Annotated in this window: 51 protein-coding genes and 2 tRNA genes (2 of these 53 running past the window's edge); 27 read left to right on the top strand and 26 right to left on the bottom strand. The window is 37.1% G+C overall.

Translation table 11 applies throughout. The features are described 5' to 3' along the window. The 3 genes in view from L1275_RS03365 to xrtF are tightly spaced (at most 46 nt apart) and all read right to left on the bottom strand, a layout consistent with a single transcriptional unit that may run on beyond the window. Window positions 1-108, bottom strand: the beginning of a protein-coding gene (locus tag L1275_RS03365; protein WP_253469716.1) for a hypothetical protein. Its footprint begins 318 nt before the window's first position; 108 of the gene's 426 nt are visible here — the first part of the coding sequence; its start codon is at window positions 106-108; its stop codon lies beyond the left edge, outside the window. Window positions 109-154: 46 nt separating this feature from the next. Further along, on the bottom strand, window positions 155-616 hold the full coding sequence (locus L1275_RS03360; protein WP_253469713.1) for an exosortase F system-associated protein: 462 nt from the start codon (window positions 614-616) through the stop codon (window positions 155-157). After that, entirely contained in the window at window positions 613-1,137 is a 525-nt protein-coding gene (gene xrtF / locus L1275_RS03355; protein WP_253469710.1) for an exosortase family protein XrtF, read from the bottom strand. The genes L1275_RS03360 and xrtF overlap by 4 nt, the downstream gene beginning before the upstream one ends. 76 nt (window positions 1,138-1,213) lie before the next feature. Here xrtF and L1275_RS03350 point away from each other — a divergent pair, with 76 nt between their 5' ends. The 5 genes from L1275_RS03350 (at window position 1,214) to rpe (ending at window position 7,028) form a co-directional block, all read left to right on the top strand. Further along, window positions 1,214-1,672, top strand: a complete 459-nt coding sequence (locus tag L1275_RS03350) for a GAF domain-containing protein (RefSeq protein ID WP_253469707.1) — start codon at window positions 1,214-1,216, stop codon at window positions 1,670-1,672. Between the two features lie 159 nt (window positions 1,673-1,831). Beyond that, window positions 1,832-2,101, top strand: coding sequence for a 30S ribosomal protein S15 (rpsO, locus tag L1275_RS03345; RefSeq protein ID WP_219288364.1), 270 nt, complete (start codon window positions 1,832-1,834; stop codon window positions 2,099-2,101). A 176-nt stretch (window positions 2,102-2,277) separates the two neighbouring features. Next, complete coding sequence (locus L1275_RS03340) at window positions 2,278-4,449, top strand: polyribonucleotide nucleotidyltransferase (protein ID WP_253469704.1); 2,172 nt, start codon at window positions 2,278-2,280, stop codon at window positions 4,447-4,449. A 919-nt stretch (window positions 4,450-5,368) separates the two neighbouring features. Continuing rightward, complete coding sequence (locus L1275_RS03335; RefSeq protein WP_125016647.1) at window positions 5,369-6,232, top strand: RNA polymerase sigma factor RpoD/SigA; 864 nt, start codon at window positions 5,369-5,371, stop codon at window positions 6,230-6,232. Between the two features lie 136 nt (window positions 6,233-6,368). After that, on the top strand, window positions 6,369-7,028 hold the full coding sequence (rpe, locus tag L1275_RS03330) for a ribulose-phosphate 3-epimerase (protein ID WP_253469701.1): 660 nt from the start codon (window positions 6,369-6,371) through the stop codon (window positions 7,026-7,028). A gap of 176 nt (window positions 7,029-7,204) precedes the next feature. On the opposite strand, the gene groL is transcribed toward rpe, so the two are convergent. The 7 genes from groL to miaB all read right to left on the bottom strand — a co-directional run bounded on the left by groL (window position 7,205) and on the right by miaB (window position 13,862). Further along, window positions 7,205-8,833, bottom strand: a complete 1,629-nt coding sequence (gene groL / locus L1275_RS03325; RefSeq protein WP_253469698.1) for a chaperonin GroEL — start codon at window positions 8,831-8,833, stop codon at window positions 7,205-7,207. Window positions 8,834-8,877: 44 nt separating this feature from the next. Further along, window positions 8,878-9,153, bottom strand: coding sequence for a co-chaperone GroES (groES, locus tag L1275_RS03320; protein ID WP_253469695.1), 276 nt, complete (start codon window positions 9,151-9,153; stop codon window positions 8,878-8,880). Between the two features lie 144 nt (window positions 9,154-9,297). After that, window positions 9,298-9,696, bottom strand: coding sequence for a preprotein translocase subunit SecG (gene secG / locus L1275_RS03315; RefSeq protein WP_253469692.1), 399 nt, complete (start codon window positions 9,694-9,696; stop codon window positions 9,298-9,300). Between the two features lie 6 nt (window positions 9,697-9,702). After that, window positions 9,703-10,557, bottom strand: coding sequence for a tetratricopeptide repeat protein (locus L1275_RS03310; RefSeq protein ID WP_253469689.1), 855 nt, complete (start codon window positions 10,555-10,557; stop codon window positions 9,703-9,705). A gap of 15 nt (window positions 10,558-10,572) precedes the next feature. Continuing rightward, window positions 10,573-11,076 carry an LptE family protein gene (locus tag L1275_RS03305; protein WP_253469686.1) on the bottom strand — a complete coding sequence of 168 codons (504 nt, stop codon included), beginning with the start codon at window positions 11,074-11,076 and terminating at the stop codon, window positions 10,573-10,575. 10 nt (window positions 11,077-11,086) lie between these two features. Then, the gene (locus L1275_RS03300; RefSeq protein WP_253469683.1) at window positions 11,087-12,373 is read right to left on the bottom strand and encodes a sigma-54-dependent Fis family transcriptional regulator; all 1,287 of its coding nucleotides are present in this window, start codon (window positions 12,371-12,373) and stop codon (window positions 11,087-11,089) included. Between the two features lie 40 nt (window positions 12,374-12,413). Further along, the gene (gene miaB / locus L1275_RS03295) at window positions 12,414-13,862 is read right to left on the bottom strand and encodes a tRNA (N6-isopentenyl adenosine(37)-C2)-methylthiotransferase MiaB (protein WP_253469680.1); all 1,449 of its coding nucleotides are present in this window, start codon (window positions 13,860-13,862) and stop codon (window positions 12,414-12,416) included. A 351-nt stretch (window positions 13,863-14,213) separates the two neighbouring features. Between miaB and topA the strand changes: the two genes are divergently transcribed. The 11 genes from topA (at window position 14,214) to L1275_RS03240 (ending at window position 28,095) form a co-directional block, all read left to right on the top strand. Further along, a complete protein-coding gene (gene topA / locus L1275_RS03290; protein WP_253469677.1) occupies window positions 14,214-16,742 on the top strand; it encodes a type I DNA topoisomerase in 2,529 nt (842 codons plus the stop codon). A 5-nt stretch (window positions 16,743-16,747) separates the two neighbouring features. Then, the gene (locus tag L1275_RS03285; RefSeq protein ID WP_253469674.1) at window positions 16,748-17,899 is read left to right on the top strand and encodes a formimidoylglutamase; all 1,152 of its coding nucleotides are present in this window, start codon (window positions 16,748-16,750) and stop codon (window positions 17,897-17,899) included. Between the two features lie 129 nt (window positions 17,900-18,028). Beyond that, window positions 18,029-19,423, top strand: coding sequence for a gliding motility lipoprotein GldK (gene gldK / locus L1275_RS03280; RefSeq protein ID WP_253469671.1), 1,395 nt, complete (start codon window positions 18,029-18,031; stop codon window positions 19,421-19,423). 65 nt (window positions 19,424-19,488) lie between these two features. Further along, the gene (gene gldL, locus L1275_RS03275; protein ID WP_253469668.1) at window positions 19,489-20,166 is read left to right on the top strand and encodes a gliding motility protein GldL; all 678 of its coding nucleotides are present in this window, start codon (window positions 19,489-19,491) and stop codon (window positions 20,164-20,166) included. Window positions 20,167-20,201: 35 nt separating this feature from the next. Continuing rightward, entirely contained in the window at window positions 20,202-21,761 is a 1,560-nt protein-coding gene (gene gldM / locus L1275_RS03270) for a gliding motility protein GldM (RefSeq protein WP_253469665.1), read from the top strand. Between the two features lie 32 nt (window positions 21,762-21,793). Then, window positions 21,794-22,681 (top strand): gliding motility protein GldN, encoded by an 888-nt coding sequence (gene gldN / locus L1275_RS03265; protein WP_253469662.1) that lies wholly within the window; start codon window positions 21,794-21,796, stop codon window positions 22,679-22,681. 72 nt (window positions 22,682-22,753) lie between these two features. Beyond that, window positions 22,754-23,803: an FAD-binding oxidoreductase gene (locus L1275_RS03260; protein ID WP_253469659.1), complete on the top strand. Its 1,050-nt coding sequence runs from the start codon at window positions 22,754-22,756 to the stop codon at window positions 23,801-23,803. Window positions 23,804-23,922: 119 nt separating this feature from the next. Next, window positions 23,923-25,842 (top strand): ABC-F family ATP-binding cassette domain-containing protein, encoded by a 1,920-nt coding sequence (locus tag L1275_RS03255; protein ID WP_253469656.1) that lies wholly within the window; start codon window positions 23,923-23,925, stop codon window positions 25,840-25,842. A gap of 255 nt (window positions 25,843-26,097) precedes the next feature. Further along, complete coding sequence (locus L1275_RS03250) at window positions 26,098-26,970, top strand: TraB/GumN family protein (protein ID WP_253469653.1); 873 nt, start codon at window positions 26,098-26,100, stop codon at window positions 26,968-26,970. 89 nt (window positions 26,971-27,059) lie between these two features. After that, window positions 27,060-27,494 carry a sigma-70 family RNA polymerase sigma factor gene (locus L1275_RS03245; protein ID WP_253470026.1) on the top strand — a complete coding sequence of 145 codons (435 nt, stop codon included), beginning with the start codon at window positions 27,060-27,062 and terminating at the stop codon, window positions 27,492-27,494. Then, window positions 27,481-28,095, top strand: coding sequence for a hypothetical protein (locus tag L1275_RS03240; protein WP_253469651.1), 615 nt, complete (start codon window positions 27,481-27,483; stop codon window positions 28,093-28,095). The genes L1275_RS03245 and L1275_RS03240 overlap by 14 nt, the downstream gene beginning before the upstream one ends. Before the next feature lie 70 nt (window positions 28,096-28,165). On the opposite strand, the gene L1275_RS03235 is transcribed toward L1275_RS03240, so the two are convergent. Together L1275_RS03235 and L1275_RS03230 are read right to left on the bottom strand one after the other, a co-directional pair. Next, window positions 28,166-28,238 (bottom strand) — tRNA-Met (locus tag L1275_RS03235). Between the two features lie 112 nt (window positions 28,239-28,350). Next, a tRNA-Met gene (locus tag L1275_RS03230) sits at window positions 28,351-28,423 on the bottom strand. Between the two features lie 117 nt (window positions 28,424-28,540). On the opposite strand from L1275_RS03230, the gene era reads away from it, so the two are divergent. The 3 genes from era to L1275_RS03215 all read left to right on the top strand — a co-directional run bounded on the left by era (window position 28,541) and on the right by L1275_RS03215 (window position 33,708). Then, window positions 28,541-29,425 (top strand): GTPase Era, encoded by an 885-nt coding sequence (gene era / locus L1275_RS03225; protein ID WP_253469649.1) that lies wholly within the window; start codon window positions 28,541-28,543, stop codon window positions 29,423-29,425. A gap of 118 nt (window positions 29,426-29,543) precedes the next feature. Continuing rightward, window positions 29,544-30,848, top strand: a complete 1,305-nt coding sequence (der, locus tag L1275_RS03220) for a ribosome biogenesis GTPase Der (protein ID WP_253469647.1) — start codon at window positions 29,544-29,546, stop codon at window positions 30,846-30,848. 67 nt (window positions 30,849-30,915) lie between these two features. Beyond that, window positions 30,916-33,708 (top strand): outer membrane beta-barrel protein, encoded by a 2,793-nt coding sequence (locus L1275_RS03215; RefSeq protein ID WP_253469645.1) that lies wholly within the window; start codon window positions 30,916-30,918, stop codon window positions 33,706-33,708. An 89-nt stretch (window positions 33,709-33,797) separates the two neighbouring features. Here L1275_RS03215 and L1275_RS03210 read toward each other — a convergent pair whose 3' ends face one another. The 5 genes from L1275_RS03210 to L1275_RS03190 are packed head-to-tail and all read right to left on the bottom strand — an operon-like array spanning window position 33,798 to window position 36,981. After that, the gene (locus tag L1275_RS03210) at window positions 33,798-34,613 is read right to left on the bottom strand and encodes a YgcG family protein (RefSeq protein ID WP_253469642.1); all 816 of its coding nucleotides are present in this window, start codon (window positions 34,611-34,613) and stop codon (window positions 33,798-33,800) included. Beyond that, a complete protein-coding gene (locus L1275_RS03205) occupies window positions 34,614-35,051 on the bottom strand; it encodes a TPM domain-containing protein (RefSeq protein ID WP_253469639.1) in 438 nt (145 codons plus the stop codon). It lies immediately after the preceding gene. Between the two features lie 13 nt (window positions 35,052-35,064). After that, window positions 35,065-35,655: a LemA family protein gene (locus L1275_RS03200; protein ID WP_253469636.1), complete on the bottom strand. Its 591-nt coding sequence runs from the start codon at window positions 35,653-35,655 to the stop codon at window positions 35,065-35,067. Window positions 35,656-35,674: 19 nt separating this feature from the next. After that, entirely contained in the window at window positions 35,675-36,004 is a 330-nt protein-coding gene (locus L1275_RS03195) for a MerR family transcriptional regulator (RefSeq protein WP_253469633.1), read from the bottom strand. Further along, window positions 36,004-36,981 (bottom strand): M23 family metallopeptidase, encoded by a 978-nt coding sequence (locus L1275_RS03190; RefSeq protein WP_253469630.1) that lies wholly within the window; start codon window positions 36,979-36,981, stop codon window positions 36,004-36,006. The genes L1275_RS03195 and L1275_RS03190 overlap by 1 nt, the downstream gene beginning before the upstream one ends. A gap of 308 nt (window positions 36,982-37,289) precedes the next feature. On the opposite strand from L1275_RS03190, the gene alaS reads away from it, so the two are divergent. From alaS to L1275_RS03175, 3 genes are all read left to right on the top strand, one after another. Further along, window positions 37,290-39,917, top strand: a complete 2,628-nt coding sequence (gene alaS, locus L1275_RS03185) for an alanine--tRNA ligase (RefSeq protein ID WP_253469628.1) — start codon at window positions 37,290-37,292, stop codon at window positions 39,915-39,917. 75 nt (window positions 39,918-39,992) lie between these two features. Further along, complete coding sequence (locus tag L1275_RS03180) at window positions 39,993-40,946, top strand: GSCFA domain-containing protein (RefSeq protein ID WP_253469625.1); 954 nt, start codon at window positions 39,993-39,995, stop codon at window positions 40,944-40,946. Between the two features lie 82 nt (window positions 40,947-41,028). Continuing rightward, window positions 41,029-41,652 carry a DUF4230 domain-containing protein gene (locus L1275_RS03175; protein WP_253469623.1) on the top strand — a complete coding sequence of 208 codons (624 nt, stop codon included), beginning with the start codon at window positions 41,029-41,031 and terminating at the stop codon, window positions 41,650-41,652. 142 nt (window positions 41,653-41,794) lie between these two features. On the opposite strand, the gene L1275_RS03170 is transcribed toward L1275_RS03175, so the two are convergent. Further along, window positions 41,795-43,543: an aromatic amino acid hydroxylase gene (locus L1275_RS03170; RefSeq protein ID WP_253469619.1), complete on the bottom strand. Its 1,749-nt coding sequence runs from the start codon at window positions 43,541-43,543 to the stop codon at window positions 41,795-41,797. 200 nt (window positions 43,544-43,743) lie between these two features. Here L1275_RS03170 and L1275_RS03165 point away from each other — a divergent pair, with 200 nt between their 5' ends. Beyond that, window positions 43,744-44,871 carry a hypothetical protein gene (locus L1275_RS03165; protein WP_253469616.1) on the top strand — a complete coding sequence of 376 codons (1,128 nt, stop codon included), beginning with the start codon at window positions 43,744-43,746 and terminating at the stop codon, window positions 44,869-44,871. A 461-nt stretch (window positions 44,872-45,332) separates the two neighbouring features. Here L1275_RS03165 and L1275_RS03160 read toward each other — a convergent pair whose 3' ends face one another. Then, entirely contained in the window at window positions 45,333-45,863 is a 531-nt protein-coding gene (locus L1275_RS03160) for a DUF4136 domain-containing protein (RefSeq protein ID WP_253469613.1), read from the bottom strand. A gap of 34 nt (window positions 45,864-45,897) precedes the next feature. After that, complete coding sequence (locus L1275_RS03155) at window positions 45,898-47,883, bottom strand: urocanate hydratase (RefSeq protein ID WP_253469611.1); 1,986 nt, start codon at window positions 47,881-47,883, stop codon at window positions 45,898-45,900. 229 nt (window positions 47,884-48,112) lie between these two features. Between L1275_RS03155 and L1275_RS03150 the strand changes: the two genes are divergently transcribed. The 4 genes from L1275_RS03150 to hemL are packed head-to-tail and all read left to right on the top strand — an operon-like array spanning window position 48,113 to window position 51,482. Next, the gene (locus L1275_RS03150) at window positions 48,113-48,445 is read left to right on the top strand and encodes a hypothetical protein (protein WP_253469608.1); all 333 of its coding nucleotides are present in this window, start codon (window positions 48,113-48,115) and stop codon (window positions 48,443-48,445) included. After that, entirely contained in the window at window positions 48,445-49,338 is an 894-nt protein-coding gene (locus tag L1275_RS03145) for a 1-aminocyclopropane-1-carboxylate deaminase/D-cysteine desulfhydrase (protein ID WP_253469605.1), read from the top strand. Before L1275_RS03150 ends, L1275_RS03145 begins: the two co-directional genes overlap by 1 nt. Before the next feature lie 3 nt (window positions 49,339-49,341). Next, a complete protein-coding gene (locus L1275_RS03140; RefSeq protein WP_253469602.1) occupies window positions 49,342-50,193 on the top strand; it encodes a glucosaminidase domain-containing protein in 852 nt (283 codons plus the stop codon). Continuing rightward, window positions 50,193-51,482 (top strand): glutamate-1-semialdehyde 2,1-aminomutase, encoded by a 1,290-nt coding sequence (hemL, locus tag L1275_RS03135; protein ID WP_253469599.1) that lies wholly within the window; start codon window positions 50,193-50,195, stop codon window positions 51,480-51,482. Before L1275_RS03140 ends, hemL begins: the two co-directional genes overlap by 1 nt. 78 nt (window positions 51,483-51,560) lie before the next feature. On the opposite strand, the gene L1275_RS03130 is transcribed toward hemL, so the two are convergent. The 6 genes from L1275_RS03130 to L1275_RS03105 form a co-directional block, all read right to left on the bottom strand. Next, window positions 51,561-52,586 (bottom strand): cytochrome-c peroxidase, encoded by a 1,026-nt coding sequence (locus L1275_RS03130; RefSeq protein WP_253469596.1) that lies wholly within the window; start codon window positions 52,584-52,586, stop codon window positions 51,561-51,563. A gap of 76 nt (window positions 52,587-52,662) precedes the next feature. Then, a complete protein-coding gene (locus tag L1275_RS03125; protein ID WP_253469593.1) occupies window positions 52,663-53,529 on the bottom strand; it encodes an MbnP family protein in 867 nt (288 codons plus the stop codon). A 19-nt stretch (window positions 53,530-53,548) separates the two neighbouring features. Continuing rightward, a complete protein-coding gene (locus L1275_RS03120; RefSeq protein ID WP_253469590.1) occupies window positions 53,549-55,537 on the bottom strand; it encodes a TonB-dependent siderophore receptor in 1,989 nt (662 codons plus the stop codon). Further along, window positions 55,537-56,457: a hypothetical protein gene (locus tag L1275_RS03115; RefSeq protein ID WP_253469587.1), complete on the bottom strand. Its 921-nt coding sequence runs from the start codon at window positions 56,455-56,457 to the stop codon at window positions 55,537-55,539. Before L1275_RS03115 ends, L1275_RS03120 begins: the two co-directional genes overlap by 1 nt. A 321-nt stretch (window positions 56,458-56,778) precedes the next feature. Then, window positions 56,779-57,147 (bottom strand): hypothetical protein, encoded by a 369-nt coding sequence (locus L1275_RS03110; RefSeq protein WP_253469584.1) that lies wholly within the window; start codon window positions 57,145-57,147, stop codon window positions 56,779-56,781. A 255-nt stretch (window positions 57,148-57,402) separates the two neighbouring features. Beyond that, window positions 57,403-57,671: the final stretch of a helix-turn-helix transcriptional regulator gene (locus L1275_RS03105; RefSeq protein WP_253469581.1), read on the bottom strand. 595 nt of this gene lie beyond the right edge of the window; 269 of the gene's 864 nt are visible here — the last part of the coding sequence; its start codon lies beyond the right edge, outside the window; its stop codon occupies window positions 57,403-57,405.

Here is a 57,671-nt window from a genome sequence, read left to right as displayed (position 1 = left end):
AATTTTTTCAATATTGCCACGACAAGAATGGATATTATATGCCAGCCCTATATTGGAGAACAATAGGGAAAACAGGAATAAATACGAGATCCATTTTTTGTTATACATACTACAAAAATATTAAATATTTCGGTTTTACCTTGTTAAAAATGAATTAATTTATTCTTTTGGAGGTTTTGGAATGATTTTGATACATAAATCCGGCTAAAAATAAAAGTAAAAAAACCGGTTGAATGATTAAACGACGAACGTAAAACAGCAACATATTGTCCGGTTGCTGAAAAGCAAATAAGAACAAGCTGAAAAGGGTCAGCAGAATAATTAATAAAATCAAGTACATCCATGCGCTAAATCGAATCAGGGATCGATCATATAGACATAAATAGATGATGCCAAGCGAGATTATGCTATTGATGCTGTATCTGAATATATAAGAAATCAATAGTTTAATGGGATTGAGATCTGGTAGAGGGAGTTTTTGGAAATCGCTTTTGAAATACAATAAGAAAGGATCATAGAACAAATGGGTTTCGTAGAATCGAACTAGTGCTAACAATGCGATGCAAAGTAGGGTTCCTAAGATGCGAATGAACAACAATGGAAAGTTCTTTTTCATTTCTTCGAGAATTTAAAAATCCATGCCAACCAAAGTAGTAATACCAATCCGTATATAAGTAGCGGAAAGACAATGTCGTGTAAGAGTTGTTGTTGTTCTGGGTAGTGGTATAACGCCCAGATAAACCAATCAATTCTAAGGATATTCAAAACATAGAGGGTGAAACTACCAATGATGATGTAAGCGCTGGTTTTAAGCCATGAGGATGAAAAAGCGATAATAAATGAAGTAAAAAGTAAAAGTACACTGATGCTGTTGCATCCTTCGATGATCCGAGCAACAAATTGGTCATTAAATAATACTTTATATGCTGCTTCGGAGTTGCTTTTAATGATTTCAACATTTTGGTTGAATAGTCTGGAAGTGCGCACAACTTGGGTCGAAACCATCTTGGTTATGCCGTCTATTTCGTTGGCCTGTAAATCAAATTTTGAGAGGTAGGCTTTGTAGGCTAAGGTAAGCGCGATATATGAGCCGAAAAATTTCGTGATGAATAATAGAAACGGTTGGTATTGCTTCATAAAAACGCGGGTTGTTTTTTAACAAAAATAGGTATTTTATGGAATCGATTTCTAATATATTTGTAAATAAAAAGACATGGACTACGAAGCGCTGAAAATAAAGGTTTACGATATTGTTAATCACGGAACTTGGTTGTGTGAAGATAAATTATTGAGAATTTGTCATTTGCTGCACGACACTATAGATTATTACGATTGGGTTGGCTATTATTTTGCAAACCAGGAACGCCAAGAATTGGTGTTGGGTCCCTATGCAGGAGAAGCGACCGATCATACGGTTATTCCTTTTGGAAAGGGGATATGTGGACAAGTTGCTGTTTCTAACAAAACCTTTTTAGTAGAAGATGTCACGGCGCAAGACAATTATATTTCTTGTAATATTCATGTGAAAGCAGAAATTGTGGTTCCGTTGTTTGTCGAAGGAAGAAATATCGGACAAATTGATATTGATTCCAATGTGCGAGGGGCTTTTACTGCCGACGATCAAAAGTTCTTGGAAGAGATTAATGCCATGGTTTCTGTATTGTTTATATAGATTAAGAAAGGTTTTGAGCTTCAGTGAAATACGGTGACTTTAAGAGTTGATAAAAAAATGGAAATTCTGTTAGTTAAATGTCAAAAATAAATTTACCTTTGCCCATTGAATTGTAATCAATATAATTCACTACATAATAATCATTTAAATAATATTGGCATGTATTTAACAAAAGAAACTAAAGAGGAGCTCTTTACAAAACACGGAGGTAATGCAAAGAATACTGGTTCTTCAGAAGGACAAATTGCTTTGTTTACATTCAGAATTTCACATCTAACGGAACACTTGAAAAAAAATCGTCATGATTATAATACAGAGCGTTCTCTAGTTTTATTAGTAGGAAAGAGAAGAAGACTTCTTGATTACTTAAAGAAAACGGAGATCAATAGATATCGTGAGATCATTAAAGAATTGGGTATTAGAAAATAGTCAATATAGAAGAGGTGCCTGCGCGCCTCTTTTTATTTTTTACCTTCCGCGTTAAAAAAAGTTTGGTTTTTCATTGGGTCATTATAACTACACACACAACAACACACACACAACACCCACTCTGTCTTATTTGGAGAAGACGAGAAACCCTTTGTTTAATAAAGAATTAATTATTTATGATTCCTAAGGTTACTAAAGAAATTATCGATCTTGGAGATGGTAGAACCATTTCGATCGAAACAGGAAAATTAGCAAAACAGGCAGATGGATCTGTAGTAGTACAAATGGGTAATGCCATGTTACTTGCTACTGTAGTATCAGCAAGAAAAGCAAGCCCAGGTATTGATTTCCTACCATTAACGGTAGACTATCGTGAAAAATTTGCAGCCGCAGGACGTTTTCCTGGTGGATTTTTCAAACGTGAAGCACGTCCAAGTGATAGTGAAGTACTTACTATGAGATTGGTTGATAGGGTTTTGCGTCCATTGTTCCCGAGTGATTATCACGCGGAAACACAAGTGATGATTCAATTGATGTCACACGACGAAAGTGTTATGCCTGATGCATTAGCTGGTTTAGCTGCTTCGGCTGCTTTGGCTTTGTCAGACATTCCTTTCTCTACATTAATTTCTGAAGTTCGTGTTGCACGCATAGATGGAAATTTAATCATCAATCCTAGTAGAGAACAATTAGAGCAATCTGACATCGATATGATGATTGGAGCATCTAAAGACTCTATTGCTATGGTTGAAGGAGAAATGAAAGAGATCTCTGAAGCAGAAATGGTGGAAGCTATTAAATTTGCTCACGAAGCGATCAAAATTCAAATTGAAGCTCAAGAACGTGTAGTTGCTGCTTTTGGTAAAAAAGAAGTCAGAACTTACGAAGAAGAAAAACAAGATGAGGCTATCTTTGAAAAAGTTAAAGCCGCGTCTTACGACAAAATTTATGCTGTTGCCAAACAAGGTACAGCAAAACAAGAGCGTACCGCTGCATTTGAAGCTATCAAAGAAGAGGTTAAAGCTTTGTTTACTGAAGAAGAATTAGCTGAAAATGGAGACTTGGTTTCTAAATATTTTCACAAAACAAATAAAGAAGCTGTTCGTAACGTAACCTTGGATTTGGGAACGCGTTTGGATGGAAGAAAAACGACTGAAATCAGACCAATCTGGGCGGAAGTAGATTATTTGCCTTCTGTTCACGGATCGGCATTGTTTACACGTGGGGAAACTCAAGCTTTGGCTACGGCTACTTTAGGTACATCTAGAGAAGCTAACCAAATTGATGCACCTTCTCAACAAGGAGAAGAGCGTTTTTACCTACACTATAATTTCCCTCCTTTCTCAACTGGTGAAGCAAAACCATTAAGAGGAACGTCTAGAAGAGAGGTAGGTCATGGAAACTTGGCACAACGTGCTTTGAAAAACATGATTCCATTGGACTGTCCATATACAATTCGTGTGGTGTCAGAAGTATTAGAATCTAATGGTTCTTCTTCGATGGCTACCGTATGTGCTGGTACATTAGCGTTAATGGATGCGGGTATTCAAATGATCAAACCGGTTTCTGGTATTGCGATGGGATTGATTACGGATGGAGAGCGTTTTGCTGTATTGTCTGATATTCTTGGTGATGAAGATCACTTAGGAGATATGGACTTTAAGGTAACCGGTACTGCTGATGGAATCACTGCTTGTCAAATGGATATCAAAATCAAAGGATTGGCTTATAACATTATGGAGGCAGCTTTGGCTCAAGCTCGTGATGGTCGTTTGCATATCCTTGGTAAAATAACTGATGTTTTAGCAGCTCCAAAAGAAGATGTTAAAGCGTATGCTCCTAAAATTATTACTAGAACAATTCCTGGAAACTTCATTGGAGCCTTAATCGGACCTGGTGGAAAAGTGATCCAAGAGTTGCAAAAAGCTACTGGAACAACCATCGTTATTAACGAAGTGGATGAACAGGGAGTTATTGAAATCTTAGGTACTGATCCAGAGGGAATCAAAGCGGTATTAGCAAAAATTCAATCGATCACTTTTAAACCACAATTGGGTGAAAGTTATACAGTAAAGGTAATCAAAATGTTGGATTTCGGAGCTGTGGTTGAATATGCGCAAGCACCAGGAAATGAAGTGTTGCTTCACGTTTCAGAATTGGCTTGGGAAAGAACAGAAAATGTATCTGACGTTGTGAAAATGGGAGATGTATTTGAAGTGAAATACCTAGGAGTTGATCCGAAAACAAGAAAAGAAAAAGTATCTAGAAAGGCTTTAATGCCTAGACCTCCACGAGAGGACAAACCTAGAGAAGAGAAAAAGGATGCTCCAACTGATAAGAAAGAGTAATCAAAATAGAAAAGGCCGCGAATTTCGCGGCCTTTTTCATTTTTAAAAGAACCGTTGTCCTTTGGTTTTTATTTGTAAATACAATGGATAATTAGGATTTGTTGTTGAAATATGATTTTTCAATTACTGTCATTATTTAAGGGAATTCTTTCCTGTTTTCTCAATGATTACTTTTTTTGATACAAGAAAAGTTGTTTTTATGACGGTAACTTGTTGTTTGTTAGTGCATTGGTTTTTAAAAAATTTGCGAAAGAGGCTTTTTTTTTCTATATTTGATAATGTGCTACAGTTGGCAGTGCATCTTAACTGTTTTTTTTGCATAATGCTAACCGTTTTTTTGAGAGAATTGAACTCAATTCATCAAGAAGACTTTTGTCTTGATTTCATTTAGAGTCAAGCTGTTATTTTCAAAACTATTTAGTAAACTCAAAATTTGATCCAGTCGTTTTTCGGTTGGAGCATATATAATGATGGTCGTTTTTTAACTGCTTTAGTAAGTTTTTTGCTAAGAACTGTACAGGGAGAATTATAAGGGGTGCTGGAAGTGGATCAGTTGTAATATAATGTAGTTCAAAGGCGAAGATACTTAAAAGTTGGATTAATCAGAAAGCATAGGATGTGATGATAGGGTAAGTGTGTAGACTGGGTGAGATGAGTCAAACGCCTTGGATGTGAGAATAAGATTATAGTATAGACTGTTATCTAAAGGCGGCTTATATATCGTTAAAAGGATGAGATGGAAAATAAAGCATAATAAATTTATTTCAAACTATTGATTTTTAGGTATTTATGCTTTTTTAGGCAATATTTTTTACCAAAAATGATTAATATACAAAAAACTTGTAACATTTAGATCCTGATAAGCGTATAATATAGACAGGACAGGATAATAATACAAACAGAATTAACACGATATACAATGAGACAACTTAAAATTACCAAACAGGTTACCAATAGAGAGACAGCTTCGTTGGATAAATACTTGCAAGAAATTGGTAAAGTAGATTTGATTACTGCGGATGAAGAAGTGGAATTGGCACAAAAGATAAAGGCTGGTGATCAACGAGCTTTAGAGAAATTGACCAAAGCGAATTTAAGATTTGTCGTATCGGTAGCAAAGCAGTATCAGAATCAAGGATTGACACTTCCCGATTTGATTAATGAAGGAAATTTAGGATTAATTAAGGCAGCTCAACGTTTCGATGAAACTCGTGGATTCAAATTTATATCTTATGCTGTTTGGTGGATTAGACAATCTATTCTTTCTGCTTTGGCGGAACAGTCTAGAATCGTTAGGTTACCATTGAATAAAATTGGTTCTATCAATAAAATTAACAAGATGTATGCTTTGTTGGAGCAATCCAATGAGCGCCCACCTTCTGCAGAAGAGATTGCAAAGGAATTGGACATGACTGTGAATGATGTTAAAGAGAGTATGAAAAACTCTGGACGTCACTTATCGATGGATGCTCCTTTGGTGGAGGGTGAGGATTCTAACCTGTATGACGTTTTGCGTTCTGGTGAATCTCCAAATCCGGATAGAGAATTGATTCATGAATCTCTTCGTACAGAAATCGAAAGAGCCTTGGAAACTTTGACACCTCGTGAAGCAGACGTTGTTCGTTTGTATTTTGGATTGGGAGACCAACATCCAATGACTTTAGAGGAGATTGGTGAGACTTTTGACCTGACTCGTGAAAGAGTTCGTCAGATTAAAGAAAAGGCTATAAGAAGGCTTAAACACACTTCGAGAAGTAAGATTTTAAAAACGTATTTAGGTTAATATAAAAGCGGCATCCATTGGATGCCGCTTTTTTTTAGTTTAAAGGGTATTTTGGGAGAGATAATAGGGAAGGTGTTAATAGGGTGAACTCAGTTTTTTAGAATGTCGTATATTTGTACAAACACAACAACAGTTTATGAAAAACACTTTAATTGCGCCATCTATTTTGGCGGCAGACTTTGCGAATTTGCAACGCGATATTGAAATGGTAAACGAAAGTCAAGCTGATTGGTTTCATATCGATATCATGGATGGCGTTTTTGTGCCGAATATTTCCTTTGGTATGCCCGTTTTGGAGGCTATTGCCAGACATGCGAAGAAAACCATAGATGTGCATTTGATGATTGTAGATCCAGATAGATATATCACGACTTTTAAAAATCTGGGAGCAGATGTTTTAACGGTACACTATGAGGCTTGCACACATTTGCACCGAACACTCCAAGCTATTAAAGCTACGGGCATGCAGGCGGGTGTGGCTTTAAATCCGCATACTCCTGTCGCTGTTTTGGAAGAGGTGATACAAGACATTGATTTGGTTTGTATCATGAGCGTAAATCCAGGATTTGGGGGGCAAAGTTTTATCGAAAATACTTATGAAAAGGTTCGTAAATTAAAAGCCTTGATCGAATCAAAGGGAGCTTCTACAAAGATTGAAATTGATGGAGGAGTAACCGACAAAAATGCTAGTCAGTTAGCTGCAGCCGGAGCGGATGTTTTGGTGGCGGGTAGTTTTGTGTTTGGATCGGTAGCGCCTTTAGAGACAATTTCCAATCTAAAATCACAATTGTCCTAGTTTAGTTAGGTCAACAACATAAAATGAAAAAAGGGATTGTCTTATACTAAGACAATCCCTTTTTTCATTCTAGTGTTTTAAGCTTAATTCCCTTTGGCCATTTACTAGTGACTAATTACTGCTTACAAAAAAAGCGGCTTTGAAAAAGCCGCTTTTTTATAGATTATATAAGGATATTACATCATCCCTGGCATACCGCCTCCCATTGGCATACCGCCTCCGTTTTCATCTTTAATTTCTACTAAAGCACATTCAGTAGTTAAGATCATACCGGAAACTGAAGCTGCATTTTCCAAAGCTACACGGGTAACTTTTTTAGGATCGATAATTCCCGCAACGAGCATATCAACATATTCGTTTGTTTTGGCATTATATCCGAAGTTACCAGTGCCTTCTAATACTTTTGCAACAACAACTGAGCCTTCTAGACCAGCGTTTTCAACAATAGTTCTCAAAGGTGATTCGATAGCTCTTGCAACGATCTGAACTCCGGTTTCTTCATCTGCAGAGATGGTTTGTACTTGCGCTAATACGGATTTAGCTCTTAATAGGGCAACACCTCCACCAGCAACAATTCCTTCTTCTACGGCAGCTCTAGTAGCGTGTAATGCATCGTCAACGCGATCTTTCTTTTCCTTCATTTCCACTTCAGATGCCGCTCCAACATAAAGAACTGCTACACCTCCGGCTAATTTAGCCAAACGCTCTTGTAATTTTTCTTTATCATAGTCAGAAGTAGTTGTTTCCATCTGAGCTTTGATTTGATTGACTCTATTTTTGATTAGTTCTGCTTGTCCTGCACCACTAACAATCGTAGTATTGTCTTTGTCGATGTTAACTCTTTTACAAGTTCCCAACATGTCTAAAGTCGTGTTTTCTAGAGTGTATCCTTGCTCTTCAGCGATGACAACTCCTCCAGTTAGAATGGCGATGTCCTCTAACATGGCTTTTCTTCTGTCTCCAAAACCAGGAGCTTTTACAGCTGCGATTTTTAGAGCTCCTCTTAATTTGTTCACAACTAAAGTCGACAAAGCTTCGCCATCAACGTCTTCAGCAATAATTAAAAGGGGTTTTCCAGATTGAGCAACTGGTTCTAATATCGGTAAAAGTTCTTTTAATGAAGAAACTTTTTTATCGTATAACAAGATATATGGGTCATCGAGTTCTACTTCCATTTTTTCCGAGTTAGTCACGAAATATGGAGATAGATATCCTCTGTCGAATTGCATACCTTCTACAACGTCAACATAAGTTTCCGTTCCCTTAGCTTCTTCAACGGTGATAACACCCTCTTTTCCTACTTTTTGAAAAGCTTGAGCGATTAATTCGCCAATTACATCATCATTGTTTGCAGAGATGGATGCGATCTGTTTTATCTTTTCCATAGAACTGCCTACTTCTTGAGCTTGTTGACCTAATTCGGCAACAATAGCTTCAACGGCTTTGTCTATTCCGCGTTTCAAATCCATTGGATTTGCACCTGCGGCAACGTTTTTTAAACCTTCTTTAACGATAGCTTGAGCTAGAACAGTAGCAGTAGTAGTACCGTCACCAGCTAAATCATTGGTTTTTGAGGCAACTTCCTTAACCATTTGAGCACCCATGTTTTCAAGGGTGTCGGCCAATTCAATTTCTTTTGCTACAGATACACCATCCTTGGTAACCGTTGGTGCTCCAAACGATTTTCCTATGATGACATTTCTTCCTTTTGGTCCTAATGTTACTTTTACAGCATTGGCCAAGGCGTCAACACCGCGTTTTAGACCGTCACGTGCTTCAATTTCAAATTTAATATCTTTTGCCATTTTCTTTCGTTTTTGTTTTTGAATTCTTTTTGATTAACTCTTTTTTAGACAATTGCTAAAATGTCATCCTCACGCATAATTAGATAGTCTTTACCATCCAATTTTAGTTCGGTACCTGCGTATTTTCCATAAAGAACTGTATCACCTACATTAACTGTCATTTCGTGATCTTTTGTACCATTTCCTACTGCCACAACTGTACCTCTTTGTGGTTTTTCTTTAGCAGTATCGGGGATAAAAATTCCTGAGGCTGTTTTGGTTTCAGCTGGTAAAGGTTCTATTAGAACACGATCCGAAAGGGGTTTAATGTTTAATGCCATAATTACTTATTTTTATGAAGTTAATATTATAATATCTCCAAGGTTGAATTTTCATAAACTGTGCCAAAGGCCAAACCTGACATTTTATAAAAAAAAAATGCCAGCTTGTCAGAGCTGGCATGGTATATTGTATAGAAAAGCTTCTTAGTTTTTAGGAGCTTCTTGTTCTGCTGGTGTAGTAGTGTTAGCTTCAGGTGTTGCAACTGCTGCTGGAGTTTGTACTGCTCCTTCTGTTGGCTTAGCTGTAGCGGGTGTAGTAACAGGTGTAGTAGATATCGCGCTCTCATCTAAAATTTTAGAATCTCCGCCAAAACCACCTGTAAAACTTAATCCAGATAATAAAATCAATACGATTAATAATCCGCCAAGTGCCCAAGTACTTTTGTCCAAAAAGTTATTTGTGTTCTTTACACCACCAACAACTGTTGATCCACCGAAAGAAGAGTCCAAACCTCCTCCTTTAGGATTTTGTACCATGATAACTACGATTAGTAATAAACAAACAATTGCGATTAATACTAAAAATATTGTAAATGTGTTCATTGTTTTTTAATTATTATATTGTTGTAAAGACTTTATATCTAATATTTGGTCTGCAAAGAAACTACTTTTTTCTGGATATTTCAAAATTAAAATCTCATAAGCTTGTATCGCTTTTTGATATTTTTTCTGTTCCAGATAAATTTTTGCCAAGGTTTCGGTCATAATATAACTGTTGTCTTGGTTGGAAACCTCAATATTTGCGGGAGTTATAACGGAATTCTTCACTGCTACAATCTTTGGATTCGACTCGATGAATTTGTTAATTAATTCTTGTTTTTTTTGTTTTTCAGGGTCATTAATTTGCTCTTTTGGGGGCTCTTCCCGAGCAATTGTACCCGTTTTTGCCAATTGTAGCCATTCTTGAAACGAATATTTTTCATCAGATCCAAACGATAAAGGCTTGCCAATTTCGAGCTTTTCTTCTAATTCCTCTACGACCTCCATAGTAGCAATAGGATGAATGGAAGGTGGGACTTCTGGGGCTTCTGCTTCTGTTTGGATAATGGTTTTTAGTAACGATGCTACCAAAGGAGTTGTCTTTGGCGACTCAGCGGTTGCGGTCGCTTTCGCCTCTATAGGATCTTGCTCTTGCGGTAGGGCTAGATCAAGGGGTTTGTATCCGACAAATTGATCGGACACAATAAAATCAAAAAGAACATCCCGATCTGTGGTATAAGCAGCCGTTTTTTTCAGTTCTGAATTGTAACGAAAACTCTTTTGGGTATAAAGACCTTTTAGTACTAGCACTTTAATCGATTGAAAATAGGGAAATTCTCGTGCGATTTCTTCTAATTGCACAGTCTTCTCTGGATCCATCTTTTCAGGATGATGTAGTAAGTTATGTAGTTCAATTGTGTTCAAAATACCGGGTTTTAGTTACCATTTCGCAAGTGATGCATTAAATACATCTTGAGTTATACGCTCGTAAATTTCTTCTAAAGCTGTTGTCAGTTTGGCTCCTACCAATTGCTCATTACCGGGAAAATCAACAAAGTGAGAAAAACGTTTTTCAAAATCATCTTCCGGTGTTTTTTTGTTGATAAAACGTACATTAATTGAAATGTATAATCGGTTTTGAGCGGCTCTTTGATCGGCAGTTGCCGTCATCGGAGAAATCCTAAAATCAACTATTTCTCCTTCGTATATGAGATCAGCTCCATTATTGGTCAAACTCAAATTCGTTTGATTTTGAATGAGATCTTGTAAGGCTAAGGTAAAAGTTCTTTCAATACCGGGCTCAACAAAGGCAGCGGTATTTTGAAAATAATTTACCTGAAAGGTTTTGGCATCGATTTTTCCAGTTCCGGTAAAGTTATAATATTTGCAACTGCTTAGTAGGGTACAACAACACAGTAATAGAAATAGGCTTTTTATTTTCATGGTTACGGTTTTATAAATCGTATTGTTTTATTTTTCTATATAATGTCCTTTCGGAAATTCCAAGCTCATCTGCAGCTGCTTTTCGCTTACCGTGATTGCGTTCGAGGGCTTTTTTAATCAATTCAATTTCTTTCTCATCGAGGCGTAAGGTTTCTTCTTCTTCGACGGTTTCGGCTAAAAGATAATGTTCATCTTCATCTTCAAGCTCGTTGAAACTGTCTTCTTTATTGTGTTTTTCCAAGGGCAACATCTGAACATGCTGCTCTGACGGATAAGTGCTAGGACTGTTGGTTTGTGGCTCCTCATGTTGTCCATAGATGCGTTGAATCAAGTTTTTATTGGTTTCTTGTACCTTAACAGCACTATCGTTTTTCATCAACTCTAAAGTCAGTTTTTTAAGGTCGTTTAAGTCGTTTTTCATGTCGAAAAGAACCTTATAAAGAATTTCGCGTTCGTTGCTAAATTCTCCCTCCGTTTTTTTTCCGCCAACGATACTCGGTAATTGATTCTTGTGATTGGTTGGTAGATATCCTTGCAAAACAGCAAGAGTGATGACTCTTTCTGTTTCCAAAACGGAGATTTGTTCAGCGACGTTTCTCAATTGACGGATGTTTCCATCCCAACGAAAACGGATCAAATACTGAGCAGCCTGTTCGTCTAATCGAATCGGAGGCATTTTGTATTTATGCGCAAAATCGGCAGCAAACTTCCGAAACAAGAGATGAATATCATCTCCGCGCTCTCTTAAGGGGGGCAGTAGTATTTCAACAGTACTTAAACGATAGTATAAATCTTCTCTGAATTTTCCTTTTTCTATCGCTTCGACCATCTTGACGTTGGTTGCAGCGATAATGCGGATATCGGTTTTTTGAACTTTAGAAGATCCTACTTTTATGAATTCACCGTTTTCTAATACACGCAACAAGCGAACCTGAGTTGTCAAGGGAAGTTCACCGACTTCATCTAAGAAAATAGTACCCCCATCAGCAACTTCAAAATATCCCTCTCTCGTTCCTATGGCACCGGTAAAAGCGCCTTTCTCATGACCGAATAATTCACTGTCTATAGTGCCTTCTGGAATTGCTCCACAGTTTACAGCTATATATTTTCCGTGTTTTCGATGCGATAAAGCATGAATAATTTTCGGAATACTCTCTTTTCCTACACCGCTCTCCCCTGTGACTAAAACCGAAATATCCGTTGGGGCAACTTGAATCGCTTTTTCAATGGCCCGATTCAATTTGGGATCGTTTCCGATAATTTCAAAGCGTTGTTTTATGGCTTGTATGCTTTCCATGAGTGTGTAGTATAAGAAAGTTAGTAATTATTAATGGGTATTATTGCATAATCGAACTGTATTCTACAGCCTCACCGATCAGTGTGGCAGAGGTACAGTCGTTTATTTTTACCATAACGAATTCTCCTACTTGGTACTGTTCTTTAGGGAAAACAACCGTCGTGTTTTGCGAATTTCTTCCTGACCAATGCGCATCGGATTTTTTAGAGGATTTCTCTATTAATACTTCGACAGTTTGACCAATAAAACGAGCGGTTCTAGTTAAACTGATTTCTTGTTGTAAGTCGACGATCTCTTGAAGACGTCTTTTCTTAACTTCCTCTGGAATGTCGTCTTCTAATTTACGAGCGGCCAATGTACCCGGTCTTTCAGAATAAGCAAACATATAACCGAAATCATAATTGACATATTTTAACAAGCTCAAGGTATCTTGATGGTCTTCTTCTGTTTCGGTAGGGAATCCGGTAATAATATCGTGTGAGATGGAACAATCCTCGATGATCTCGTGGATTCTATCGATCAATTTCATGTATTCTTCTCGAGTGTGTTGACGATTCATCTCTTTTAAGATTCTCGTACTACCCGATTGAACAGGCAAGTGAATGTAATTGCATACATTATGGTGTTTCGCAATCACGTGAAAAACCTCTTCGTGCATATCTTGGGGATTGGAAGTGGAGAATCGGAAACGGATTTTTGGATAAGCCACTGCACACATTTCTAGTAGTTGAGCAAAATCAACTGCTGTAGCCTTTTGCATTTCGCTGGCTTTGACAAAGTCCTTTTTTAGACCACCACCGTACCACAGAAAACTATCTACATTTTGTCCTAATAGCGTAACCTCTTTAAAACCTCGCTCAGATAAATCCGCTATTTCTTCCAAAATACTTTGTGGATCTCTACTGCGTTCGCGGCCTCTAGTAAAAGGAACCACACAGAAAGTACACATATTGTCACACCCTCTTGTGATAGAAACAAAAGCGGTTACACCATTACTGAGTAAACGAACCGGTGAAATGTCGCCATAGGTCTCGTCTTTAGATAAAATTACATTAATAGCATCGCGACCTTCTTCAACTTCTTTTAATAAATTGGGTAAATCTTTGTAGGCATCTGGTCCTACAACCATATCTACTATTTTCTCTTCCTCTAAGAATTGATTCTTTAAACGTTCTGCCATACAGCCTAAAACGCCTACTTTCATTCCGGGGTTGATTTTCTTTACGGCATTGTATTTCTCAAGGCGTTTTCGAACCGTCTGCTCTGCCTTGTCTCGAATAGAACAAGTGTTTACCAAGACCAAATCAGCCTCTTCTAAAATTTGAGTGGTATTAAAGCCTTCATTGGCAAGTATAGACGCTACAATTTCACTGTCTGAAAAATTCATAGCACATCCATAACTCTCAATAAAAAGTTTCTTAGTATTTCCTGCTTTATGTTCTAAAACAAGGGAAGTTCCTTGCTTAGTTTCCTCAATTACCTTTTCCATATCTTACTCTAAAGGGGGTCAAAATCTAGGAGCAAAGATACTACATAATAATGTATTCTGACAAGTTGACAGCTTTACATTTAACATTTTTGTTGTAAGCAATAGGGGTAAATTACAGTTAACTAAGAAAATTGGATTCCATAAATTATAGAGAGAAGCTAAAATTATACTTTTTATAAAGAATGCAGGGACTTTTTATTTTTCGGTTAATTTTAAGGGTTTTGAAGCGGTAAAAAACGGAGAATTATAGCGATTTATTGCTGTACAAACTGTATTAAAAATATTTTTAAAATTTGTAAAAACGCTATATTTAAAAAATTCGCATACTTTTGCTCCATAAAATAGTGAAAAATGGCAAAGAATTTAGTGATAGTGGAGTCCCCTGCGAAAGCGAAAACCATAGAAAAGTTTTTGGGTAAAGATTTTCAAGTTGAATCCAGTTATGGACATATTGCTGACCTTCCGTCTAAAGAAATAGGAGTAGATATCGAAAATGGATTTAAACCCAAATATGAAGTCTCTCCAGATAAAAAGGCGGTGGTTAAGAAACTGAAAGATCTTTCTAAAAAAGCAGAAATGGTTTGGTTGGCTTCTGATGAGGATCGTGAGGGTGAGGCTATTGCTTGGCATTTAGCAGAAGAATTAAATTTGACAGAAGAGAAAACGAAACGAATTGTATTTCATGAGATTACCAAAACCGCCATTCATAAGGCGATTGAAAATCCACGAAAGATCGATTACAATCTGGTTAATGCACAGCAAGCCCGACGGGTTCTAGATCGTTTAGTGGGTTATGAATTATCTCCTGTTTTGTGGAAAAAAGTTAAAGGAGGACTTTCAGCAGGACGGGTACAATCCGTTTCTGTACGATTAATAGTAGAACGCGAAAGAGAGATTAATAATTTTAATGCGGAAGCATCTTTTAGTATTACTGCAGAATTTTCTAATGAAGCGGGTAAAACATTAAAAGCTAAACTGCCTAAAAATTTTACTACCTTAAAGGAAGCACAAGATTTTTTAAATAAAAATATTGGAGCTAAATATAAAGTGGCTGACTTAGAAACCAAACCGGCCAAAAAGTCTCCAGCTGCACCCTTTACAACATCGACACTTCAGCAAGAAGCCGCTAGGAAATTGCATTATACCGTTGGTCAAACCATGATGTTGGCTCAACGCCTGTATGAAAGCGGATTGATCACCTATATGAGAACGGACAGTGTGAATTTGTCGCAAGATGCGATGAAAGCAGCGGCGGCCGAAATCACAAAATCTTATGGAGCGGAATACAGCAAGCCACAAACATATATCACCAAAAGTAAAGGAGCTCAAGAGGCTCACGAGGCTATTCGTCCCACGGATATGTCTTTGCACCATGCCAATATTGACAGAGATCAAGCGCGTTTATATGACTTGATCTGGAAACGTACCTTGGCTTCACAAATGAGCGATGCGCGTTTAGAGCGAACTGTAGTGAAAATTGAATCCAATCAATATAAAGAGCTTTTTAGTGCTACAGGTGAGGTCTTGTTGTTTGAAGGGTTCTTAAAAGTATATTTAGAAGGACATGATGATGAAGAGGAAGAGGTAGAAGGTATTTTGCCTGCTTTAAAAATCAATGAGGTCCTACTCAATAATTATATTACGGCTACACAGCGTTTTTCTAGACCAGCGTCTCGTTATACAGAGGCTTCGTTGGTTAAAAAACTAGAAGAGTTGGGTATAGGAAGACCGTCAACATATGCACCGACAATCTCTACGATTATCGCCAGAACCTATGTCGAAAAGGGTATTTCTGAAGGAAAAGAAAGACCTTACCAAATGTTGGTGTTAAAAAACGGGACTGTTACTTCTTCTGATTTAATTGAAAAAGTGGGTTCTGAAAAGGGAAAACTATTGCCAACCGATATCGGAATTATCGTCAATGATTTCTTGGTGAAGAACTTTGGGACTATTTTAGACTATAATTTTACGGCGAAGGTAGAGCAAGATTTTGATGAAATTGCGGCCGGAAATGAAGACTGGGCCATGATGATGCAAGATTTTTATAATCATTTTCATCCAATAGTACGTGATGTAGAGGAAAACGCAGAACGCGAATCAGGTGAACGTATATTGGGAACCGATCCGCAATCTGGGAAACCGGTTTTGGTTCGTTTAGGTAAATTCGGACCGATTGCGCAAATCGGTGATGCCGATGATGAGCAAAAGCAATTCGCTAGTTTAAAACCCGATCAAAATATTGGAACAATTACCTTAGAGGAGGCATTGACCTTGTTTTTATTGCCTAAGATGTTAGGGGAGTATAAAGGTGAAGAAGTTGAAGTGAATAACGGTCGTTTTGGGCCTTATGTGCGTCACGGTGCGGTGTTTATCTCATTGCCTAGGGGAGAGGATCCTTTAGATGTGAGTTTGGAGCGTGCCACGGAATTGATCAAAGAAAAAGAAGTAGCTGATGCGCCCATTGCGACTTATCAGGATTTACCTGTACAAAAAGGGGTGGGGCGTTTTGGACCGTACTTAAAGTGGTACGGACTTTTTATCAATGTAAATAAGAAATACGATTTTGACAATCTGTCTAAATCAGATATAGAAGAATTGATTTCTGACAAAATCCAGAAGGATATCGACAAGGTTGTTCACGATTGGAAAGAAGAGGGAATTCGAGTAGAAAAAGCCCGATGGGGACGTTCTGTGATCCTAAAAGGCAAGTTGAAAATTGAATTGAGCAAAGAGGTCGATGCTGCTGCCTTGACATTAGAGGAAGTTCAAGAAATGATAGAGAAAAAGGCTCCTGCTAAAAAAACAGCGGCAAAGAAAACAGTTGCTAAAAAGGCTACAGCCAAAAAAGCACCGGCAAAGAAGACAACAACTAAAAAATAAGCATCATGACTTTTGAGTTTTTAAGACCCTTAAGCGATGATTTTTTACAATTCATCGATGGATTATCCAGACAAGCACTCGGAAAAAAAGTAAGTTTTTTTTCGGGTGGGACATTTGAATCGTTTTCAAATTATCAAATCGCAATAATCGGTGTATTGGATAACCGTGGTCAAAGCGATGGTAATGATTGGTCGGAGATCGCGGAGGTAAGAAAAGCATTCTATTCGCTTTTTCCGGGCAACTGGACGGCTAAGATGATCGATTTCGGTGATGTATTACCCGGGGAAAATTTAGAAGACACTTATTTTGTGTTGAAAAATTTGATTGCCGAGTTGATCCGTCATAAAATAGTACCGATAGTAATTGGTGGATCTCAAGATTTGACCTATCCGATGTATCGCGCTTACGATCAATTAGAACAAATGGTCAATTTGGTTTGTATTGATAATAAATTGGATTTGGTCAAAGAGGATAGTTTTCCGGCTGAATCTTTTTTATCCCGAATCATCATGGAGGCTCCGAATAATTTATTTAATTATTCCAATTTGGGTTATCAAACCTATTTTAATTCGCAGGAAGAAATCGATTTGATCGATAAATTGTATTTTGAAGCGTACCGAGTTGGAGAAATTGCTAATGACAGTAAATTGTCCGAACCCGTATTGCGAGATGCCGATCTGGTCAGTATCGATATGACGGCTGTAAAATCTGCCGATTCTGGTAATTTCGACTATTTTAATCCCAATGGATTTGACGGACGCGAAATTTGTGCCCTATCGCGTTATTCTGGTTTGAGCGATCGCGTAAGTTCTTTTGGTGTTTTTAATCATAATAATTCTATTGGAGAAGCGTTATTAGTAGCACAGATCCTGTGGTATTTTGTCGAAGGTTTCAACTTTAGAGCGAATGAATATCCGTTTGTAAGTAAAGAAAGTTACTTTAAATACATCGTTCCGCTGGTCGATGAAGACGATTTAATCTTTTTTAAGAGTGATAAAACAGAGAGATGGTGGATTGAAGTGTCTTTTGGGGGAACTGTTAATGATTCTATAAAAAGAAAGTCACTCTTACCATGTAGCTACGAAGATTATCTATTAGCCACTGCACAGCAAGTGCCTGAGCGTTGGTGGAAAGCGATTAAAAAGAGTTTTCTTTAACAAAAGAAGCCGAAAAGAATTAAATGTTAAATATAAATTAATTTTTTTTCCGATTTTCGTTGTGTAATTAAAAATAAATAAATAGGTTTACGCCTTTGAAATATTAAAATATTATAAACCCAAAAATATATGAAGAAGTTCATTACACTAACAGCAGTTGTATCAATGTTATTCAGTTGTGGTTCTGGCGATAGAGGTGAGCTATTAGGTGGAGTACAAGGTAGACAGTGGAAAACAGAGAAGCCTCATGGTATGGCTTTGATTCCAGGAGGTACCTTTACGATGGGGAAATCTAGCGAAGATTTCTTAAACACTCAAGATGCCCCTACGAAATCTGTTACAGTTGGTTCATTTTATATGGATGAAACGGAAATCACGAATAATCAGTATCGAAAATTTGTTGAATGGGTAAAAGATTCGGTAGTTAGAACACGATTGGCAATTTTTGCTGATGAGATGGGAATGGCTAAAGGATCAGGAGGAATTGGTGAATACGCTTTCTTGGAAGAAGGTGATCCAGAAAACCAAACTCCATACGAAAAGTATATGTATGATAATTACTATAGCATGTCTATGGATGATGATTTATACGCAGGCAGAAAATTGAACAAAAAGGCGAGATTGCCAATCGGTTCAAAAAAATATCCAGATGAATATTTTGTTGAGGTAATGGATTCACTTTATTTACCAGCTAGCGAATCTTTCAATGGATTAAAAACTTTTGATGTATCGAAACTTTCATTCAAATATTCTTATATGGATATTGATGCGGCGGTTAGAGATAAAAGTACGAATCTAAGAGAGAAGAGAAGTAAACACATGAAGTCGGAAACGATTTTAATTTATCCAGATACTACACGTTGGATTAAAGAATTTCAGTTTTCTTACAACGAGCCTATGCACAACGATTATTTTTGGCATGCGGCTTATGGAGAATATCCTGTTGTTGGAGTAAGCTGGCATCAAGCTAAAGCATTCTGTGCTTGGAGAACTTTATATAAAAATTCTCATTTAAAAGCCAGAAGAGAATCTCATCAAGTTAATGCTTACCGTTTGCCAATGGAAGCAGAGTGGGAGTATGCAGCAAGAGGTGGTTTAGAATCTGCGATGTATCCATGGGGAGGTCCTTATACGACGGATGAGAAAGCTTGTTTCTTAGCGAACTTTAAGCCGACAAGAACAAATTATGCAGCCGATGGAGCTTTGTATACAGCTGAGGCGAGATCATACCTACCGAATGGTTATAACTTATACAATATGGCTGGTAACGTGTCTGAATGGACAAGTTCATCTTATGACCCAGCTTCATATGATTTCGTGTCTTCGTTAAAGCCAAGAGAAAGAGGTTCATCTAACCCTTTAAAAGTTGTTAGAGGTGGTTCATGGAGAGATCCTGCTTATTTCTTACAAGTGAGTACGAGAGATTCTGAATTTGCGGATACTGCAAGAAGCTATATCGGCTTCCGTACGGTTCAAACCTATTCGGGTCCAAACGTTGTTGATGCACCAAAAGGAGCTAGATAAGAAAAAATTGAAAAACCAATAAACCAATAAAAAACTATTAACTAACTAAATTAATTACACAAATTATGGCGATACCTAAAAAAGTGATGAACTTCTGCTACGGGATGGGGGCAGCGGTCGTAATTCTCGGAGCTTTATTCAAAATTACTCATATGGAATTTGGCCCTTTAAATGGAAATAATATGTTGACCATTGGACTTGTAGTAGAGGCATTGATTTTTGCGATCTCAGCTTTCGAACCGGTAGATGATGAATTGGATTGGTCAAAAGTATATCCAGAATTAAAAGGTGGTGAAGCTAAATCAGTGCAAGTTGCTGGTTTCGGTGGAACAGGTTTTGGTGGTGTTGCTACACAAGAAGAAGGGATGCTTTCTCAAAAATTAGATCAACTTTTAAAAGATGCTAAGATTGATGGGGAACTGATGAATAGTTTAAATAAAAGCATTAGAAACTTTGAGGCTGCGGCTAAGGAAATTGCTCCTACCGTAGATACTATGGCTTCTACTAGAAAATATGCTGACGAAATGTCTTTGGCATCTACTCAATTGGAATCTTTAAATGGGATGTATAAAATCCAATTGGAAAGCGCCTCTAGAAATGCAGAAATCAATAACGAAGTAGCTGAAAACAACATGAAGTTAAAAGAGCAAATGCAATCTTTAACATCAAATTTAGCATCATTAAATACCGTTTATGGTGGAATGCTTTCTGCTATGGGAGGTGGATCAAGAAATGCTAATTAGTATTTTTATTATTAATTTAAACTAATTAGAGAAAAATGGCAGGAGGAAAACAAACCCCTAGGCAGAAAATGATCAACTTGATGTATTTGGTTTTCATCGCAATGATGGCGCTAAGTATTTCACCTGAGGTCTTATCCGCTTTTGGGATGATGAACGAAAAATTTGAATTTGCAAATAAAGCCGTTGAAGATAGTAATGAAACCCTATTACAAGCTTTAGATATAAAAGCGTCAGATGATCCTACAAGATATGCTGATCCAAGTAAAAGAGCTAAGGCTATTGATGCAATTTCAAGAAATTTTTACAATTACATTGAAGCTTTAAAATCATCGATAAAAGAACCAGTTAAGAAAAAAGAAGACGGGGGATTGCCTTATGAGGCGATGGATAAAGGGGAAGTAGTGGATTCGGAGTGGTTCGTAGGTGATAAGTATTCTCAAAAAGGAGAAGAAATTGTCGCTACAATCACCAAGTATAAAGCAGATATCAGACAAGCTGTTGGTAGTGATGTGAAATATTTGCCTATTTTACAAGATTTAGACAGCCGCTTTGATTTAAAAGACGTAAAGGATAGTGAAAAAGTGGTTAAACCTTACTTGAACTATCATTTTCAAAAATTCCCGGCTGTAGCTTCCTTGACAAAGTTAACTGCTATGCAGAACGATGTTAGAATCATAGAAAATGAATTGATCAATGCTTTTATGGGCCACACTTTAACACAAGCGGCTTCCATGAAAAATTATAAAGCTATTGTGATTTCAGAAAAATCAGCTTATTTTGCAGGCGAAAGCTTTAAAGGTAAAGTGGTTTTAGGTCGTTATGACAAATCAACGGTTCCTACGAAGGTGGTTGTTAATGGATCGCAAATCAACCTTTCTAGTGCTTTGGAAGACGGACAAGTTAATTTGTCTTTCGGTACGGGTAATGTTGGTGAACATAAAATTACAGGAACGTTCTCATTTATGGAAGATGGAAAAGAAATTCCAATTCCAATCGATGGAAACTATGTAGTGGTACCTAAACCAAACTCAGCTACTATTTCTGCTGATAAAATGAACGTAGTGTATAGAGGAGTTTCCAATCCGATGACTATTTCATTTGCAGGAATCTCTGCTGATAAGGTTACGGCTTCTGCGCCAGGATTAAGAAAAGGAGCAAAAGCAGATCAGTATATTATGAACCCGGGTGCCGGAAGAGAAGTAGTAATTAACGTTACGGGTACTTTACCTGACGGTCAGAAGGTTTCTGATAGAAAAACATTTAGAATTAAAGGAATACCGGCTCCAAGAGGAACTGTTCGTGGTGAATATTCGGCTAAAGGACCAAAATCTAACTTAGAAATTGTTAGTATCGGTGCCAAATTAGAAGACTTTGATTTCGATCTTAATTTAACTGTTACAGGATTTGTTCTACAAGTTCCAGGACAACCATCTGTTGTTGTTCAAGGAAATCGTATGAATGATAGAGCTAGATCTGCTATTCAAAAAGCTAGAGCGGGTGATGTAGTAGTGATTTCGGATATTAAAGTTCGTCTAGAAGGATCAAGTGATTATATGTTGCCGAAATCGGCACCTTGTACATTCGAGATTAATTAATTTCGATAATATAAAAAGAAAATAAATACAATATGAACTGGAAAAAATTATCATCATTCGTCGCATTTTGTGCGATCTCTGTAACTGGTTACGGACAGGCGAACTTGCTTAACGCAAGATCGGCTGAAGAAATTGGATTGAAAACTTTTGCAGATATTATTGTGGACAGCGAAGGCCCAATTCCTTACGGATATGTCTCTGACCGCGATATTTTATTTGGAAAAAAGGTATGGGAAGTAATCTCTTTAGATGAGAAAATGAATCTACCTTACTATTATCCGGTTGATGAATCTGCAATGCCGGGACGTAAATCCATGTATGAAGTTTTAATCGATGGTATCAAATCTGGTGAAATTACAGAAGTTTATGATGGTAGTGATTTCACAAAAAAACGTACTTTAAAGGATTTAGAAACTTCCTTTACAAAGATTGATACTATGGATGCTGGACGTGAATACTACAATGCTGGAGAGCGCATTCCTGACGAGTATATCGTTAAGGAAGAGCTAAAAGCACGTCACGTTAAGGAATATCACATTGTTGGAATGTGGTATTTCGATAGAACTCAAGGGGAATTGAAATACCGTTTGTTAGGTATTTGTCCAGTGGTTCCAGATATTTATACCATGGGATCTGAAAAAGAAAATTACGTGGAATTGTTCTGGGTGTTTTTCCCAGATGCAAGAAATGTTCTACATAGAAACTATGCGTTCAATGAGAAGAATCCAATGCGTTCAATCAATTTTGATCATATGTTGAATTCTCGTAGATTTAGTGCTAGCATCTATAAAACAGATAATATGTTTGGTGACCGTCGTATCGATGATTATGTCAAAGACAACTCTATGCAACAGTTACTTGAAGCAGAAAGAATCAAAGAATCGATTAGAAACCTTGAAGATGATATGTGGAATTACTAATTTTACAAATCAATAGTATAATTAAACTCTTATCTTATAGATAAGAGTTTTTTATTTTTTAAATATACCGCTATGTTAGACTATATAATTGTTGGTTCGGGCCTTGCTGGAATTAGTTTTGCCGAAACCGTTTTACAAAAAGATAAAACGATTTTGGTTGTGGATAGTGAACAACGTTCGTCCTCGCTTGTGGCTGGGGGGATGTATAATCCTGTGGTACTTAAACGATTTACTGAAGTATGGAAAGTTCGAGAACAATTGGATATTGCTTATCCTTTTTTTAAGTCTCTAGAAGACAAACTTCAAGTAACTTTAGATCATAAATTACCGCTTCTAAGACGATTTAGCTCAGTGGAAGAGCAGAACAATTGGTTTGAAGCGTCGGATAAACCCAATTTAAGCACTTATCTGTCTTCTCAACTGATCAAAAATGTGAATCAAGGTGTACACGCGCCATTTTCATTTGGTGAGGTTTTTGAAACCGGTTATGTCGATACGGCGCTTTTGATTGAAAAGTATAGATCTTATTTGAAGAGTAGTAAGCAATATCTTTGTGAAGATTTTGATTTTACGGAGTTGACTTATAATTCCGATTTTGTTACTTATAAAGGTATAAAGGCCAAAAACATTGTTTTTGCTGAAGGCTATGGTATGTTGGCTAACCCGTTTTTTAGAGACTTGCCTTTAGACGGCACAAAAGGAGAGTTGTTAATCGTTCGAATACCTCAATTGAAATTTGATGAAATTTTAAAAGCTGGTGTTTTTCTAATACCTATTGGCAATGATTTGTATAAAGTCGGTGCTACTTATGATTGGGAAGATAAAACGGATGCTGTTTCAGAAAAGGGGAAAGAAGAATTGTTGGAAGGATTAAAGAGTGTGATCAATTTGGAATTTGAAATTGTCGAGCATATAGCTGGAGTACGACCTACGGTTAAAGATCGCCGCCCTTTGGTGGGACACGCTAGAGAAAGTTCCAGAATTCATGTTTTGAACGGCTTGGGAACGAGAGGCGTGCTTCTAGGACCTTTTTTAGCCAGAGAATTATATCAAAATATAGAACAGGGGGTGCCTCTGGATGTGAATATTTCTATTGAACGTTTTTATAAAAAAAAGCTATAGAAAGTAATGTATTGATATTCGTAAATTTAGAGTAATTTTGCACCGCTTAATTTTTTTATAAAAAGAAGCCAAATAATATAATTGCTTACTTGATAAGCTTCTAATTGAAAATATAATACATGTTAAATATACATAATCTATCTGTTTCTTTTTCGGGAACGTATTTGTTTGAAAACGTAACTTTCCGCTTAGGAGCTGGAGATAGAGTGGGATTGGTGGGGAAAAATGGTGCGGGAAAATCGACCATGCTAAAAATTTTATCAAGAGAGATTGAGCCTGACACGGGAAGTATTGCTACGGAAAAGGAACTTTCGATCGGTTTCCTAAAACAAGATATCGATTTTGTTTTGGGGCGTACTGTTCTGGAAGAGGCGTATCAAGCTTTTGTAGATATTAAAATTGTCGAAAACCAGTTAGAAGTGGTTAACGAGCAATTAGTGACTAGAACGGATTATGAGTCGGAATCCTATTCAGAATTGATTGAGGAATTGAGCGATTTAACCCATCGATTTGAAATTATCGGTGGATACAACTATATAGGAGAAACGGAAAAAGTTTTATTGGGATTGGGATTCCGTAGAGAAGACTTTGATAAATTGACGGATACTTTTTCTGGAGGATGGAGAATGCGTATTGAATTGGCTAAATTGTTATTGCAGAATAATGACGTGCTTTTGCTGGATGAGCCAACGAATCACTTAGATATTGAAAGTATCATTTGGCTGGAGCAATTTTTACGTAGTTACCCTGGAGCAGTTGCGATTGTTTCTCACGATAAAATGTTTTTGGACAACGTGACTAACCGTACTATCGAAATCTCATTAGGTAAAATATACGATTTTAATAAACCGTATTCTGAGTATTTAGAATTGCGTCAGGAATTGCGTGAAAAACAACTAGCGACACAAAAGAATCAAGCCAAAAAGATTGAGGAGACTGAAAAATTAATCGAGAAATTTAGAGCAAAAGCTTCTAAAGCTTCGATGGCCCAGTCGTTGATTAAGAAGTTGGACAAAGTGGAGCGTATTGAAGTTGATGAGGATGATAATTCTGTGATGAATATATCTTTTCCTGTCAGTGTTATTCCTGGAAGAGTCGTTTTGGAGATTGAAGAAGTTACCAAACGTTTTGGTGATAAAACCGTTTTTAAAGACATCTCTTTATTGGTTGAGCGCGGTTCTAAAATTGCGTTTGTTGGACAGAATGGTCAAGGTAAATCTACTTTGATTAAAGCAATTGTCGACGAGTTTGAATACGACGGAAATATCAAATTAGGGCATAACGTTCAAATCGGTTATTTTGCTCAGAATCAAGCCGACCATTTGGATGGTGAGATGACTTTGTTGGATACGATGTTGGAAGCAGCAACGGATTCTAATCGCGCTAAGGTTAGAGATATGTTGGGATCTTTCTTGTTTAGAGGAGATGTTGTTGAGAAGAAAGTTAAAGTGCTTTCAGGAGGAGAACGAAACCGATTGGCTTTGTGTAAAATGCTTTTACAGCCTATTAACGTATTGTTGATGGATGAGCCAACGAATCACTTGGACATCAAGTCTAAAAACGTACTGAAGACGGCTTTAAAGAACTTTGAAGGAACTTTGATACTGGTTTCCCATGATAGAGATTTTCTTCAGGGAATGTCTAATTTGGTCTATGAATTCAAAGATCAGGCGATTCGTGAATATTTGGGGGATATCAATTATTTCCTAGAACAACGTAACTTGCAGAATATGCGAGAGGTTGAAAAGAAAGTTGCCGCGCCTAAAGCTTCTCGAAAAGTGGAGAAGGTGGTTGAAGTAATTTCTTATGAAGATCAAAAAAAACAAAAGGCACTGCAAAATAGATTGAGTAAAATTGAAAGTCAGGTTCAAGAATTAGAGAAGAAAATTCAAAAGGACGATGCGAAACTGGCGGTTGATTATGAAAAGTTGATGCAGAATGAATCGTTCTTTAAAGACTACGAATCTAAAAAGAAAGATTTAGATACTTTAATGGAGGATTGGGAGCTGGTTCAAGAAGAGCTAGAGACCTTAAAATAATACGAAAAGCTGTCCTTAGGGCAGCTTTTTTTGGTTTTATGCAATTGGTATTATTAAGAGGATTGTTGTCTTTTTGGTGTTTGTGATGTAAATCTTCTTATTGGAGATGGTGCTTTTTCTCTTCTGAATAGGAGCATTCAAAGGAGTTTTGTAAATTCTTTTTGCAGAATTCTTTTTTTTAAGGTAAAAGCGTGTAACGAATCGTAGGGATGTTTTACTTACTGTGTAAATAATAGATATTTAAAACAAACGAATATGAGAAAAATGATGACTTTTGCTGTGATGGTAGCCATGTGTTTTGCTGCAGTTAGTTTTGCGCAAACAAAAAAAATTGATGAAAAAATGAATAGCGTCCTTTGGGAGATTTCTGGAAACGGATTGAAGGAGTCGTCTTTTGTGTTAGGAACTTTTCACATGATGTGTGAAAAAGATTTTCAAATTAAGCCCAAAGTATTCGGCGCTCTAAAAAAGGTTCAAAAGGTGGTTTTCGAAATCGACTATAGTAATCCGAAAGAAATTGTGGAAATGCAAAAAATGATGTTGTCAGAGAAGAAATTGAGTGAACAGCTTTCGGTCGACGATGCCAATGAGCTAAATGAAATTCTGAAAGCTTACGGAACAACTTTGGAAGCTGTGGATGATTATAGTGTTCAGGCCCTATATTCTATTTTGGGAATGAAGGTGATTCCTTGCCCACAAGAAGAGATACGGATGTATGAAATTGAATTACTGAAAATTGCGTTAAAAGAGGGTAAGGCTGTTGGAGGGTTAGAGAAGGTCGTAGATCAACTTGCATTTTTGGGAAAATCGTATGACTTAAAAGAAGCGATGAGGCAATTAAAGCTTGGGCAGGCATATGAAGAGCTTTCTAAAGAAATGATTAAGGGATATATAAATGAAGATTTAGTAGTATTGGATAAATTGATAAAGGATGTTCGGTTTATGAGTGTAGATCAAGAAAGATGGATGCTTACAGAGCGTAATATACAGTGGGTGGATAAGGATATGCCTGAAATGATGAGTGCGGGAAGTGTTTTGTTTGGCGTGGGAAGTGGTCATTTGATGGGTGATAATGGAGTTGTTGCGTTGCTAAGAGAGCGGGGGTATACGGTAAAGCCGGTTTATTAATAAAATTATTATAGGTGGATAATTCAAAAGAAAAAGAATTTTTGGCTCAGATAGAATCTCATAAGGGCATATTGCACAAAGTGGCTCGTATGTACATGGATAACTTGGAGGATCGCGAAGATTTGCATCAGGAGATTATTATTCAATTGTGGAAGTCTTATGCTAACTTTAAAGGAGACAGTGCTTTTTCTACCTGGATGTATCGCGTAGCGATTAATACGGCGATTACCTATTTCAAAAAGGATAAACGAAGAAATGATCGTTTTTCTAGCGAAAAAGTGCGAGAACCGGTTAGCGAAAATTATGATCCCCTAAAAGATCGGCAATTAGAGGTTTTTTATCTGGCAGTACAACAATTAAATCAGGTTGAAAAAGCCTTGATATTCTATTTTATGGAAGGACTTTCACATCGGGATATTGGATTGCAACTGGGAATCAGTGAAGGGAATGCTCGAGTAAAGCTAGCGAGAACAAAAGATCAATTACAAAATATTATAAAAAAATCAAATTATGAACTTGGATAACTTTAAATCTGCATGGAATGCGGAAAATACAGACGATGTACAAATTCCGAGGCAGTTACAGCAATTGAGAAAGGCGCAACATCCCTTGGAGGGGCTAAAGCGTAACATGAGACTAGAAACCTATGTTCAGTCGGTTGCTATAATAATATTAGGATTTTCCCCTCAAATATTTCATATACATCCTTCGCTTTATATGATCTACTATGTAGCCTATGTGATGTTGGTGGTGTTTTCGGGCTATTATTTTTTCGGTTTCCGACAATTTTATCAGCAAATCAGTAATTACGGAGCTGGGACTAAAGATGGATTGATGGAGATTTATTTCGAACTTCGTTTGAATATAGAACGATACCATTCTTTTGGTTTCCTTTTGTTGCCATTTGCGTTAGTTTGGATTGGTGTACTTATTCAAAGTCGAAACTTAGCTCAGGGCAAAAGTATGATGACCATAGCTGTTGGTGATCAGTTTACGTTGGTAATTTGGGTATTAATTATGACGCTACTTATAGTTGTGGCCATTCAAGTATGGACTAATTTCTATTATGGAAAATATGTCAAACAATTGAAAACGGTATTAGACGAGTTAAAAGAAGAGAATTAAAGTACTTGGTGATCTGCAAAGTCTAAGTTTTAAGCATAAAAAAACCACTCTGAAAAGAGTGGTTACTTAGTAGCGGGAACAGGACTCGAACCTGTGACCTTCGGGTTATGAGCCCGACGAGCTGCCTACTGCTCTATCCCGCGATGTTTGAGGTGCAAATGTATTGCAATTTTTTGAATTATCAAAATTTATTTTCAGATTTTATTCTTAAGAGCGTTTTGATAAAAATATCCTTTTTTATGAGGAGTAACTTAGTAGCGGGAACAGGACTCGAACCTGTGACCTTCGGGTTATGAGCCCGACGAGCTGCCTACTGCTCTATCCCGCGATTTTGTAGTGCAAATGTACAACGTTTTTTGTATTAAAAAAGAATTTAAAGCTCTTTATTTTTTATTTTCTCTATTTGATTGATATAGCTACCTTTGTCAACGTAAATAAATAACATATGACACATAAAGCAGGCTTTGTAAATATTATTGGTAATCCGAATGTCGGAAAATCCACTCTAATGAATGCCTTCGTAGGAGAGCGTTTGTCTATCATCACTTCGAAAGCACAAACCACCAGACATAGGATTCTAGGTATTGTTAATGGAGAAGATTTTCAAATCATGTTTTCGGATACTCCAGGAATCATTAAGCCCGCTTATGATTTACAAAAATCGATGATGGATTTTGTGAAGTCGGCTTTTGAAGATGCGGATATCTTATTGTACATGGTGGAGATCGGAGAAAAGGAACTTAAAGATGAAGCTTTTTTTAAGAGAATAACCAACTCGTCTATACCGGTATTGTTATTGCTTAATAAAATTGACTTATCGAATCAAGAGCAATTAGTAGAACAGGTAGCTCTTTGGCAAGAGAAGGTGCCCAATGCAGAGATCTTTCCGATCTCGGCCTTGGAGAAATTCAATGTAACTGAAGTTTTTGAACGCATTATTCAATTGCTGCCAGAATCACCAGCTTATTATCCAAAGGATGCCTTAACGGACAAACCGGAGCGTTTCTTTGTCAATGAAATTATACGTGAGAAAATCTTATTGTGTTACGATAAGGAAATTCCTTATTCGGTAGAGATTGAAACGGAGGAGTTCTTAGAAGATGAAGAAATTATTCGAATTAGAGCGTTGATTATGGTAGAACGCGATAGTCAAAAGGGAATTATTATTGGACATAAAGGGGCTGCAATAAAAAAAGTGGGAATTATGGCAAGAGAGCAATTAGAAAAGTTCTTTGGCAAGCAAGTTCACATTGAACTCTTTGTAAAAGTGAATAAAGATTGGAGAAATAGTGCGTTCCAATTGCGTCGTTTTGGGTACAATCAAAAATAACAAAAGCGTTACTTTTTTTGATTTATTAGAGTATTATTGAGTTTATTCACAATTGAAAAATAAAAATAAACGAAATCTCGCGTCGAAATAGTACCTTTGCAAAATATTTATAGGAGTTATGAACAATATAGTAGCCATAGTTGGGAGACCAAATGTAGGAAAATCCACCTTTTTTAATCGATTGATTCAAAGAAGAGAAGCCATTGTGGATTCGGTGAGTGGAGTTACACGTGATAGAAATTACGGCAAAAGTGAATGGAATGGAAAAGAGTTTTCTGTAATAGATACTGGGGGATATATAAAAGGATCGGATGATGTTTTTGAAGCAGAAATCAGACGTCAGGTAGAATTGGCGATTGATGAAGCTGATGCAATTATCTTTATGGTAGATGTCGAAGAGGGGATTACTCCTATGGACGCAGAAGTAGCAAAATTGCTTAGAAAAGTTACTAAACCCATTTTTCTAGCGGTAAATAAGGTAGATAACGGACAAAGAGAAAAAGATGCTTACGAATTCTATAACTTAGGATTAGGGGAGTATTTTACTATTGCTGGAATGACGGGAAGTGGAACGGGAGATTTATTAGATGCCTTGGTAATTGCTTTACCAGACAATCCTATAGTCGAAGAAGTTACCTTGCCTCGTTTTGCTGTAGTTGGAAGACCAAATGCAGGAAAATCTAGTTTTATCAATGCATTAATTGGAGAAGATCGATATATCGTTACGGATATAGCAGGTACTACAAGAGATGCTATTGATACGAGATACAACCGTTTTGGATTTGAATTTAACTTAGTAGATACGGCTGGAATCAGACGTAAAGCGAAAGTTAAAGAAGATTTGGAATTTTATTCTGTAATGCGTTCAGTTCGTGCTATCGAACACAGTGATGTTTGTATCTTAATCGTTGATGCTACTCGTGGCTTCGAAGGACAGGATCAAAGTATTTTCTGGTTGGCAGAGAAGAATAGAAAGGGAATCGTTATTTTGATCAATAAGTGGGATTTGGTTGAGAAAGAAACCATGACTACCGTACAATTCGAAAAAGATATTCGCGAGAAAATTGCGCCTTTTACTGATGTGCCAATTATTTTTACCTCTACAATTACCAAACAGAGGTTATTGAAAGCTTTGGAAACGGCAGTAAACGTTTTTGAAACGCGTAAAAGAAGAATAGCTACCTCTAAGTTTAATGAAACAATGTTGCCAATTATTGAGCAAACACCGCCACCTGCGCTTAAAGGGAAATATGTGAAAATTAAATATTGTATGCAATTACCGACTGCAACGCCTCAGTTTGTGTTTTTTGCTAATTTGCCTCAATATGTTAAGGATCCTTACAAGCGATTTATCGAAAATAAACTTCGTGAGATCTATGATTTTAACGGGGTTCCGATAGATTTGTATTTCAGACAAAAATAATTTTTATATAATTAAAAAAATGCGGTTATTGTTTACTCAATTAAACCGCATTTTTTTTTGCTCCAAAATGAAACAAATAATACTTTTTTTGGCGTTGATGATAGCAGGGCTAAGTCACGCACAAAGTACTTTAGAGTTAAAAGGAAATGTACTCGATGAGAATAAAAAACCCATCGAAGCAGCAACTGTTTTTCTTTCCGTTTTAAAAGACTCTACATTAATCGACTATACGGTAACCAACCTAAAGGGAGGATTTAATCTAAAGGTAAAGAAGCAAACACGTCCTGTTTTTTTAAAGATTTCCATGTTGGGTTATACCGATTATGTTAAGCAATTGAGTGAACTAAATGCAAACTTAGATTTAGCTGAAATTCAAATAAAGAGTATAACTACTGATTTGGACGAATTGGTGATTATTACCGATATACCGCCAATCCGAATAAAAAAAGATACCGTTGAGTTTAATGCTACTTCATTTAAAGTGCGTCCTGATGCCAATGTAGAAGAATTGCTCAAACAATTACCTGGAGTAGAAATCGATGCGGATAAGAAGATCACTGTAAATGGTAAAGAGGTCAATCAAATTCTCGTAAATGGAAAACCGTTTTTTGACGAAGATGGAAAAATTGCCTTGCAGAATTTACCAGCTGAAATCATCAATAAAATACAGGTTTCCGATACTAAAACCAAGAAAGAAGAGTTTACAAAAAAAGCGTCGAGTTCCAATAATGTCAGTATCAATCTGACGATTGACGAGGATAAAAACAAGGGTTTTTTCGGTAAGTTTATGGGAGGATATGGGTCTGATAAACGTTACGAGGGCAGTGCTATAGCAAATTATTTTAAGGGCAAGCAAAAGATCAGTGTATTAGCCTCCTCGAATAATATCAATGCTTCCGGATTCTCAATGGATGAAGTATTTGATAATATGGGAGGCGGAAGAAGCAGAACGGGTAGTTATGGCGCTTCAGGCTCTGGAGGAGGTGGAATCACACAATCCAATATGCTAGGAGTTAATTATTCTGACGAGTTTATAAAAGATTTAAGTACATCAGGTAGCTACTTTTACAATTCGAGTGATAGTGAAAATAAAAATCGATCTACCCGCATCAATCTGTTGCCTTCCGGGCAATTTACAACCTATGCAAATGCAGTGTCGAATCAAAATAGTGAGTCTCATAATGGGAATTTCTCCGTGGAGTATAAAATTGATTCTACAGCAACCTTGTTTATAGCTCCAAAAATCACAAAGTCATTTCGTGCTTCTCGGTCGAGTGCTGATGAGTATGCTGAAGATCAATTGGGTAACCGTTTAAATGAAAGCAAATCTACATCCTACAGTTCCTCGAATGGAATCAATTTTTCCAATCAAATTCGCTATACCAAAAATCTAAAAAGGCAAGGGCAGTATTTTACTGTTGCATTAACGAATCAAAATACCGTTGACGATGGACAGACGCGTAACGAATCAGAAACAAAGTTTTTTCAAGAAACGGATAAAGATGATTTTAGAAAACAATACAATGTTAGCCGAACTACAGCAGATAACTACGGCTTGGCTTTAGAATTTTCACAACCTATAGTTGATTCCTTGTCTTTAGAGTTTAGTTTGGGGTATGATTGGGTTAAGGGGGGGCAAGAAGATCAGGTTTTTGACTTTAATGAGATCACTCAGGGATATGATCGTCTTAATACAGATTTGACGAATTATTATGATACACAAATAAAAACAATCAGACCAACTACAGCTATTCAAATTGCAAAATCAAAATTCACTTTGAATTTAACCCCTGGATTAGCGATTACGCAATACGATGTTAATGCCATTTATAAAGAGGAGGATATTAATTTTTCGAAAAAATATATTTTACCTGTTATGAACGCTTTTCTAAACTATCGTTTTAATAAAGCTTTGGCTTTTTGGGGATCTTATCAGTATAATGTTCAAATGCCTAATGCAAGAGCGGTTCTCGATTTTGAAGATGTGTCAAACCCGTTAAACACCATTGTAGGGAATCCAGATTTAAGCCCAAATAAATCTCATAGTACGTTTTTGAGTTTTAGAAATTATGATTTTGCAAGTCGATCGGGTTATAGTGTTTATGCGGGAGGAAGTTATTTTGATAACCAGAACGTGACCTCGTCAATTTACGATGAAAACAGAAAACGCACAACTACTTATCGGGAACTGTCAGGTGCCTATTCGTATTGGATTGGGGGTAACTGGAATAAATCCTATACCATTGATGAACACAAAATTCGTTATGGACTTGATGTGCGATATTCTTTGAACAACAGCAAGGGGTTTACCGATGGTGAATTGTACGAAGCACTGTCAAACTCCGTTTCTCCTAGAGTATATCTGAGTTGGGATTATGGAGACTTCCTGTCGATTATGCCATCGTATAATTATTCTTCTAACCGAACAAAGTACGATAATTACGCTGTAGAATCGGCAACCACTTTCTCGCATCGCGTCAATGTACAAGCTACAACCTATTGGCCTGATAATTGGGTTTTTGGCAATGATTTTGGGTATACTTATAATTCGAATATTGCGCCTGGATTTAAAAGAGATTTTTATCTGTGGAATACCAGTTTGTCCTATGCTTTCTTTGACAAAAAGTTTATGGCAAAGGTAAAGGTCTATGATGTATTAAATCAAAATATCAGTTCGACCAGAACGATAGATCCGACGATGATTATTGATTCGGAAAACACGGTATTAAAGCGTTATGTGATGTTTTCGTTGACTTATAAAATTGATCAATTTGGAGGAAAACAAACAAAAAGTGAGCGTCCGAATAGAGGTGGAAAAGGTAGGGGCGGTTCCTCGAATATGAGGGTTCGCAGTTACTAAGTTGATAACTAAAATACGAGATAAGATAAAATAAAAAAGCTGCGACGATTCCTAGGAATCGCCGCAGCTTTTTTATGTACTCCTTGTTTTTACCAGCTTCCGCCAGCACCTCCACCGGAAAATCCGCCGCCGCCGAATCCACCACCGATTCCGCCGCCATCAAATCCGCCGCCACTTCCGCCGCCGCCAAATCCACCGCGACCTAGGCTGCTCAGTATGATCATTTCTCCTAAGCTCGGTCCGGAAAATTGACCGCCGTTTCCACCTCTGCCGTTTTTGCCGCCCCCTTTTCTACTGAATATAAATAGTAGAAATACCACTGCAATGATGATTAGTATAATGGTACCCATGCTCTCCCCGTTGTCGGGGTTAGCTTGTCGAGTTCCTTTGTATTTGCCTTTTAGTATTTCAATTACAGCATCAGTTCCCTTGTCTAAACCCTGGTAGTAATTGCCCGTTTTAAATTCGGGGATGATAATGTCTCGAATCATTTGGCCAACTACGCCTGCTGTTAATCTGTCTTCAACGCCGTAGCCCGGAGCAATATGTATCTTGCGCTCGTTTAGTGCTAATAGGATCAGTATGCCATTGTCTTCTTTCTCTTTTCCCAAACCCCACTTTTGAGCCCAGGTGGTGGTTAGTACGGCAATATCCTCTCCTTTTAATGAGGGAATTGTAACAATAACCATTTGTGAAGAGGTTGAGTCAGAATAATGAATTAACTTCCTTTCAAGAGTGCCTTTTTCAGAGGGACTTAAAATTTTAGCATAATCAAATACGGTGGTTTGCTCTGCTGATTTCTTAGGCTTTTCGGGTATCGTATATTGACTATATCCAAGAGTGCTGATTAAAACAATAATAATAACTAGGCTTCTTTGATAAGCTTTTTGAAAAAAATTTTTCATTTATCCTTTTGATATTTCATTTGGAAGTTCGTTGATGTCATCTTTTTGATAGGGAAAAAAAGCTTTGAGTTTTTCACCTGATCTAAGAATACCTTCAATTAATCCGGTTTTAAAGTCCGAGATTTTAAAATGATGGATTACCGTATCTTTTATACAGTCCCAAAAATCAGCCTCGACTTTTTTATGGATTCCTTCGTCACCAATGATGACGAAGGATTTGTCTTCTACAGCTAAATAGAATAGTACGCCGTTTCTCTCTGCTGTTTTATCCATGTTTAAATCATAGAAAACTTCTTTCGCTCGGTCAAACGCGGGTAGGTCGGTATGCCCTTCTAGGTGTACTCGAATTTCTCCCGAAGTATTTTCTTCGGCTTTAATAATCGCTTGGACTATCTCTGCTTCGTCAGCATCGGAAAAAAAATCTTCTACTAGTGCCATGTTTATCTTTAAATTAAAATTTAACTTCTACCGGTTTCTCAGCACCAGCAACGGCTTCGAAGTACGCTTTTTCGCTAAATCCGAAGATACCTGCGAAAATTTTATTTGGAAAACTGTTCACGTGAGTATTGTATACTTTCACATTTTCATTAAAACGGGTTCTCGCTGTAAGAATTTGATTTTCTGTACTAGCCAATTCATCCTGTAACTTCAAGAAATTTTGATTGGCCTTTAGATCAGGATATCTTTCTACACTAACTAACAATCTAGAAAGGGCAGAAGAAACACCACTTTGAGCTTGGTTGAATTCTTTTAATTGTTCTGGAGTGATGTTAGATGGATCAATAACCGTTTTGGTTGCTTCAGAACGTGCTTTAATAACGCTTTCTAAAGTGCTTTTTTCAAAATCAGCAGCACCTTTGACAGTGTTGACCAAGTTTCCGATTAAATCATTTCTTCTTTGATAGGCTGTTTCAACATTTCCCCAACTCTCTCTAATGTTTTCATTAAGGGTTACGGCAGTGTTGTTGATGTTTTTTGCCCAGCTGTAAAGACCAATTACGATGACAGCAATAATAATTACGGGGATAAGCCACTTTTTCATAGGAAGTTTGTTTTTTTTGTTAAAGTTCGTTTTTAATATGGATCAAAGTTGATTTAATTGCTTCTAATTTACGAATAATTTCGAAAGTGTCGAGAGATTTTTTCGGTTTAGCCTTGATGTACTCTTTGGCGCCATCTAAAGTAAAGCCGCGCTCTTTGACCAAATGAAAGATCAGGCGTAAATTTTTTACATCTTCAGGCGTAAACATGCGATTGCCTTTGGCGTTTTTTTTGGGTTTGAGAACATCAAATTCCTTTTCCCAAAAGCGCAAAAGTGAGGTGTTTACGTCAAACGCTTTGGCTAATTCGCCTATGCTGTAATATCGTTTTTCGGGTAAATCTATATGCATTAGTCTAAAGATTGATTTTCATGATTAGCTGCTTGTGAAAGTAACTCGAACTCCTTAGCAGAAATAGAGCCATAGTAGAAGTTAAGAGGATTCATAACCTCATTATTATAATGTACTTCGTAATGTAAATGTGGGGCTTCGCTTCGGCCGGTATTGCCGACATAGCCAATTAAATCGCCTCTTTTAATTTTTTGACCAGCCTTGACATTGTATTTGCTTAAATGGGCATAACGCGTCAGGTAACCAAAACCGTGTTTGATTTCGATTAGATTACCGTAGCCAGACAATTGATTATTCGCGCGAATAACCTCTCCGTCACCAGTTGCATATACTGGAGTTCCGGGCTTAGAAGAAAAATCCATTCCTTCATGAAACTTGCGGATCTTGGTAAAGGGGTCGGTTCGATAACCAAAACCAGAGGCAACTCGGGTCATATCTTCGGTTTTTATCGGTTGAATAGCCGGAATAGCGGCCAATAGTTTTTCTTTCCCTTTGGCTAAATTAATAATGTCATCCAAAGAGCGCGATTGTATAGCGGTTTGTTTTAAGATGCGATCTACTTTTTTTGTCGTACTCTTTACCAGTTCTGAATTGTTAAACCCCTCGAGGTCTTTATATCGATTGTATCCTCCAAATCCGGAACGTCTTTGTTCACTTGGAATAGGAGTAGTGTTGAAATAGGATCTATAGATGTAATTGTCTCGAACCTCCAATTCATTAAGCACTTGCTCGATTAAATCGATCTTTCGATTTAATATGGCGTAATTGGTTTTGAAGTTTTCGATTTCTCGAGCCTGCATTTTATCCCTCGGTGTTTCAAAGATGGAGGTATTCAATAAAATGATTAATCCCAACAAACCGAACATCGCTGATGAGAATATGAATAGCAAAATAAACCCAATTTGCTTGCGCTTTTTGGGTTGTACTTTTTGATAGGCTAGTTTTTCGGAATCGTAATAATATTTTACCTTAGACATATATTAAAAAATGCTATTTTTGCATGTTAAAGTACCTTGTATTTCATGCTTGCGAGTCGATTAGATAACAAATGTAAAAAATGTTTTGATGATAGTATTTCTATTTAGCCATTTTAATACTAGTTTAATATCTAATACGCTCAAAAGTATTTAAAAAAGCCAATAAATCTGGATTTGATAGGAGCTAAATTATTTAATAATAAAAAATCACCGGTTTCAATCTTTGGAATCACTCTGGAGTGTGGTAGTAAATAACTGTAATCAAGAGTTTTTCATGAGAAACCTTAAACAAAAAATATAAACGCGATATGCAATCACAAGAAATTCGTCAAAAGTTTTTAAGTTTTTTTGAGGAACGCGGACATCTTATTGTTCCGTCGGCACCGATTGTCTTAAAAGATGATCCGACCTTAATGTTCAATAATTCTGGAATGGCCCAGTTTAAAGAATATTTTTTAGGAAATGCCATACCGAAAAGCAACAGAATTGCCGATACACAGAAATGTCTTCGTGTTTCTGGAAAACATAATGACTTAGAAGAAGTTGGGATTGATACCTATCATCATACGATGTTTGAAATGCTGGGTAACTGGAGTTTTGGAGATTATTTTAAGAAAGACGCCATTCATTGGGCTTGGGAATTATTAACGGAGGTTTATAAAATTCCTAAAGACATCCTGTATGTAACCGTTTTTGAAGGAAGTGTAGAAGAGAATGTGCCTTTTGATCAAGAAGCCTACGATATCTGGAAATCCTTAATCGCTGAGGATAGAATTTTGTTGGGTAATAAAAAAGATAATTTTTGGGAAATGGGAGAGCAAGGTCCGTGTGGTCCGTGTTCTGAAATTCATGTTGATATTCGTTCTCTAGAAGAAAAAGCCTTGATATCTGGTAAGGAATTAGTTAATGCTGATCATCCGCAGGTTGTAGAGATTTGGAATAACGTATTTATGGAGTTTAACCGTAAAGCAGACGGCTCCTTGGAAAAACTGCCTGCACAACACGTAGATACCGGTATGGGATTCGAACGTTTATGTATGGTTTTGCAAGGTGTACAATCCAATTATGATACCGATGTTTTTAGTCCATTAATTGCGAAAATATCTGAGTTGACTCAGGGGAAATATACCATTAAGGCTAAGGATGATGAGGAAGAGAAAATAAATATTGCCATTAGAGTTATAGCTGATCACGTTCGAGCGGTTGCTTTTGCTATAGCAGACGGGCAATTGCCGTCTAATAATGGAGCGGGATATGTGATTCGTCGTATTTTACGTCGTGCAATTCGTTATGCGTTTACCTTTCTGAATAAAAAAGAGCCTTTTATTTACCAATTAGTAGAGGTTTTGAGCTCGCAAATGGGAAGTGTATTTCCGGAAATCACAGCTCAAAAGGGATTGGTTATGAATGTAATTAAAGAAGAGGAAGCCTCTTTCTTGAGAACCTTAGATCAGGGTTTACATTTGTTGGATCAAGTTATTGCTCAATCGGAATCTAGCGTGATTTCTGGAGCGAAAGCCTTTGAATTGTATGATACATTTGGTTTTCCGATAGATTTAACTGCTTTGATATTGAGAGAGCGTGGGTTGGAATTGGATGAGGCTGGTTTTGATTTGGCGATGAGTCAACAGAAAAGTCGCTCGAGAGCTGCATCTGAAGTTTCAACGGACGATTGGACGGTTTTGATTCCTGGAAACATAGAAACCTTTGTCGGTTACGATTTGTTGAATAATGAGGTAAAAATTACTCGTTTTAGAAAGGTAGATAGTAAAAAAGACGGAAAGTTATTTCAATTGGTTTTGGATAAAACGCCGTTCTATCCAGAAGGAGGAGGACAGGTTGGAGATCGAGGCTTTTTGATTTCAGCTAATGAAACCATTGAGATTATCGATACAAAAAAAGAAAATAATTTAATTCTTCACTTCGCCAAAGAACTACCTGAGAATTTAACGGGAAGCTTTACAGCACAAGTTAATGAGGAAACGAGAAGACAAAGTGCGAGCAACCACTCTGCAACCCATTTATTGCATCAGGCTTTGAGAACAATTTTGGGAACGCATGTGGAGCAGAAGGGATCTTTGGTTTCTCCAAATTACCTGCGCTTTGACTTTTCTCATTTCGCAAAATTGACTGAGGAGGAGTTAAAGGCGGTTGAAGATTTTGTCAATGATAGAATCCAAGATCAATTGCCTTTAGTAGAACGCAGAAGTATTCCTTTTGCCCAAGCTATTGAAGAAGGCGCTATGGCTTTGTTTGGAGAAAAATATGGTGATGAAGTTCGTGCCATTCGTTTTGGAACGAGTATGGAACTTTGTGGAGGAATCCACGTTCAGAATACGGCTGATATTTGGCAATTTAAAATCATAAGTGAAGGTGCTGTTGCAGCGGGAATTCGTAGAATTGAGGCGATTACTAACCAAGCTGTAAGAACTTTTTATAAAGACCAAGAAGATACCTTGAGAGAGGTGAAAAACATACTTAAAAACCCGCAAGACACTTTAAAGGCGGTTGTTTCCTTACAAGATGACAATGCCAAGCTAAAAAAACAATTGGAGCAGTTGTTGCGTGAAAAAGCGAAAGGACTAAAAGGAGAATTGTCTTCAGAAATTCAAACGATTAACGATATTCAGTTTTTGGCTAAACAAGTTGATTTGGATGCCAATGGTGCGAAGGATTTGGCTTATGAATTAGGTTCAGATAAAACCAATTTATTTTTGGTTCTTGCAACAGTTACAGAGGGGAAACCTATGTTGACTTGTTATATATCTAAGGAATTAGCTACTGAAAAGGGATTAAATGCTGGACAAGTGGTTCGGGAGTTAGGAAAGTACATCCAAGGTGGTGGTGGTGGACAAGCGTTCTTCGCAACGGCTGGAGGTAAAAACCCTGATGGAATCGCAGAGGCATTGTCTAAGGCTATTGAATATGTGAAATAAATAAAAAAGATTCTCGAAAGAGAATCTTTTTTTTATCCTACTAATAAATTTTATTAATGTAATGTAATTCTAGACATGGAATTTTATACGAAGATCCCCCTTACTGATTATCAAAGCAAGATTAATTATGATTCAAAGATTATTTCTTTGGGTTCGTGCTTTGCGGTTAATATGGCGCAAAAATTTAAAGAGTTCCAGTTTCAAGTGACCTCAAATCCTTTTGGGATACTATTTCATCCAGTGGCGATGGAAAAAATTTTGCAATATGTAGTATCGGATTATGTTTTTACTGAAAAGGATGTTTTTTGTATAGATGGAGTTTGGAGTTGTTTTGATGCACACTCGGATTTGAATCAATTAGATCAATCGGACTGTGTAGATCATTTGAATGCTGCGCTGCAAACCTTGAAATTCGAAATACAACAAGCGTCTCACTTGATTACAACTTTAGGGACAGCTTGGGTGTATCAATTTAAAGAGACAGGTAGTTTGGTTTCTAACTGTCATAAAATTCCTCAAGGACAATTTAATAAGAAAATGTTGAGTTATGACGAGGTTTTAAAGTCATTGCAAAATATTTCTGCTTTGATACTGTCTTTGAATCCTAAAATTAATATGATTTATACCATTTCACCAGTGCGGCATATTAAAGATGGTTTTGTTGAAAACCAAAGAAGTAAGGCGGTTTTAGTGGCTGCTTTACACCAGTTTTTAGAAGGCAAAACGGGTCAAGAATGCTACTTTCCAGCCTATGAAATTATGATGGATGAACTGAGAGATTATCGCTTTTACGGATCGGATATGCTGCATCCAAGTGCTGTTGCTATTGATTATATTTGGGACAAGTGGGCTCATACGATATTTGATCCAAGCGTCTTTGCGATTATGAAAAAAGTGGATGAAGTGCAAAAGGGATTGAATCATCGAGCTTTTAATCCAGCATCTGAAAAACACGGCATATTTCTTGACAAGCTAGTAGGGAAGATCGATGATTTGTTGGATGAGTTTCCTTTTATGAGTTTTAGATAAATTGGAGTTGTATTATATTGTTTGTGTAAGTTTAAGGGGGGTAAGACTAAAAGTTTTGTTGTTAAATTAATAGCTACGTACTATGAAAAGTTTATTAAAAATATTTTTTGTGTTGTTCATGATGTTCACGGGAGCGATGATCTATCGCTATTTTGATCATAAAGCAGACGATGCTAAAATGGAATATAATTCCGATTTGATTCAAAATCAGTTTAAAAACGTTAGCAAGTTGATTGTCACCGAAGCTAAGTTCTCACAAGTGATGACCTATGAGGATCAGCAAAAATATATGATGGATTTGTTGTCGTTTAAGAAAAAAGCAGTGGTGATTATTAACGCGGATGCTACGGTATCTTATGATATGAGCCAAATTGAATACGACATTGATGAAGCAAATAAAATCGTTAGAATTACGAAATTACCTAATGAAGAAATCAAACTTTATCCTGAAATCAAACTTTATGATGTTGAGCAAAGTAAATTTAATCCATTTGTAGGGGAGGATTACAACAAGATTAATGCAAAGGTTAAAGAAGATTTGCTTCGAAAAATAGAAAAGTCAACGCTAAAGACCAATGCTCAGAATCGCTTAATTACGGAATTGTCTAAAATTTTGATCGTGACGCAGTCGTTAGGATGGAAATTGGAGTATCAAGACACTGTAATAGAGTCCGAATTAGATTTGAATCAGCAATTGAAACTGTGATTTTATTGCCGATTATGGTGAGTGAAGCCTGATAGTCGAGCAAAAGATCACCGCGATTAATATTTTGAATTACGAGTAGCTATATATATGTAATAAACAGGGCTGTTTCACCGAATGAAACAGCCCTGTTTGTTTTTGATTGTTAGTTGTTGTTAACCAGCTCCATGCCGTTGTTGATTAAAAGAGCTATTTCAGGTCTTTGAACGGCCAATTGATTTAACCGTTGTTTAGTTTTGTCGACTAACTCTTTATTTCCTTGAAGCGTGTTAAGTTCTAGTAGTTCTAGAGTCAGCAGCCAATCTGTAGGATGATTTTGAATTAATTGATTTAATATGGCTTGGGAATCGATTTTTGAATCGGATTCTCTAGCTGTTCTTACCTGTTGGTATAAGTTTTCTAGTGCTATTTTAATCGGTGTTCGATCTGATTTTATGGTTTTCGATGAGGGAACATGTGTAATCAAATCGAAGCTGTTGTAATCTGCAGGACCTGAATAAGCTGAAATGATATTGGTGCCTACTGCCATATCGTAAACACCCCATTCCGGTTTGAATAGGATTTGGTCTTGATATTTGACAGTACAGTTCTTAAAGCTAATTAAGATGATTTTTCCATGTAAGTTTCTCATTCCCGTGATGATTTCACCGGAAACAGTTACGCCTCCATCGAATTCTAAACGAATGTTCTGTCCTTCGGAAATGGAATAGGCATTCAAATCTTTTGGACTCATGTCTTCAATGGCCAAATTGACGCCTTTTAGGGTTCCTAGTGCAGTACCATAGCCAGAGGCATGGTATTCCGTACCGTGTCCGACCAATTCTTTTTCGCGGTACGCAAGTGCGGTAGGGCCCTCTGCTTGTATGTATATCGGTTTTCCTTGAAATTCGATAACGTTGGTGAATTTACCGGAAATTTGAATTCCTGTAGCGAGTTCAATCGTTCCTATGGCATTGGATTCGATTAATTTCTGAGCACCTTCAAGTCCGCCTTTTCGGATTCCCATATTGTTGGCGAATTCTTCTAATACCATACTTAAATATGCGAAATCTGGAGTGACAAACAATTGTGGTTGCGGTTTGGTGATGTCGAAGTTTTGCTGAGCTGCATCAATGTTATAAGGTAGTTTTTGGACAGCATCAGTCATGCACCAAGCGCTTTCACCAATTGATGAAAGTAAACCTGCGCCGTAAATTTTTGGGTTTTCTAGAGTTCCAACTAGTCCATATTCAACCGTCCACCAATGTAGATTTCGAATTTGAGCCATCTCAGATAATTTACCCATATTGCGTTGGAGTTCATCAACCCTTTTCTCTACATTTTCTATAGCAGCAGGATCTGCATCCTCAGCTTCTTTTAAGATAGATAACAGGCGTATGGCTTCATACATTTCGTAATCCCGTGCCGAGGAGATTGCTTTACAACCGATTTCACCGAACCTTCTTAGGTATTCAGCATATTCTGGATTCGCAATAATAGGAGCATGTCCAGCTCCTTCATGAATGATATCCGGAGCGGGGGTGTATTCAATATGTTCTAACTGGCGAATGTCGGAGGCAATAACCAAAACCTTATAGGCTTGAAATTCCATAAACGCATTAGGAGGTATAAAACCATCGACTGCTACTGCTGCCCAGCCAATTTCTTTTAAAATACGATTCATTCCATACATATTCGGAATATCATCAATAGAAATTCCAGTTTGCTTTAAGCCTTCGAGATAGGAGGAATGAGCGACCTTGCTTAGATAACTCACGTTTTTGCGCATCACATATCGCCATACTGCCTGATTTATGGCGGTATATTCATCATAGTGCTGTGGTTTTATGAATTGTTTAAGATGTTCTGGAAGTCTGTTGATTAAGGGATTGCTTTCGTATTCTTGCGTTTTCATCCTATACTAAGGTTTATATATGTATTATTGGTAAATATAATAAAATTTAATTACACATCATTTAAAGGCTTGTTATTGTTTTGTCAATAGGAGTGCAAACAGGTTTTAACGTAAAATTGAAAAAAAATTAACGTGAATATTTTTTTAGTTTGAATTTATTTATATCTTGCGCCAGATTAACTATTTTAAAATTAACAATTATGAAAAAATTATTTATGTTTTTGGCGGTAGCAGGATTGGCTACTTTTGGAACAGCATGTAGCAGTAGTGATGATAATACACCACCACCACCACCAGAGGGAGGGCAATTGACTTTGTCTGCTAGTAAGACTACGTTAGAAATTAATGAAAAAGTAACATTTGCAGTAAAATTAGATGGTAAAGCTGTTTCAGATGCAGAAATTGTTATTGACGGAACGAAAATTTCTGGATATGAGACTTCTTTTGCAGCTGCAAAAACTTACAAAGTAGTAGCTAGAAAAGCTGGATCTAAAGATAGCAGCGAATTAACAATTACGGTTAAAGAAAAAGCTGCTGCAATTAAGTCAATCACCCTTACTTCTAATGCAGGAACTGCTCCTGTATATGGACAAGTAGTAGCCTTTACTGTTAAAGGAGATACTGGTGCTGATGTAACTGGTACTTCAGCTATAAAAGTAAATGGTGTTGCTATTACTGGTAATACTTATACTTTAAAAGCAGGAAATACCAAAGTTGTAGCTACTTATGTAGTAGATGGTGTAACTTTGACTAGTAATGCATTGGATTTCAATGGTATTACTGAGCCAACTCTTGCTAATTACATCGAGTTCGATGGTGTTAAGTATGAAACTAACGAAGCTGTAGTTGTTTACGTTGGATCTCAGGCTTTTGGTGCTGATACAATCGATATCTGGAGAATTATTACAGTTAAGATGGATGCTTCTGGACAAAATATCGAAAATAGAATGGATTTCTCTGCGGCTTTTGTTAGACCTAACCCAGCTGTGAAAACATATCCATTTGACGGACAAGTATCTGTTGCTGCTTGGGCAGGTACTGGATTCATCTTGAATGGTGATGTAGACGCTGTTGAATCTCCTGTAACTAATGCATCTAAATTCGTAATCACTAACTTTGCTAAAAAAGTTGATAGTGAAGGTAATGAATATAGTGATAACAAAACTAAATTTGAATTTGAATTCACATTGCAAGATGGTAAAAAAGTAACTGGTGTTCATACAGGTGAAACTGCAATTATTCCAGAAGCACTTCCTGCAGCTAGATCTTTAAATGGTTCTACAAAAAGCTTTAACAAAACAGCTTTGAAATTCTCAAAAAATAAATAATTAAGTGATTTATAGCTAGTTTTTTTAGCTATATATAGTTAAAAAAAGAGGATTGCCATTTGGCAATCCTTTTTTTTGTTAGATATTTTTTAGATGACCTAATTACTGTATCGTCTTTCTTTTTGTATTAAGTATCTTAACTTTAGTCTTAACTGTTTTCGTAGGTTTAGATAATTATTGTGAGGTAATTTTGTTGTTGAATGCAAGTTCCGATTAGATTATTGTTCATTAAATAAATACCGATAGTCTATTTTAATTACGGGCTTTGGTTAATTAATGAAAGAATAATTACTGTATAAGCTTTTGTCTATAGAAGTAGAGTCTGTAAAAAAAAAATAGTCGTCTCACAATTGGAGGCGACTATTTTTTATGTGTTATAAATAACAAGGTTCAGGAAAGTATACAGCGCTTATGATTTATTTAGGCTCTGATGAATTTTTACACTTTAGTTTATTCAGATTTTATCTTTTAGGAGGAAAATCCTTTAAAACTTTTGTTACAAATTCATTGATTCGCGCTTCTTTTTTCTCTCTGTTTTTAGTGATATAACCAGTTCCTACACCTTGCCATACCAATTCTTTTCTTTTAGCGTCCAGTACGTCAATATACAAGTTTCCTTCGACGGATGTTGAAACGGTATTGTAGGTGGATCCCCAATATGGATTCCATCCCCAGCCATATCCCCAAGGAGAATAATAGCTGTTTTGAGTAATGTCCACACGCTGTTGCGCTTTTGTAAAGATATTTATTAAGATATCGGGATTAGCACTTTTGACCATTCCTTTCTTGGTTAATTCAGCGTCAATTGCATTGAGTATACGCTTTTTGTCCAAATCAGAAATCTCTGTTTTATCAATACCTTCTTTAAAGAAGGCATACGTTTTGTAATTGTTAAAATCCGTTTTGCTATCATAGTCTGAAGCAACTTGTACGGAGCTGCATCCTGTGATAAAAACTAAAGCCGCTAATGGTAAAAATTTTAAAATTTTCATGATTGACAAGAATTATTAGTTAATAGTGAGTTTATTATAACAAATTTTCGTCTACCAAATTAGGTAGCGTTACTCTTAAAAGAGGTTCCGCTTCCATAGCTCTTTGAATAGCAAAAACAGCCTCTTCATTTCGGGCCCAGCTTCTTCTGGCTATTCCGTTATTTACATCCCAGAATAGCATGGATTTTAAACGAGCCGATGCCTCTTTACTACCATCAAGAAGCATACCAAAACCACCGTTAATTACTTCTCCCCATCCAACACCACCTCCGTTGTGTATCGATACCCAAGTAGCGCCTCTAAAACTATCTCCAATTACGTTTTGGATAGCCATATCTGCAGTGAATTTAGATCCGTCATAAATGTTAGAGGTTTCTCTGTATGGTGAGTCTGTACCAGAAACATCATGATGGTCACGACCCAATACTACTGGCCCAATTTGGCCCGAAGCTATAGCCTGATTAAAGGCCTCGGCAATTTTAACACGGCCTTCTGCATCTGCATACAAGATACGTGCTTGGGAACCTACTACTAAATTATTGGCTTGAGCACCTTGGATCCAACGAATATTATCATCCATTTGTTGTTGAATTTCTTTAGGAGAGCTTTTTTTCATCTCTTCTAATACCGCTGAGGCGATTTGATCTGTTTTTAATAAATCCTCGGCTTTTCCTGAAGCACAAACCCAACGGAATGGGCCAAAACCGTAATCAAAACACATCGGACCCATGATGTCTTGTACGTAACTCGGGTATTTAAAATCAATACCGTTTGCAGCCATAACATCGGCACCCGCTCTAGAGGCTTCTAATAAGAACGCGTTTCCGTAATCGAAGAAATAGGTCCCTTTTGCGGTATGTTTATTGATTGAATTGGCTTGTCGTCTAAGAGATTCGTGAACTTGTTTTTTGAAATTCTCCGGATCATTGGCCATCATTTCGTTCGCTTGTTCAAAAGTGAGTCCGACTGGATAATAACCTCCTGCCCAAGGATTGTGGAGTGATGTCTGATCAGAACCCAAATCGATATAAACGTTTTCACTATCAAATTTTTCCCAGACATCTACGATATTACCATGATAGGCGATCGAAACGACTTCTTTGTTTTCTTTTGCCTTTTTAACTCGGGTTACTAAAGCATCTAAATCAGTAGCTACCTCATCCACCCATGCTTGAGAATGACGGACATCGACCGCTTTGGCATTGACTTCTGCGCACACTGTTATACAGCCAGCGATATTTCCCGCTTTGGGTTGCGCGCCACTCATACCCCCTAAACCGGAGGTTACAAATAGTTTTCCTGCTAGTCCTTCGCCTTGCTTTGAAATCTTACGTCCGCCGTTTAAAACCGTAATTGTAGTTCCGTGAACAATTCCCTGTGGTCCGATATACATATAACTTCCAGCAGTCATTTGTCCGTATTGGGATACGCCTAAAGCATTGAATTTTTCCCAATCATCCGGCTTGGAGTAGTTTGGGATCATCATACCGTTGGTTACTACGACACGTGGTGCGTTTTTGTGGGAAGGAAACAGACCCATGGGATGACCCGAGTACATCGCTAAAGTTTGCTCATCCGTCATCTCTGACAAATATTTCATCGTTAACAGGTATTGCGCCCAATTCTGAAAAACAGCGCCATTTCCACCATAAGTAATTAGCTCATGAGGATGTTGAGCTACGGCGTAATCCAGGTTGTTTTGAATCATTAGCATGATCGACCTTGCTTGTAACGAATTTCCTGGATACTCTTCTATTGGACGTGCATATATTTTATAATCTGGACGAAAACGATACATATATATACGACCGTATTGTTCAAGTTCATGTTTAAATTCTTCCAAAAGCTCGGCATGATGTTCTGGCTTAAAATAACGTAAAGCATTTTTTAAGGCTAGTTTTTTTTCATCAGCACTGAGTATTTCTTTCCTTTTTGGAGCGTGATTTATAGAATAATCATAAGATTTTGGACTTGGTAATTCTGTTGGAATACCTAATTGAACCTGTTCTTTAAAATTCATGTTTTAAAAATTTTGGATAATTGGATGTTTATTAGTCTAATAAGTAAATTAAAAGACTTTTTTTTCTTATTTTTATTGTTGTTTAAAGGTTTGATTTATAAAGTTATAGCGCCTTGATTAAAAGGAATATTCACCAGTTCACCTGTAAATCAAATCCCGTGAAATTAATATGATAATAAAAGTTTAAAATTATTGAATTTTACAGAAAAATGCTGTCAATTTGTATAAAATGTATTACAAGATATTAATTAAAGGAAATTGGGTGCCAAAAGGTTTTGTCGGAATCACGATTTACCCTTATATCATCTTTAAAAAAGAAGCTAGTAGAGAGGATGTAATCCTGATTGCTCATGAAAAAATTCATATCAAGCAACAATTGGAGTTATTGGTCATTTTTTTTTATATATGGTATGCCGTTGAATTTTTAATAAAGATAATACAATTAAAAGATAAGGGAAAGGCATATCGGGCAATTTCGTTTGAGCGTGAAGCTTATCAGCATCAGGCCGATTTGAATTATTTGGCGCATAGGAATTTTGCTTCCTTTTTAAAATATATATAATGTTTGAAGAAAAGTATATTCCCAATGATGTCGTAAGGCTTTCTTTTAAAAATGGGGTCAGTTTATCTGTAAAGAGGGAAGATTTATTGCATGCCGACATATCGGGGAATAAGTTCCGGAAATTAAAATATAATTTTATTCGCGCTAAAGAATTGGGGCTAGAAATTATAGTGACTTTCGGAGGAGCCTATTCCAATCACATAGCTGCAACAGCGGCGGCAGGAAAGGAATTTGGTTTTAAGACTATTGGTATTATTCGCGGAGAGGAATTAGCAAGTAAATTTCTTGAGAATCCAACCCTAAAGCGGGCACATGAAAATGGAATGATTTTTAAATTTGTAACTCGAGAGGAGTACAGACAAAAAACTACTGCCGAGTTTGTCAAAAAATTGGACAGTGAATTTGGAAATTATTATTTGATTCCGGAAGGGGGGACCAATATTTTGGCAATTCAAGGTTGTCAAGAAATTTTAAAAAAGCAAGACCAAGAGTTTGATTATATTTGTAGTGCCGTAGGAACTGGTGGTACCTTGGCTGGATTAATTAACGCGAGTGGAGTAAAACAGCAGGTATTGGGATTTCCTGCCCTAAAGGGCGACTTTCTAACGGAAGTAATAAACGGTTTCGTAGAAAAGCGAAATTGGGAGTTAATAGCGGATTATCATTTTGGAGGTTATGCAAAAACGACCAAAGAATTATTGGATTTTCTCTCGTCATTTTACGATAAAACCGGTATTTTATTAGACCCTATTTACACGGGTAAAATGATTTTTGGGATTATGGATTTAATAGAGAAATCGTATTTTCCTGCAGCGTCTAAAATACTAGCCATTCACACTGGAGGATTGCAAGGGTGGAATGCAAATTTTGAATCTAAATTAGTTATAGTATAAGTTATGTTTAAAAAAATATTTTTAGTAGTAATGCTCTCTTTTTTGGTAAGCTGTGGTTCTAGCAAAAGCAAAGGTAGTTTCACTAAGAAGAAAAAGCGGGAAACGGAATTGATCAATAAAGCTTCTTATCGGGCTCAATTGAACAAGAAACCCATTAAGCCAGCTAAGAATAGTCAAATAGAAACCTTGGAGGCTACTTCGCGTTTAAGCGTTACCAATGATATGATTCGCGAATATATTATGCGATATAAAGACATTGCAAAAAAGAATATGTCTGATCACGGTATTCCAGCAAGTATAACCTTAGCGCAAGGCGTATTGGAATCCGGATCCGGACAGGGAACATTAAGTCAAAAAGCCAATAACCATTTCGGTATAAAATGCCATCAAGGTTGGACTGGTGATTCGGTCAGACATGATGATGATGCACCAGAGGAATGTTTTAGAAAATATCTAAATGCTGAAGAATCATATCTGGATCATTCGATGTTTTTAACGAAGCGTGGTCGGTATGCAAAATTATTTGATCTTGACAAAGGAGATTACGTAGGCTGGGCAAAGGGACTGCGTGCAGCAGGTTATGCTACCGATCCCAAGTATCCGGAGAAGCTGATAAGCTTGATAGAACGTTATCAATTGTTTAACTTCGATCAAGAAGTCTTAGGTGGTAATTATGTACCGGTAGTAATCAGCCCAAGTATACCGAGCTCAACTTACAATGTTTATAAAGTAACAGGAGGCGATACCTTGTTTTCGATTTCAAAGCGATACAATGTGACTGTTGCGGAACTACAGAAATTAAATAATTTATCCGATAATACCATTTCGGTGGGACAAATCTTAAAAATAAAATAATGTTATATCAAAGAAGTAGTCAACTATTTGCAGAGGCAGAAAAAGTAATTCCAGGAGGTGTCAATTCTCCAGTAAGAGCATTCAAATCCGTAGGAGGAACTCCGATTTTTGTTAAAAAAGCAATAGGGGCATATTTATATGATGAGGACGGTAATAAATTAATCGATTATATCAATTCATGGGGACCTATGATTTTAGGTCATGCTTACGAACCGGTAGTCAATGCAATCATCGAGAAAGCAAAGCTGGGAACTTCGTTTGGAATGCCGACCGAAATAGAAACGAAAATTGCCGAATTAGCGGTATCTATGGTACCTAATATCGATAAAATCCGATTTGTAAATTCTGGTACAGAAGCCTGTATGAGTGCTATTCGCTTAGCTCGAGGTTTTACCAATAGAGAGAAAATCATAAAATTCAAGGGTTGTTATCACGGACATTCGGATTCATTTTTAATTGAAGCCGGTAGTGGAGCAGTTACTTTTGGATCTCCAAACAGCCCTGGAGTAACGGTAGGGACGGCGAAAGACACCTTACTGGCCAATTACAACGATCTAGAAAGTGTAAAACAACTTTTTGAATCCAATCAAAATGAAATCGCCGCGTTGATCATTGAGCCTGTTGCAGGAAATATGGGTTGTGTTCCTCCGAAGAAAGGCTTTTTAGAAGCCTTGAGGTTGCTTTGTACCCAACACGGTACCTTGTTGATATTTGACGAAGTAATGACCGGATTTCGACTTGCACGTGGCGGAGCACAAGAGTTGTTAGGAATAGCCGCTGATATCGTTACTTTTGGAAAAGTCATCGGAGGTGGACTACCTGTTGGTGCTTTTGCTGCACGTCAAGAAATTATGGATTACTTAGCACCAATAGGTCCTGTTTACCAAGCTGGAACACTATCTGGGAATCCATTGGCTATGGCTGCAGGATTGACCATGTTGCAAGCCATTGAAAGTGATTTAGAATTATATACGCGCCTAGAGCAGAAAACAGCCTATCTAGAAGCAGGTATGAGAAAAGTATTAGCTGAGAATAATGTCGCTCATTCCATCAATAGAGTGGGATCTATGATTTCAGTGTTTTTTGACAACAAGCCGGTTTTTGATTTTGAGTCAGCTGGATATGGTGATAATGATACATTTAAGAAGTTCTTTCACAGATTGTTAAAACAAGGAGTCTATATCGCACCTTCAGCCTACGAAACTTGGTTTATCACGGATGCATTGACTTACGATGATTTGGATTTTACAATAAATGCCGTAAATGCCGTTTTTCAATTAGAGCGTTAGTCTTTAAAATAAGTCTCACACAAAATCTTATAAAATAAAAAAACTGCTAGAAGGCATTTCTTCTAGCAGTTTTTTTTATTAAGGCAATCTCCCTGTAAATTCTCGATCGCTCAGCGTTTTCATAAACGCTATTAAATCGAGTTTTTCGTATTCACTCAGGGGTATTCTATTGCCATTATCTTTAAAAATTGGATCGAGATTGCTCGAGTTCAAGACGCCTCGATCAAAATAGTCCAACACCTCTTTTAGCGTAGCAAACTGTCCGAAACTTCCGTAGGGTGCCGTGTATTCTACATTGCGCAAAGAAGGTACGCGAAAACTCATATAATCGGTGGCGATTCCTGTAACCCTAGCGCGTCCCGCCTCATTGGTGTCTGTATTTACGGGAAAACCAATGTTTCTAAAGCTTTGGTCGGTAAATAGTTCGGTGCTGTGACAACTCACGCACTTTTGTTGAAAAACTTGGTAGCCGCGACTTTCACTTTGGGTAAAACGTTCTCCACTATTTTTTTTGACCCGATCGTATTTGCTGTTCGCCGAAATTAAGGTATATTGATATTGGGCTAAACTGAGATAAATACCCGTTGCATTGATATTTTGGTCACCAAATGCTTTTTGGAACAATTCCTTGTATTCCTTGTCATCTTGAATTTTATGGATGACTTCAACTATAGAGGAATTCATCTCCTCATGAGTGATAATGGGAACCAAAACTTGATTTTCGAGCTGTAGTTTACTACCGTCCCAATTATAAAAATTTAAAAAGGCTAAATTTTGTAATGGCGGTACGTTGCGAAGACCAATTCTTTGATAGATGCCAACAGCTTGGGAATGGGTATCGGAAAAAGCATTGGTTTTGAGATGGCAACTACTGCATGAAATACTATTGTCTGCGCTAAACCTTTTTTCATTGAAAAGTTTTTGTCCCAGTTCAACGCCAAATTGTGTAGGTCTGTTATTGCGTGCGGCAGGGTTCATTTTTGGAAATCCTTCAGGTATCGTTAGTACAATCTCGGGATTGTCAAACGAGATTGGCTCATAATCGTCATTTCTACACGAAGCTATTAGCAATAGCATAAAAAGCAATCCTAATCTTTTTTTCATTCCTAATGGATGTCTTTCAAATTAATTGTAATGAAGCGTCGTCTGAGCTAAAAGATCAGACGACGCACTTTTAAATTTAATTTTCGACCTTTATTATCGAAAATATACCGGTTAAATCACTACTGCCATTCCCTCCTAAATTATCTACAAATAGAACCATTTGGTTGGCTGTATGAATGTTTGGAGTGGCGTTAGCATCCATACCCGTCCCTGTTTTTAAGGTAATGGTATTGGTTTTTCCGCTCAACAATTTGTCGAAGTCTGCCTTGATTGCTATTTCTGGAGCCTTAGCACCTACAGTGGCATGTATTGGAAGATCGAGGACGATGTCTCTATAGGAGTCAACGCCCTGGGTATAACTGCCTTCTTCTCCTTCGATGGTGCTTCCCGTGTGAATAGATAAGGTTTTTTTATCGGTATCATAAAAACCTTCTATTTTGGTAAAGCGGTATCCCGTTCCCCATTCCCACATCATTTCGGTGTCGTTGGCTCCTGCTGTGGCGTAGAAATTCGGGAACTTTACTTGATTTAGTACATTCAAGTCCTTTTTTACACCCAACCCAAATTTTAGTTGTTTATAATCGCCAGAAGGGATGTTGTTTAGTGTGTAGTTTAGTGTGATAGGCTTAGATTGATCAACAACAGCAGCTCCTTTATCTAGATCATTGATGTTGTAAGGGATTTCCGTCCCATCTGCTTTGACCAAGCGAATATTACTGATGACATACTTTAATTCGGAAAATTGATGTAGTTGCCCAGCTGCTGAGGTGTTTACAGTAGCTTGATGCGATGCAGCATCTCCAAGTACAATGGCAAGGTCTTTAAAAGTATTGTTAAAAGACAAAGTCACGTTGTTGGCAACCGGACTGCTATCATCACTTTGACAAGAGACAAAGAATAGGGCTATTGATGCAGCTATAAGATATGTTTTTATATTTTTCATTTTTTTGAATTGTTATAAGTTATAAATTGAATTTTAATGAGGTAAAAATGTTGCGTCCGACTCTGGGGATATTTCCCCAATCCGCATAAGTACTATAGTACTTATTAAATAAATTTTCGACGCCAATTTGGGCTACAACGTTTTTGTTTTTAATTTGAAATCGGTAGTCCGTTGAAAAATTCCAGATGCTATAAGACGGTGTTTGATCTTCGCCGTATTCGGGACTATAGTTGAGTTGTTCAAAATCGCCGTTTACCGATGTTTGAAACCCGAATTCTCGATACTGAAAATGCAGAGAAGTTTGATAGCTCAAAGGACGAATAAAAGGCAGGTTTCCCTTTTTGTCATCTTGTCCGCGCGCATACGTCAGAGTTCCGTTCCAATGCAAATCTTTAAGAATGTGATAACCGGTGTTTAGTGAAAAATTGAATAAAGTAGCCCGGTCTAGGGAAGTGTATCCCTTTACTCCAACAGATTGGTAGTTCATTGGACTACCCAAACTCAACACCCGACCAATGATGTAGTTTTCAATATAGAAATAGTTGACTTTGGCTTGGATATTCAATTTTCCGCTACTAAAACCGACACTTGCATTGGCTTCATAAGAAATTTCGTTTTTTAAATTGGGATTCCCAATATAGTCGTAACGATCAAAGCTGTTATATATATAATAACCATAAGCTTCAGAAACAGTAGGAGCTCGATGTCCGTAACCGCTACCGATAGAAAAGCGAAATTTGTTGTAATTGTAATGGTATTTGGCATATAGACTCGGCAAAAAACGAGTCTTTTCTTGAGGGGCACCTGGATAAAAAATCCAATTAAACTCAACATATTTGGAATGATTGTGATTAACACCTACGGAACCTCCAAATTCGAGTTGACTATCTTCTGAAAACTCCCAAGTATTTGTGCTGGCGATACTGGCATAAGTTGTACTGACCCAAGGCCAGCTGTAAGCAAACATAGTTCGTTCACTGCGATCTTGCGGATACATGCGCATTTCGGCTATCGATAAATTGTGATAGGCATTCAGTTGTACTTCGGAACGATAGCGATCGCCTTGTAGGTCTACTCTAGAAACCAAACCATAAGTGGTGTTCCAACCGGGCATATCCATGTGTACCAAATTCTCAGGTCGTGTAGTATCATCCATATAATGTTCAATAGCATTAAAATACATTTTAGTGTCCCATGCTTTTATCAGACTTTCTTCAAACAATTGTTTGTAAGCAACAGAGGTAATAATTGCACGTGATAGCCATAAATCCATCGGCAGAGCGGGGTATCCAACATCTTTGGCAACATCGAATATGGCGTCGACTCTTAGAGCCGATAGGGTACTAGTTTTATAAGCCAAGCCCAAAGAAGTATTCATCTTTTTGTATTGTGAATGTGCAACCTCGTGCTTATTCCCATCTTTGTAGTTGTCGGCTTTTCGATATGAGATACTTCCATCTGCCACAAATTTCTCACTGGAGTACGATAGATTCGCCAAGTTTAAAAACTGCTTGTTGTTGAATTCCAATCCCGTTTGATAAGCGCCATGCCATTTTTTTTCTAGTCCAAAGGCAGTGCTTCTTCTTTTTAAGTCAATACTTCCAGCTATGGTTGCACCTTGTAGGCTCCCTTCTTGTCCCGATTTTATAGCTATCTCAGATAAATTATTTTGCTCAACATACGAGGTGATCGGATCCATTTTGTCAGTGCATGCTCCGAAAATGTGCATCCCGTCAATAGTAATACTCGAGCGCTCGCTACTCATATTATTGAGCAAAGGTTCCCAGGCATAAGCACCTCTTTTTATGAAGCTAATTTGATCCGAAGAGGCCAGAAATTCATCAACTGATACCGCCATTTTCATTTGGGTCTCGATTTTCTTTTTTGCCAAAACAACTAAATCGATATTTTCTAAAGCGGTAACCGTATCGGTTTCAATAGGCTTGTTTTGAGCATGAACTGTTATTCCCAAAAAAAATAACGCTAGGGTAAGTAGTTTCCTATTCATTAGAATAAAATATCAATATGGAGTTCACTTTTCGCACCTTCAACACCCGGAGTGAAATCCGTTGAAACCGGTGTTCCTTGTATAATCTTACCGTTTTGATCGAGCAGCATCAAATTCAGGGTCCAATTTCCAGTCATGGTGTAATTGACCATGCCGTAATACCATCCATCTGTAGCTTGTTTTAAATCCTGATTGTTCGGTGATGAATGATTGCCCATCGAGGGCTCTGGCATTCTGGGGTCCAATTTCAAAATATAATTTTGAGCTTCTGAATAGGATTCCGAGATTAAATCTGTTGCAATCCCAGAAGCATCACTTATTAAATCGGATTTATAGATGCCTGCAATTAGCTGATTTTCTGATACTTTTGGCTTCTGTGGCGCCTTTAATGCAATAATATATTGTATGCCATCCTTGCCTGTAAAGGCGGTCATATTTAAGTTTTTATTCACCTGCTTATGAATGACAGCATCTTGGATAACCGTAAAGGTTTGATCTTTGTCGTTAAAGACGAGTCGTAACGTCCAGTTGTCGACATTGCTCTCACTGGAAAATACTGCATATCCAGTATAGTATTGATCCACGTTATTATAAATCCAACGTGAACTGTGTGGATACGAAACCTTACTGGTATTTGCTTGAGTTAAAACAGGTAATAACAGAGGGTCAGCGCGAACTAATGCTTCGTTAGTTACCGTATTGGTAAGCTTGATTCGGATTTCATTATACCCCTTATAAAGGGTTCCGTTTAAAGCTAAAATATCAATTTTATAAATACCCTTAGTAGTGGAAATCACGTCTTTAAAGTCGTGATATTCGGGGACTATTGTATTTATTTCATCTTCATAGTCCGTTTTATCTAGGGTACAAGAGCTCAAGGCAAACAGCAAAGCGATTGCAAAAAGGGTATAGCATTTCATGACTTTCAGTAGGTTTTAAATCTTCGTTGAGCACAGAGTACTTAATTCGTTTTTGTTCGTTTTGTCGGTGTTGAGATCGGAAAAATACGCCTACAACAAATGGGATAGCCCAGCTGATGTGCTACCGTGAAGACAACAATGCTATAGACGCTTTTTTACAACGGTAAAAGTTCTAGCAGTCGTTGTGAATTATCGGGTTGCGAATTTCTTTAGAATTCAACGAGACAAAATCGAAAAGATCAGGATAGGTCAATGCCGCCAAGTAGCCAAATAGATGCTTTAGCCAATGCTTTATAAGGCTTGGAAAACTAATCCTGTAAACTAGGGATATAGGGGGGGTCTAAAAACGAAACTTGCGAAGGAAAATTGATAAATGCATGCGTATGAAAAAAGCGGTTCTAAGATGTTTTTTGCCTCAAAGTCAAGAGGGAGTTTCCATACAATTTCTGCGTAGTATGTCAGGTTTTTTTCAAGTGAAAACGAGTGATACTTATCCTTGTTATTGTCCGCTTCAACGGTTTTTGCAAGCTCTTTTTTTAAATGACATTTACCATTACACGCCATTTCTGGTTGGTCTTTATTAACACAGAGTTCGTTTTTGATATAGTCATAAAACACCACATATTCCAGAGCCGGTAGTACCGGTCTAAACAGTATAAATAGAGATAATATGAGGGTTGCTTTTTTCACAGTGTAAAGGTCTATCGTTTTTTTTTAAGCGCCAAGTTTAAGATTGTTTGTATTAAATAATGGATTGATTAAGTAAGTTAATGTTCTTTAAAATATTTAAACAGTATGTATCTGTTGTCAATACTTCTACGATTTGTTTTGTACTGTTCTTTAAATAGTTTAATATAGATTTTTAGATAAGTTAAAAAAGCAGTATCTTAAAAGGTTGTATACCGCCTTTTTAACTTTACTTCGTTTCATTTCTTGATGCTACTTTTATTCATCATTTTTTTTGCGGTATTTTTCGGGAGTGAGATCTGTGCCTTTTTTAAAAAAAGTAATAAAATAAGAGGCATGTTCAAATCCCAATTCATAGGCAATTTCGCTGATGGATAAGTTGGTGTAATGCAATAAGCGTTGGGCCTCTAGAATGAGCTGTTTTCGGATCAGATCTCCAGAGGTTTGTCCAAGGGTCTTTTTGCAGATTTTATTTAAGTAATTGGTGCTTAGATTTAGCATTTCCGCATAGTCTGAAGGCATTTTAC

Origin of the sequence: Flavobacterium sp. HSC-61S13 (genome assembly GCF_024171535.1) — a bacterium.
Classification (GTDB): Bacteria; Bacteroidota; Bacteroidia; order Flavobacteriales; family Flavobacteriaceae; genus Flavobacterium.
This window is presented reverse-complemented; position numbering and strand designations above follow the sequence as displayed.

Coding starts and splice junctions, on each gene's coding strand:
- L1275_RS03190 (WP_253469630.1), bottom strand. CDS start 36,981: ATGTCTAAGGTAAAATATTATTACGATTCCGAAAAACTAGCCTATCAA.
- L1275_RS03170 (WP_253469619.1), bottom strand. CDS start 43,543: ATGAAAACGCAAGAATACGAAAGCAATCCCTTAATCAACAGACTTCCA.
- L1275_RS03125 (WP_253469593.1), bottom strand. CDS start 53,529: ATGAAAAATATAAAAACATATCTTATAGCTGCATCAATAGCCCTATTC.
- era (WP_253469649.1), top strand. CDS start 28,541: ATGACACATAAAGCAGGCTTTGTAAATATTATTGGTAATCCGAATGTC.
- L1275_RS03130 (WP_253469596.1), bottom strand. CDS start 52,586: ATGAAAAAAAGATTAGGATTGCTTTTTATGCTATTGCTAATAGCTTCG.
- topA (WP_253469677.1), top strand. CDS start 14,214: ATGGCAAAGAATTTAGTGATAGTGGAGTCCCCTGCGAAAGCGAAAACC.
- L1275_RS03145 (WP_253469605.1), top strand. CDS start 48,445: ATGTTTGAAGAAAAGTATATTCCCAATGATGTCGTAAGGCTTTCTTTT.
- L1275_RS03305 (WP_253469686.1), bottom strand. CDS start 11,076: ATGAAAATAAAAAGCCTATTTCTATTACTGTGTTGTTGTACCCTACTA.
- L1275_RS03175 (WP_253469623.1), top strand. CDS start 41,029: ATGAAAAGTTTATTAAAAATATTTTTTGTGTTGTTCATGATGTTCACG.
- L1275_RS03195 (WP_253469633.1), bottom strand. CDS start 36,004: ATGCATATAGATTTACCCGAAAAACGATATTACAGCATAGGCGAATTA.
- gldL (WP_253469668.1), top strand. CDS start 19,489: ATGGCGATACCTAAAAAAGTGATGAACTTCTGCTACGGGATGGGGGCA.
- L1275_RS03240 (WP_253469651.1), top strand. CDS start 27,481: ATGAACTTGGATAACTTTAAATCTGCATGGAATGCGGAAAATACAGAC.
- gldK (WP_253469671.1), top strand. CDS start 18,029: ATGAAGAAGTTCATTACACTAACAGCAGTTGTATCAATGTTATTCAGT.
- L1275_RS03340 (WP_253469704.1), top strand. CDS start 2,278: ATGATTCCTAAGGTTACTAAAGAAATTATCGATCTTGGAGATGGTAGA.
- groL (WP_253469698.1), bottom strand. CDS start 8,833: ATGGCAAAAGATATTAAATTTGAAATTGAAGCACGTGACGGTCTAAAA.
- hemL (WP_253469599.1), top strand. CDS start 50,193: ATGTTATATCAAAGAAGTAGTCAACTATTTGCAGAGGCAGAAAAAGTA.
- L1275_RS03300 (WP_253469683.1), bottom strand. CDS start 12,373: ATGGAAAGCATACAAGCCATAAAACAACGCTTTGAAATTATCGGAAAC.
- L1275_RS03140 (WP_253469602.1), top strand. CDS start 49,342: ATGTTTAAAAAAATATTTTTAGTAGTAATGCTCTCTTTTTTGGTAAGC.
- gldN (WP_253469662.1), top strand. CDS start 21,794: ATGAACTGGAAAAAATTATCATCATTCGTCGCATTTTGTGCGATCTCT.
- alaS (WP_253469628.1), top strand. CDS start 37,290: ATGCAATCACAAGAAATTCGTCAAAAGTTTTTAAGTTTTTTTGAGGAA.
- L1275_RS03120 (WP_253469590.1), bottom strand. CDS start 55,537: ATGAATAGGAAACTACTTACCCTAGCGTTATTTTTTTTGGGAATAACA.
- L1275_RS03205 (WP_253469639.1), bottom strand. CDS start 35,051: ATGGCACTAGTAGAAGATTTTTTTTCCGATGCTGACGAAGCAGAGATA.
- L1275_RS03210 (WP_253469642.1), bottom strand. CDS start 34,613: ATGAAAAATTTTTTTCAAAAAGCTTATCAAAGAAGCCTAGTTATTATT.
- rpsO (WP_219288364.1), top strand. CDS start 1,832: ATGTATTTAACAAAAGAAACTAAAGAGGAGCTCTTTACAAAACACGGA.
- L1275_RS03260 (WP_253469659.1), top strand. CDS start 22,754: ATGTTAGACTATATAATTGTTGGTTCGGGCCTTGCTGGAATTAGTTTT.
- L1275_RS03215 (WP_253469645.1), top strand. CDS start 30,916: ATGAAACAAATAATACTTTTTTTGGCGTTGATGATAGCAGGGCTAAGT.
- L1275_RS03255 (WP_253469656.1), top strand. CDS start 23,923: ATGTTAAATATACATAATCTATCTGTTTCTTTTTCGGGAACGTATTTG.
- gldM (WP_253469665.1), top strand. CDS start 20,202: ATGGCAGGAGGAAAACAAACCCCTAGGCAGAAAATGATCAACTTGATG.
- L1275_RS03335 (WP_125016647.1), top strand. CDS start 5,369: ATGAGACAACTTAAAATTACCAAACAGGTTACCAATAGAGAGACAGCT.
- L1275_RS03200 (WP_253469636.1), bottom strand. CDS start 35,655: ATGAAAAAGTGGCTTATCCCCGTAATTATTATTGCTGTCATCGTAATT.
- der (WP_253469647.1), top strand. CDS start 29,544: ATGAACAATATAGTAGCCATAGTTGGGAGACCAAATGTAGGAAAATCC.
- L1275_RS03250 (WP_253469653.1), top strand. CDS start 26,098: ATGAGAAAAATGATGACTTTTGCTGTGATGGTAGCCATGTGTTTTGCT.
- L1275_RS03360 (WP_253469713.1), bottom strand. CDS start 616: ATGAAAAAGAACTTTCCATTGTTGTTCATTCGCATCTTAGGAACCCTA.
- L1275_RS03115 (WP_253469587.1), bottom strand. CDS start 56,457: ATGAAATGCTATACCCTTTTTGCAATCGCTTTGCTGTTTGCCTTGAGC.
- L1275_RS03160 (WP_253469613.1), bottom strand. CDS start 45,863: ATGAAAATTTTAAAATTTTTACCATTAGCGGCTTTAGTTTTTATCACA.
- secG (WP_253469692.1), bottom strand. CDS start 9,696: ATGAACACATTTACAATATTTTTAGTATTAATCGCAATTGTTTGTTTA.
- L1275_RS03165 (WP_253469616.1), top strand. CDS start 43,744: ATGAAAAAATTATTTATGTTTTTGGCGGTAGCAGGATTGGCTACTTTT.
- L1275_RS03245 (WP_253470026.1), top strand. CDS start 27,060: ATGTACATGGATAACTTGGAGGATCGCGAAGATTTGCATCAGGAGATT.
- L1275_RS03150 (WP_253469608.1), top strand. CDS start 48,113: ATGTATTACAAGATATTAATTAAAGGAAATTGGGTGCCAAAAGGTTTT.
- groES (WP_253469695.1), bottom strand. CDS start 9,153: ATGGCATTAAACATTAAACCCCTTTCGGATCGTGTTCTAATAGAACCT.
- L1275_RS03180 (WP_253469625.1), top strand. CDS start 39,993: ATGGAATTTTATACGAAGATCCCCCTTACTGATTATCAAAGCAAGATT.
- L1275_RS03155 (WP_253469611.1), bottom strand. CDS start 47,883: ATGAATTTTAAAGAACAGGTTCAATTAGGTATTCCAACAGAATTACCA.
- rpe (WP_253469701.1), top strand. CDS start 6,369: ATGAAAAACACTTTAATTGCGCCATCTATTTTGGCGGCAGACTTTGCG.
- xrtF (WP_253469710.1), bottom strand. CDS start 1,137: ATGAAGCAATACCAACCGTTTCTATTATTCATCACGAAATTTTTCGGC.
- L1275_RS03285 (WP_253469674.1), top strand. CDS start 16,748: ATGACTTTTGAGTTTTTAAGACCCTTAAGCGATGATTTTTTACAATTC.
- miaB (WP_253469680.1), bottom strand. CDS start 13,862: ATGGAAAAGGTAATTGAGGAAACTAAGCAAGGAACTTCCCTTGTTTTA.
- L1275_RS03350 (WP_253469707.1), top strand. CDS start 1,214: ATGGACTACGAAGCGCTGAAAATAAAGGTTTACGATATTGTTAATCAC.